Source organism: Acinetobacter sp. ASP199, assembly GCF_022700675.1.
GTDB lineage: Bacteria > Pseudomonadota > Gammaproteobacteria > Pseudomonadales > Moraxellaceae > Acinetobacter.
In genome coordinates this window covers 980,415-1,038,085 of sequence record NZ_CP062182.1, presented here as the reverse complement: position 1 = coordinate 1,038,085, position 57,671 = coordinate 980,415, and the positions used below count along the sequence as shown (strand labels likewise).

The 57,671-nt window shown below is 41.1% G+C and carries 44 protein-coding genes, 4 tRNA genes and 4 pseudogenes (2 of these 52 cut by a window edge); 31 read left to right on the top strand and 21 right to left on the bottom strand.

Going from position 1 to position 57,671, the window contains the following annotated elements; all coding sequences use genetic code 11:
- Window positions 1–41, bottom strand: partial view of an excinuclease ABC subunit UvrB gene (uvrB, locus tag IHE35_RS04840; protein ID WP_242789533.1) — the start only. 1,981 nt of this gene lie to the left of the window's left edge; 41 of the gene's 2,022 nt are visible here — the first part of the coding sequence; the start codon lies at window positions 39–41; its stop codon lies off the left edge, out of view.
- A gap of 385 nt (window positions 42–426) precedes the next feature.
- Between uvrB and IHE35_RS04835 the strand changes: the two genes are divergently transcribed.
- Together IHE35_RS04835 and IHE35_RS04830 are read left to right on the top strand one after the other, a co-directional pair.
- On the top strand, window positions 427–1,215 hold the full coding sequence (locus IHE35_RS04835) for a hypothetical protein (protein WP_242789532.1): 789 nt from the start codon (window positions 427–429) through the stop codon (window positions 1,213–1,215).
- 187 nt (window positions 1,216–1,402) lie between these two features.
- Window positions 1,403–2,863 (top strand): annotated as a pseudogene (locus IHE35_RS04830) (GGDEF domain-containing protein).
- 57 nt (window positions 2,864–2,920) lie between these two features.
- Here the strand turns inward: IHE35_RS04830 and IHE35_RS04825 are convergent.
- Complete coding sequence (locus IHE35_RS04825; RefSeq protein WP_242789531.1) at window positions 2,921–3,100, bottom strand: hypothetical protein; 180 nt, start codon at window positions 3,098–3,100, stop codon at window positions 2,921–2,923.
- 251 nt (window positions 3,101–3,351) lie between these two features.
- Here IHE35_RS04825 and IHE35_RS04820 point away from each other — a divergent pair, with 251 nt between their 5' ends.
- The 6 genes from IHE35_RS04820 (at window position 3,352) to IHE35_RS04800 (ending at window position 9,056) form a co-directional block, all read left to right on the top strand.
- Window positions 3,352–4,470, top strand: coding sequence for an OmpW family outer membrane protein (locus IHE35_RS04820; protein WP_242789530.1), 1,119 nt, complete (start codon window positions 3,352–3,354; stop codon window positions 4,468–4,470).
- A 232-nt stretch (window positions 4,471–4,702) separates the two neighbouring features.
- Window positions 4,703–5,776 (top strand): OmpW family outer membrane protein, encoded by a 1,074-nt coding sequence (locus tag IHE35_RS04815; RefSeq protein ID WP_242789529.1) that lies wholly within the window; start codon window positions 4,703–4,705, stop codon window positions 5,774–5,776.
- Between the two features lie 223 nt (window positions 5,777–5,999).
- Window positions 6,000–7,214 (top strand): MFS transporter, encoded by a 1,215-nt coding sequence (locus IHE35_RS04810; RefSeq protein WP_242789528.1) that lies wholly within the window; start codon window positions 6,000–6,002, stop codon window positions 7,212–7,214.
- Window positions 7,207–7,341, top strand: a complete 135-nt coding sequence (locus IHE35_RS14660; RefSeq protein WP_275975180.1) for a hypothetical protein — start codon at window positions 7,207–7,209, stop codon at window positions 7,339–7,341. Before IHE35_RS04810 ends, IHE35_RS14660 begins: the two co-directional genes overlap by 8 nt.
- A gap of 192 nt (window positions 7,342–7,533) precedes the next feature.
- Window positions 7,534–8,499 carry a TauD/TfdA family dioxygenase gene (locus tag IHE35_RS04805; RefSeq protein ID WP_242789527.1) on the top strand — a complete coding sequence of 322 codons (966 nt, stop codon included), beginning with the start codon at window positions 7,534–7,536 and terminating at the stop codon, window positions 8,497–8,499.
- Between the two features lie 227 nt (window positions 8,500–8,726).
- Window positions 8,727–9,056: a four-helix bundle copper-binding protein gene (locus IHE35_RS04800; protein ID WP_242789526.1), complete on the top strand. Its 330-nt coding sequence runs from the start codon at window positions 8,727–8,729 to the stop codon at window positions 9,054–9,056.
- Window positions 9,057–9,160: 104 nt separating this feature from the next.
- Here IHE35_RS04800 and sthA read toward each other — a convergent pair whose 3' ends face one another.
- Complete coding sequence (gene sthA / locus IHE35_RS04795; protein WP_242789525.1) at window positions 9,161–10,576, bottom strand: Si-specific NAD(P)(+) transhydrogenase; 1,416 nt, start codon at window positions 10,574–10,576, stop codon at window positions 9,161–9,163.
- 217 nt (window positions 10,577–10,793) lie between these two features.
- Between sthA and lipA the strand changes: the two genes are divergently transcribed.
- From lipA to IHE35_RS04780, 3 genes and pseudogenes are all read left to right on the top strand, one after another.
- Window positions 10,794–11,807 (top strand): lipoyl synthase, encoded by a 1,014-nt coding sequence (gene lipA, locus IHE35_RS04790; RefSeq protein ID WP_242789524.1) that lies wholly within the window; start codon window positions 10,794–10,796, stop codon window positions 11,805–11,807.
- A gap of 413 nt (window positions 11,808–12,220) precedes the next feature.
- Window positions 12,221–14,725: an acyl-CoA dehydrogenase gene (locus IHE35_RS04785; protein WP_242789523.1), complete on the top strand. Its 2,505-nt coding sequence runs from the start codon at window positions 12,221–12,223 to the stop codon at window positions 14,723–14,725.
- Between the two features lie 168 nt (window positions 14,726–14,893).
- Window positions 14,894–14,992, top strand: a pseudogene (locus IHE35_RS04780) (4-carboxymuconolactone decarboxylase); the annotation flags it as partial.
- On the opposite strand, the pseudogene IHE35_RS04775 reads toward IHE35_RS04780, so the two are convergent.
- Together IHE35_RS04775 and IHE35_RS04770 are read right to left on the bottom strand one after the other, a co-directional pair.
- Window positions 14,987–15,370, bottom strand: a pseudogene (locus IHE35_RS04775) (NAD(P)-binding domain-containing protein); the annotation flags it as partial. The pseudogenes IHE35_RS04780 and IHE35_RS04775 sit on opposite strands and share 6 nt — an antisense overlap.
- A 63-nt stretch (window positions 15,371–15,433) precedes the next feature.
- Entirely contained in the window at window positions 15,434–16,615 is a 1,182-nt protein-coding gene (locus tag IHE35_RS04770; RefSeq protein WP_242789522.1) for a trypsin-like peptidase domain-containing protein, read from the bottom strand.
- Between the two features lie 172 nt (window positions 16,616–16,787).
- On the opposite strand from IHE35_RS04770, the gene IHE35_RS04765 reads away from it, so the two are divergent.
- From IHE35_RS04765 to IHE35_RS04735, 7 genes are all read left to right on the top strand, one after another.
- On the top strand, window positions 16,788–17,546 hold the full coding sequence (locus tag IHE35_RS04765) for a Nif3-like dinuclear metal center hexameric protein (protein WP_242789521.1): 759 nt from the start codon (window positions 16,788–16,790) through the stop codon (window positions 17,544–17,546).
- Window positions 17,547–17,700: 154 nt separating this feature from the next.
- Window positions 17,701–18,327 carry a superoxide dismutase gene (locus IHE35_RS04760; RefSeq protein WP_242789520.1) on the top strand — a complete coding sequence of 209 codons (627 nt, stop codon included), beginning with the start codon at window positions 17,701–17,703 and terminating at the stop codon, window positions 18,325–18,327.
- A gap of 147 nt (window positions 18,328–18,474) precedes the next feature.
- Window positions 18,475–18,550: transfer RNA gene (locus IHE35_RS04755), tRNA-Asn, on the top strand.
- A gap of 6 nt (window positions 18,551–18,556) precedes the next feature.
- A tRNA-Asn gene (locus IHE35_RS04750) sits at window positions 18,557–18,632 on the top strand.
- Between the two features lie 302 nt (window positions 18,633–18,934).
- Window positions 18,935–19,010 (top strand) — tRNA-Asn (locus IHE35_RS04745).
- Between the two features lie 6 nt (window positions 19,011–19,016).
- Window positions 19,017–19,092: transfer RNA gene (locus IHE35_RS04740), tRNA-Asn, on the top strand.
- Between the two features lie 60 nt (window positions 19,093–19,152).
- Window positions 19,153–19,596, top strand: a complete 444-nt coding sequence (locus IHE35_RS04735; protein WP_242789519.1) for a DUF2726 domain-containing protein — start codon at window positions 19,153–19,155, stop codon at window positions 19,594–19,596.
- Window positions 19,597–19,614: 18 nt separating this feature from the next.
- Here IHE35_RS04735 and IHE35_RS04730 read toward each other — a convergent pair whose 3' ends face one another.
- The 6 genes from IHE35_RS04730 to glnA form a co-directional block, all read right to left on the bottom strand.
- Entirely contained in the window at window positions 19,615–19,881 is a 267-nt protein-coding gene (locus IHE35_RS04730; RefSeq protein WP_242789518.1) for a hypothetical protein, read from the bottom strand.
- 119 nt (window positions 19,882–20,000) lie between these two features.
- Window positions 20,001–21,230 carry an alpha/beta fold hydrolase gene (locus IHE35_RS04725; protein WP_242789517.1) on the bottom strand — a complete coding sequence of 410 codons (1,230 nt, stop codon included), beginning with the start codon at window positions 21,228–21,230 and terminating at the stop codon, window positions 20,001–20,003.
- Window positions 21,231–21,336: 106 nt separating this feature from the next.
- A complete protein-coding gene (gene ubiA, locus IHE35_RS04720) occupies window positions 21,337–22,215 on the bottom strand; it encodes a 4-hydroxybenzoate octaprenyltransferase (protein ID WP_242789516.1) in 879 nt (292 codons plus the stop codon).
- Window positions 22,216–22,221: 6 nt separating this feature from the next.
- Window positions 22,222–22,680 carry a chorismate lyase gene (locus tag IHE35_RS04715; protein WP_242789515.1) on the bottom strand — a complete coding sequence of 153 codons (459 nt, stop codon included), beginning with the start codon at window positions 22,678–22,680 and terminating at the stop codon, window positions 22,222–22,224.
- A 55-nt stretch (window positions 22,681–22,735) separates the two neighbouring features.
- Window positions 22,736–23,011, bottom strand: coding sequence for a hypothetical protein (locus tag IHE35_RS04710; protein ID WP_242789514.1), 276 nt, complete (start codon window positions 23,009–23,011; stop codon window positions 22,736–22,738).
- Between the two features lie 86 nt (window positions 23,012–23,097).
- On the bottom strand, window positions 23,098–24,507 hold the full coding sequence (gene glnA / locus IHE35_RS04705) for a type I glutamate--ammonia ligase (RefSeq protein WP_242789513.1): 1,410 nt from the start codon (window positions 24,505–24,507) through the stop codon (window positions 23,098–23,100).
- Window positions 24,508–25,311: 804 nt separating this feature from the next.
- Here glnA and IHE35_RS04700 point away from each other — a divergent pair.
- The 7 genes from IHE35_RS04700 to IHE35_RS04670 all read left to right on the top strand — a co-directional run bounded on the left by IHE35_RS04700 (window position 25,312) and on the right by IHE35_RS04670 (window position 30,894).
- On the top strand, window positions 25,312–25,896 hold the full coding sequence (locus tag IHE35_RS04700; RefSeq protein ID WP_242789512.1) for an aminodeoxychorismate/anthranilate synthase component II: 585 nt from the start codon (window positions 25,312–25,314) through the stop codon (window positions 25,894–25,896).
- Between the two features lie 6 nt (window positions 25,897–25,902).
- Complete coding sequence (gene trpD, locus IHE35_RS04695; protein ID WP_242789958.1) at window positions 25,903–26,949, top strand: anthranilate phosphoribosyltransferase; 1,047 nt, start codon at window positions 25,903–25,905, stop codon at window positions 26,947–26,949.
- A gap of 20 nt (window positions 26,950–26,969) precedes the next feature.
- Window positions 26,970–27,776: an indole-3-glycerol phosphate synthase TrpC gene (gene trpC, locus IHE35_RS04690; protein ID WP_242789511.1), complete on the top strand. Its 807-nt coding sequence runs from the start codon at window positions 26,970–26,972 to the stop codon at window positions 27,774–27,776.
- A gap of 526 nt (window positions 27,777–28,302) precedes the next feature.
- Complete coding sequence (locus IHE35_RS04685) at window positions 28,303–28,986, top strand: Smr/MutS family protein (RefSeq protein ID WP_242789510.1); 684 nt, start codon at window positions 28,303–28,305, stop codon at window positions 28,984–28,986.
- 93 nt (window positions 28,987–29,079) lie between these two features.
- Window positions 29,080–29,628: a GTP cyclohydrolase I FolE gene (gene folE, locus IHE35_RS04680; protein WP_242789957.1), complete on the top strand. Its 549-nt coding sequence runs from the start codon at window positions 29,080–29,082 to the stop codon at window positions 29,626–29,628.
- 95 nt (window positions 29,629–29,723) lie between these two features.
- The gene (locus tag IHE35_RS04675) at window positions 29,724–30,083 is read left to right on the top strand and encodes a cupin domain-containing protein (RefSeq protein ID WP_242789509.1); all 360 of its coding nucleotides are present in this window, start codon (window positions 29,724–29,726) and stop codon (window positions 30,081–30,083) included.
- A gap of 247 nt (window positions 30,084–30,330) precedes the next feature.
- Window positions 30,331–30,894, top strand: a complete 564-nt coding sequence (locus IHE35_RS04670) for a DUF4385 domain-containing protein (protein WP_242789508.1) — start codon at window positions 30,331–30,333, stop codon at window positions 30,892–30,894.
- Between the two features lies 1 nt (window position 30,895).
- On the opposite strand, the pseudogene IHE35_RS04665 reads toward IHE35_RS04670, so the two are convergent.
- The 5 genes and pseudogenes from IHE35_RS04665 to hemE form a co-directional block, all read right to left on the bottom strand.
- Window positions 30,896–31,293, bottom strand: a pseudogene (locus IHE35_RS04665) (GGDEF domain-containing protein); the annotation flags it as partial.
- A gap of 47 nt (window positions 31,294–31,340) precedes the next feature.
- Entirely contained in the window at window positions 31,341–33,227 is a 1,887-nt protein-coding gene (locus tag IHE35_RS04660; protein WP_242789507.1) for a DUF4105 domain-containing protein, read from the bottom strand.
- Between the two features lie 62 nt (window positions 33,228–33,289).
- The gene (locus IHE35_RS04655; RefSeq protein ID WP_242789506.1) at window positions 33,290–33,760 is read right to left on the bottom strand and encodes a DUF3015 family protein; all 471 of its coding nucleotides are present in this window, start codon (window positions 33,758–33,760) and stop codon (window positions 33,290–33,292) included.
- A 121-nt stretch (window positions 33,761–33,881) separates the two neighbouring features.
- Window positions 33,882–34,697, bottom strand: a complete 816-nt coding sequence (locus IHE35_RS04650; protein ID WP_242789505.1) for a DUF817 family protein — start codon at window positions 34,695–34,697, stop codon at window positions 33,882–33,884.
- Between the two features lie 10 nt (window positions 34,698–34,707).
- Entirely contained in the window at window positions 34,708–35,778 is a 1,071-nt protein-coding gene (gene hemE / locus IHE35_RS04645; protein WP_242789504.1) for a uroporphyrinogen decarboxylase, read from the bottom strand.
- 198 nt (window positions 35,779–35,976) lie between these two features.
- On the opposite strand from hemE, the gene IHE35_RS04640 reads away from it, so the two are divergent.
- The 3 genes from IHE35_RS04640 to IHE35_RS04630 all read left to right on the top strand — a co-directional run bounded on the left by IHE35_RS04640 (window position 35,977) and on the right by IHE35_RS04630 (window position 39,342).
- Window positions 35,977–37,200 carry a L,D-transpeptidase gene (locus tag IHE35_RS04640; RefSeq protein ID WP_242789503.1) on the top strand — a complete coding sequence of 408 codons (1,224 nt, stop codon included), beginning with the start codon at window positions 35,977–35,979 and terminating at the stop codon, window positions 37,198–37,200.
- 163 nt (window positions 37,201–37,363) lie between these two features.
- On the top strand, window positions 37,364–38,062 hold the full coding sequence (locus IHE35_RS04635) for a pirin-like bicupin family protein (RefSeq protein WP_242789502.1): 699 nt from the start codon (window positions 37,364–37,366) through the stop codon (window positions 38,060–38,062).
- Window positions 38,063–38,373: 311 nt separating this feature from the next.
- Window positions 38,374–39,342, top strand: coding sequence for a class I SAM-dependent methyltransferase (locus tag IHE35_RS04630; RefSeq protein WP_242789501.1), 969 nt, complete (start codon window positions 38,374–38,376; stop codon window positions 39,340–39,342).
- 184 nt (window positions 39,343–39,526) lie between these two features.
- Here IHE35_RS04630 and IHE35_RS04625 read toward each other — a convergent pair whose 3' ends face one another.
- On the bottom strand, window positions 39,527–50,848 hold the full coding sequence (locus IHE35_RS04625) for an ESPR-type extended signal peptide-containing protein (protein WP_242789500.1): 11,322 nt from the start codon (window positions 50,846–50,848) through the stop codon (window positions 39,527–39,529).
- A 600-nt stretch (window positions 50,849–51,448) separates the two neighbouring features.
- Here IHE35_RS04625 and IHE35_RS04620 point away from each other — a divergent pair.
- Both IHE35_RS04620 and IHE35_RS04615 read left to right on the top strand, forming a co-directional pair.
- A complete protein-coding gene (locus tag IHE35_RS04620) occupies window positions 51,449–52,123 on the top strand; it encodes a response regulator transcription factor (protein WP_242789499.1) in 675 nt (224 codons plus the stop codon).
- A 74-nt stretch (window positions 52,124–52,197) separates the two neighbouring features.
- Entirely contained in the window at window positions 52,198–53,952 is a 1,755-nt protein-coding gene (locus IHE35_RS04615; RefSeq protein ID WP_242789498.1) for an ATP-binding protein, read from the top strand.
- A gap of 202 nt (window positions 53,953–54,154) precedes the next feature.
- On the opposite strand, the gene IHE35_RS04610 is transcribed toward IHE35_RS04615, so the two are convergent.
- Genes IHE35_RS04610 through IHE35_RS04600 form a run of 3 tightly spaced genes read right to left on the bottom strand, consistent with a single transcriptional unit; the run spans window position 54,155 to window position 55,888 of the window.
- Complete coding sequence (locus IHE35_RS04610) at window positions 54,155–55,051, bottom strand: MBL fold metallo-hydrolase (RefSeq protein ID WP_242789497.1); 897 nt, start codon at window positions 55,049–55,051, stop codon at window positions 54,155–54,157.
- A gap of 2 nt (window positions 55,052–55,053) precedes the next feature.
- Window positions 55,054–55,470: a DUF6691 family protein gene (locus IHE35_RS04605; RefSeq protein WP_242789496.1), complete on the bottom strand. Its 417-nt coding sequence runs from the start codon at window positions 55,468–55,470 to the stop codon at window positions 55,054–55,056.
- 1 nt (window position 55,471) lies between these two features.
- Window positions 55,472–55,888 (bottom strand): YeeE/YedE thiosulfate transporter family protein, encoded by a 417-nt coding sequence (locus tag IHE35_RS04600; protein WP_242789495.1) that lies wholly within the window; start codon window positions 55,886–55,888, stop codon window positions 55,472–55,474.
- Between the two features lie 120 nt (window positions 55,889–56,008).
- Here IHE35_RS04600 and IHE35_RS04595 point away from each other — a divergent pair, with 120 nt between their 5' ends.
- The gene (locus IHE35_RS04595) at window positions 56,009–56,329 is read left to right on the top strand and encodes a metalloregulator ArsR/SmtB family transcription factor (protein WP_242789494.1); all 321 of its coding nucleotides are present in this window, start codon (window positions 56,009–56,011) and stop codon (window positions 56,327–56,329) included.
- 244 nt (window positions 56,330–56,573) lie between these two features.
- Here IHE35_RS04595 and IHE35_RS04590 read toward each other — a convergent pair whose 3' ends face one another.
- Window positions 56,574–57,671 carry the 3' portion of a hypothetical protein gene (locus tag IHE35_RS04590; protein WP_242789493.1) on the bottom strand. 249 nt of this gene lie beyond the right edge of the window, so only the last 1,098 of its 1,347 coding nucleotides appear in the window; its start codon lies beyond the right edge, outside the window; its stop codon occupies window positions 56,574–56,576.

Sequence of the window (57,671 nt, the reverse complement as noted above, 5' to 3'; positions counted from 1 at the left end):
TGATAGCTGGTAACTAAATCAAAAGGGGTTTTATCAGACATGATTCGCGATAATTCACTGGCAATATTTTATTGCTCTAATTATGGGGTTAAATCTGAATTACTCAATGCCTAAACAGGTGTCTATTTGCTAAAAAATGAAGTCTATAAGTAACTTAATAGAACAATTGAAAACAGCGTCATCTCATATTATTGGCTGTGAATATTTGATTAAATTTCAAGAATATCTATTTATAAATTAAGTAATATTTTTCAAAAATCTAAGTCAGCTACACTTCAAATCTCTTAATCAAGATAGATAAAAACTGATTTACATAAAGTTCTTATTTCTACTTAGACGGTTTACTTTCTTATAGACACAATTTGCCTTGACCCTCAGCAATTTCAAAGGCAACATGAAATCAATAAGGATATCGAATCAAAAGCTATGACTTACCAATACCATAATGAAAGCATCGTCAAATCCTTGCCAGAAAATACCGTTTTTGTATTTGGCAGCAATATGGCAGGACAACATGCAGGCGGTGCTGCAAGAACAGCATTTGAGCACTTCGGCGCTGTAGAAGGTGTTGGTCGTGGCTGGTCTGGTCAAAGCTACGCTATTCCTACAATGAATGAGCATTTACAGCAAATGCCATTGTCACAGATTCAGCACTATATTGATGACTTTAAAATTTATACCAAGAATCATCCAAAGAATAAGTACTTTCTGACCTCAGTCGGCTGTGGCATTGCAGGTTATAAAGTGGAAGAAATTGCCCCTATGTTTAAGGGGATTTCACATAATGTGATTTTCCCACAATCTTTCCGTCCCTTTGTAGAAAAACCGCTTCCAAAGCTGAATGAAAAATTCCTTAAAACCATTTTTCGTGACTCTATCATTTTTGCTGACCCCACCGATGAACTGATCGAAGTTCTTGCAGTGACCGATAGCGAAAAAAGTCTGGCTAAAATTTTACTGAATACCCAAATGTATCCAACGGATAGCAATGGCCGTGATCGTGTCTTTGAGATTCAGGACATTCTGCATAATTTGAATGGTAAGGTTTTCGATTTCCATAACAACTCTGAAGGCCCAATGATCTTTGGTGGTGTAATTTTGGCACTGCTTGAACTGTATAATATGAATGAACAGGATTTTTCAGATGTCTGGCATGGTAAGCGTGAAATTGCGCCACCAAAGCCTGAAAACAAAGCCCGTAGAAACCCGCGCTAATTTCTGAATTACTGTTAGTTAAAGCCAATTCCTGAATTGGCTTTTTTATTGTGAAATATAAAAGATGATTGAATAAAAAATAGTATTCAATTCCAAGATAAATATTTACTTGTCACATTATTCTAAAATCATTTTTTTGGTCTTATACTTGCCCCATTAAATTAAATAATAAAATTGAGCTGCTTAAATGAACATGTTGGATTCTCCAATTTTTGAACTCTCTCCTATTGCTATGTGGCTTGAAGATTTTAGTGAGGTAAAAAAACAATTTGATCTCTGGCGTGCTCAAGGGGTGCAGGATTTACGCACTTTTTTGCAAGAAGACGAATCCCGTATTTTAGAATGTGCGAAAAAAATTAAACTGCTTAAGGTCAATCCTAAAACACTTGAACTTTATCAGGCCGATGACTTTAACCATCTCAGTCAGAATTTGGATCTCGTGTTTAAAGAAGACATGAGCAAGTCTCATATCCATGAACTCGCCGCTTTATAGAATGGAGAGACCCAATTTTCCCATTCAGCAATCAACTATACCTTGACTGGTCAGCGTCTGGATATCCAGCTTAAAGGCATTGTTCTGCCACAACATGAGCATGATCTCTCCCTACTTTTGATTACCACTGAAGACATCACTGCTTATACACAAGCCCGTCGTTTAGAACAACAAAATCGCCATCTGGCTGAAGCCCGTTTTATTTATTCACCCGCTTCATTGTGGATCGAGGATTTTAGCCAGATTAAAAGTAAACTAGATCATTTACGTGATTTAGGAATTGAAAATTTTCAGACTTTTCTGGTTATACATCATGATTTTATTTATGAATGTATTAGAGAGATTAGAATCATTGATGTTAATCAGGCTACCCTCGATTTATTCGGTGCATCAAATAAAGATGCTCTATTAAAAAATGTGCACAAAGTCTTTGCTAAAGAAATGGTGCAGACCTTTAAAGAACAACTTATTGAGCTTTGGAATGGCAATCTGGATCATCAGCGTGAAGCTATCAACTATGCGCTAGATGGCAGTATCCGCCATGTCTTACTACAATTTACTGTGTTTCCTGATTATCTGGATGACTGGAGTATTGTTCAGGTGGCCCTGACTGACATTACAGCACGTAAAAAAGCTGAACATTATCTGGAATATCTAGGCAGACATGATGTCTTGACCCAGCTATGTAACCGTTCATTTTACATGCAGGCGCTGAACCGTCTGGAGCGTAATTTACTGCGTCCAGTATCCTGTATTTTTATGGATCTCAATGGACTTAAAGAATTAAATGACTGCCTTGGACATGATGCTGGAGACAACCAGTTACGTCGCGTGGGCAACATCCTGAATCAACTTATTCAACATACGCCCTATTCTGCCTCTCGAATTGGTGGAGATGAATTTGTAGTTCTTTTACCTGGTGCGGATCAAACTGCTTTGCAAAATTGCTTGAATAGTCTGCATGAACTTTTAGTCGTTGATAACCAGTTTTACTCACATCAGCCAATCAGCCTGTCGATCGGACATGCAACCAGCTATGCAGATGAACGTCTTGAAGACATGCTAAAACGTGCCGATCAAGATATGTATCATCAGAAAAGAAACCATTACCAGAACAATGACCGCAGAATACCAGTCTCTCAGTCAGTTGAATGATTTAAATATCAATGAATAAAAAGCCATGGTTTGACCATGGCTTTTTTATTAGAAAGCTTATCGTTTTCCCATTGAACGACGGGTACCACGTGGTGGCATCCAGGTTCTATCCGCATAACGTTGTGGCTTTGGACGAAGATCCTCTAAGAGCTCATCTGTTGCACCTTGTTCAGCTTGCTTCAAAGGAAACGGTAAATTAACTAAAGGCTTTTTCTTGGGAGTATTTGGGGAGCTCATCAGACTGACTCAATAATAACTCAGCCTATTGTACAAAAAAAAAGAGCCGGATGTAAAAACAAGTCTTTTTATTGTGTTATCAAACGATATTTCACTTAATGTTGCTATCATATTTTGATTAAAAAAACAACGTCCCAAATGTTCCATTTATCATAATTTAAGCAATTTCAGAGTAGAGCAAATACTCTATAATTATTTAAAACTGAGCTTGTAAGAATCAATCATTTAAATTTCATGGAGCGAACTTTAAGATGAAAAAATCAACTTTGTTATGTATGGCTACAGGACTTATCGGAATCACTTCCGTCACTCAAGCTGCCGACTATTCAAAATATTTCAGTATGGAAGCAAAGGGATTTAAACGTTTTTCCGTATCGGTTGGTGCTCTGCATGTGATGCCGCAAGGGAAGGCACAACCTTTTAAAGTAAATACTATTGTAGCTGAAGGGGAAACATCTAATGTAGGCAATGTTGCTACAGCTGATATCATCGAGAATAGAGAAAATGATAAAATAAACTTAGCAAATATTATTGTTAACTTCTTGAATAGTATTAAAAAAGACTCAACACTCCCTTCATCTTTGAGTGGTACTGCAGATATCTACGGACTCAGTTATTGGGATAATCCAGGTACAGGCCTTGAAGCAGATGATGTCACTACCTTAGGGATTATGAGCAACTATTTCTTTACGGATAATATTTCCTTTGAAATGAAGGCCGGTATCCCTCCTAAAGTTGATCTGCAAGGTACGGGTAAAATCTATGCTCCTTTTTCAGCCATCTCCAGCCCTACTGGCTCTACAATCTTAGGTAAAATTGATTTAAAAAATGATTTATTGATTACAGATCTAAGCGCACATGGTCCAGCTGCATCTGCTCGAGCTTGGACACCTGCATTTGAGTTCCAATATCATTTTGGCAAAACAGGCGTGAATAAATTTCGACCGTATGTTGGTGTAGGATTAATGTATGCCTATTTCAATGAATTGGAAATTAATTCACGTACCGAGCAAGACTTAATTAAAGCAGGTCATATGATTGCTAATATTAAAGATGGTGAAGCTGGTAAGGCACTCGGAATTAGTACATTGGCTCCAGATGCGGCTGTACCAAGTAATTTAGCCAGTAATGGCAGTACACCAAAAGTAAAAGTAGAAGCTAGTGATACTTTTGCACCTGTAGCTACTCTAGGATTTACATATGATCTTAATGATAAATGGTTTGCTGTAGGTTCAGTGAGTTATGCTCATCTAAAAAATGATACAACTATTACAGTATCTAATGATACCTACGGTACTTTAATTACCTCTAAAGCAGATATTGAAGTAAATCCAGTCATTGCTTATGCAGGTATTGGTATGAGATTCTAATTATATAAACTTCATATAGATACTAAAAAGCAGAGTCAATCTCTGCTTTTTTTTATTTTTACATCAACAAATTACATAATTACTAAATAAATCAACTTTTCGAAATATATTTCTTTATTTATTAACCTTTCACCTACTTAGTACTCTCGTTATTTATACAGATTAATTGGACCAAGTTTAGTTTATTAACAATAACAAAAACAAAGATGAATAAATTGAACAAGGAGTTCAAATGAAAAAGGTTTTAGGGACATTCATTGGATCAATGGCATTAATGCCTGTTCTGACCCATGCGGACTCTCCTTATTTCAGCCTTCAAGAAGGAAATGGCTTTAAGCGTTTTTCAGTATCGGTTGGCGCTCTGCATGTCATGCCTCAAGGCAAAGCTCAACCTGTTCGTGTCAATACTGCAATTAATGAAGGTTATCAATCCAAAGTTGGAAATATTCAGGCGCAAACCGTCATAGATAACCTTGATCCTGACCGTAAACCAAACCGTGTCGTTGAAGGGTTAGTCAGACTCATTGGGGCATTTGGGGGTAAAGTATCTGGTGGCCTTTCTGGAGATTCCTATGTATACGGTCTTTCAGAATGGGATAATCCAGGAACAGGTCTTGAAGCAGATGATGTCACTACCCTTGGCATCATGACGAACTATTTCTTCACTGATAACGTTTCCTTTGAAATGAAGGCTGGAATTCCACCCAAAGTGGATATCAAAGGTAAAGGTACAATTTATGCCCCATTTGCTGCTGTGGCAACGCCTTTAGGCGGGATTGCAGGTAATTTAAATCTTGCTAATGATATTAGAATTACAGACCTGGCGCAGTCTAGCAAAGCCGCCGAAGCGCGTGCATGGACGCCTGCTTTTGAATTCCAATATCATTTTGGTAAAACAGGAGTAAATAAATTCCGTCCCTATGTAGGGGTAGGATTAATGTATGCCTACTTCAATGAACTTGAAATGGATAAAGGCATTGAAGCTGATCTGGTTGCTGCAGGTCATATGATCCAGAATATTATTAATCAGAATGCTGGTGCTTCCCTGGAAATGAAGGACAGTAATGGCAGAATGAAAGTGGATCTCGAAGCCACCGATGCTTTCGCTCCTGTGGTGACTGCCGGCTTTACTTATGATTTCAATGAGAAATGGTTTGCAGTGGGTTCAGTGTCTTATGCCCATTTGCAAAATGAATCTAAAATTACTGTAATCAATGAAAATACCGGGCAAACTTTGATTAATTCTAAAGCTGATGTAGAAATTAACCCGATCTTGGCGTATGCAGGTATTGGTATGCGTTTCTAGGTCAGTTCAATTTTAAAAGCAGAGCTATGCTCTGCTTTTTTAGTTTCTTACTTCTGACATAATCAAAAGCTTTATTTAGCGTTTAAGCTTTACTCCTGACTTAACGATTTCCTTAGATATCAAATCTATAAAAAAAATTTATCTTTTAAGTAATTATTATTCTATCGCGACAACAAGTTGAATCGACTAACATAGCTTGCGACGATCACAGCACAGATTTCTTATGACCACCAGTCAGTTTTCCAAGCCACTTATTTATATGCTTATTGGTTCAGCAGTGATTCTGGCATTATCTCTAGGTGTCCGCCATGCCTTTGGCTTGTATCTGGTACCGATGAGTCATGAATTTGGCTGGGGACATAATGTGTTCAGCCTCGCCATTGCCATGCAAAACCTGATTTGGGGTGCTGTGCAACCTATTACAGGGGCATTTGCAGATAAATACGGTAGTAAAATTGTCGTAGCTGTCGGTGGTGCACTGTATGCCGTTGGTTTATTGCTAATGGCTGTCAGCTCTACGGGTTGGTTACTCAACATCAGTGCAGGTTTAATTTTGGGCCTAGCACTTTCAGCAACCTCCTTCCCTGTGCTCTTATCGGCAGTTGGTCGAGCTGCTCCTCCCGAGAAACGTAGTTTGGCCATGGGTATTGCCAGTGCTGCAGGCTCCTTTGGTCAATTTATTATGTTGCCATCGACCCTGTTATTGCTACAAAGCATTGGCTGGTCAGCAACCCTAGTCGTCAGTGCTATTCTGATCGCCTTGATTGTGCCGCTTGCCTGGATGCTTAAAGCACCCATGTATGTCGATCCAAATGCCGCACCGACTCCAGCAAAACCTTCACTGAGCTTTAAACAGATTCTGGTCATTGCTAAAAATCATAAGCCTTTCTGGTTCCTGGCACTGGGCTTCTTTGTTTGCGGGTTTCAGGTAGTCTTTATCGGGATTCACCTGCCCGGTTATTTAATTGATCATGGTTTTAATGCCACCACAGGCACCATTTTCCTCGCGCTCGTGGGCTTATTTAATGTCGTCGGTACCTATACCGCAGGCTGGCTAGGTGGGAAATACTCTAAACCGCACTTATTAATGGGCCTGTATGGCCTACGTGGCATTGCTATTATTGCATTTTTACTGCTGCCACTCAGCACATGGACAGTCTATGCCTTTGGTGTCATCATGGGTCTATTGTGGTTATCTACCGTACCACTGACCAATGGTATTGTCGCTAATATGTTTGGAGTTAAGTATCTGACCATGCTCAGCGGTCTTGTCTTCTTTACTCATCAGGTTGGCTCATTCTTTGGTGGATGGCTCGGTGGTGTTAACCATGATATAGCAGGCAATTATAACGCGGTATGGATGCTATCGATTGTATTAAGCATCTTTGGTGTATTGGTTCATTTCTGTGTTAATGAGGAGCAAATAGTGCATGACTGATTCAAACTTTGTACTCAGACTCATGATCGGGATGAGTCTGGTTTTGCTATTTGTATTGTCTATCTTGCTATGGTCACAAACGCCACAGTTATTTGAATTCTTTAATCAGGCCTTTTGTGCGCATTGATCTGTCCAATATTTGACATTTTTCAGCAAACTAAGCCATTTAGTTTGCTGATTTAATTAAAAGAAAATAAATCAAATAGTTATTTAAAAATTAAAGCTTTTCATAAGTTTAGCAATTCTTGTGATTTTATTTTGCCGATGGATTTTTTTAGATTGAATTTAACAGCAAAACAACCATGAGAATATCTTTAAAATGACAAGCCTGACTCAACTTTCACAAGCCATTCACGATGCACCACGTTGGCATCAAGCTGAACTTTACCAAGATGGTTCTGAGATTCGAATTGAAGTGCAGAAAGACCAAGCATTAGGAGCGGTAGTCTATGGACTCGATGCTCGTAAAGCACAATCAGGTGAAACCATTTATCGCCTAAAACAAGCTTTGGCAGAGCATTTAATCCTGATCTTTAAAAACCAAAGTTTGGATGATTTACAGTACTTGGCTTTTTCTAGTTATTTTGGATCGATCTTCCGCCCAGGCGCAGACACGCCTGTTTTAGGCTCTAAAGAAGATACTGGCGTTCCCCCTGATGTCGTGCCTGTCTCCAATGCTGTCGGTCAAGGTGATTACACCGGTCATGGTGAACTAACACCACACGCCGACCACCAATGGACGCCATTACCATCCTTTGGCTCTTTGCTTTATGCCATTGAATTACCGCAAGACGGCGGTCAAACCACGTGGATCAACACCATTAAAGCCTATGAAGCCCTTGATGCAGAGACCAAAGCGCACATCGATCAATTACAACTGATTACCTATAACCCATTTGTACGTCGTCAAAAAACGCAAAATCAATCTACAAATGATGGTTATGGTTCAAGCCCACTTTATCGCTTTAAAGACCAACCGATTTTAAGCCATGCCTACCCTCACCCTTTGGTACGCACCCATCCAGAGTCAGGTCGCAAAGCCTTATGGTTAAATACACATACAGAAGTCGAACTTGAAAATTATGATGATCAAGCTGGTAGTGAATTGATTGCCAAATTACGCAAACATATTCAAAAGCCTGAATTTCGTTATGAACATGATTGGAACATTGGCGATATTGTATTTTGGGATAACCAAGTCACCCTTCACTCGCGCCGTCCATTCCCAGCCGATCAATGTCGTTTGCTGAAACGTATTAGCTTGGCGGGCAGTCGTCCGTTTTAAAATAACTCACCTATAAATCCTGTACCATTGAGACTTTAACCGACTCAATGTTTTTTTATTTTCAAGCAAAAAAAATTAACTATCAATATTAGGTTTGATTCAAACGATCTTTAACAAAACAAAGCACCTGTTTACTTTTCCTCACCGAATCTGCCTAGTGTATTTTCCTTTTTCTGCTTAGCGTATTAAAAATCAGTAATAACGATATGGATAGAGGAAAAAACAAAATGAATCAGCTTCAATTTTCAGATTGTGTGCAAGCGTGTATGAGCTGTTCCCTGGCCTGTACCAACTGTGCTAGTGCCTGTCTTAAAGAAGAAGATCTGGAGATGATGCGGGAATGTATACAACGTTGTCTGGATTGTGCTGATCTCTGTCAGCTTTGTGCCCGTATGGAACAGAAGCAATCTCCTTTCATGAAAGAAATGTGTGCGCTTTGCGCCAAAGCATGTGATTACTGTGTAGAAGAATGTAGTCATCACGAAGATGAGCATTGCCAGCAATGTGCCGAAGCCTGCCGACGCTGTGCTGAAGAGTGCCGGAAAATGGCTGTTTAATACAAAATTTATAACTGGCTGGGTGTGTTTTTTCCACTCTGCAAATTTAAAAAAACCCGCAAGTCTGCACTTACGGGTTTTCCTGTCTAGGCTAAATATCTAACTTAGAATAAACGGTTCATACCATTCAGCGTTGCCACACGATAAGCTTCCGCCATCGTTGGATAGTTGAATGTCGTTTCCACAAAATACTTGATGGTATTGTTTGGGCTGTTCATCACCGCTTGACCAATGTGGATAATTTCCGATGCGTTGTTACCGAAACAATGAACACCTAAAACTTCCAGTGTTTCACGGTGGAACAGAATCTTCAATTCACCTACCGTATCACCGGTAATCTGTGCACGTGCCAGATGACGGAATGAAGCTTGACCAACTTCATACGGAATTTTTTCTTCAGTTAACTGCTGTTCAGTTTTACCAATTGAAGAAATTTCAGGAATGGTATAGATCCCGGTTGGAATATCAGTGACCGGAGCAACATCTTTCTCACCACTCATGTTTGCACCTGCACAACGCCCTTGGTCATAGGCAGCAGAAGCAAGAGATGGCCAGCCGATCACATCACCCGCAGCGTAGATATTTTCTATTTCGGTTTGATATTGATCATTCACAGTCAATTGGCCACGACTGTTCGGTTTCAGACCGACATTTTCCAGACCTAAACCATCAGTATTGCCTGAACGACCATTACACCAGAGAATGGCATCTGCCTTAATTTTCTTGCCACTTTGTGTATGTAAAACGACATAATCATCAGATGTTTCAAGATAATCAATCTGCTCATTGTGACGAATCAATACGCCTTGTTCACGTAAGTGATAAGACAATGCGTCAGAAATTTCATCATCCAAGTAGCTAAGCAATTTCGGCTGCGTATTGATCAGATCAACTTTATGGCCCAGACCAATAAAGATTGATGCATATTCACAACCAATTACACCTGCACCGTAAATAATGATTTTTTGGATTGAGTAATCCAGATCCAGAATTTTGTCTGAATCAAATACACGTGGGTGATTAAAGTCGAGAATTTCTGGACGGTAAGGACGAGAACCGGTCGCAATCACTAATTGTTTAAACTGAATCGTTTCCTTGATGCCATCTGGAGTAAATACAAAAATAGTATTTTCATCCTGAACGTAGGCACGGCCATGGAAGATATCAATTTTATTACGGTCATAAAAACGTGAGTGTGTTTCAACCTGCTGTTGAATCACTTTATGCGCATTACGAAGCACCTGCTTCATGGTGAACTGTTTCCATTCACCGACTTTCTGGAACATTGGATCACGTTGATAACGGATGATGCTTGATACCGTTTGACGCAATGCTTTACTTGGAATCGTACCAACGTGGGTACAGTTACCACCAAGTTGTTCACGCATATCAACGATTGCAACGCGCTTACCCGATTTGGCAAGTTTCATTGCCGCGCCTTCGCCCGCAGGGCCTGAACCTAGAACTACCGCATCGTACTTAACGAAAGTCCCACTAACGACCTCTTTTTTACGTGGCATTCAACGCTCCTTTATAAATTAAATTCATCTGCAATATCTATTTGCCATATTATGACGTAAATCATGTCATTTTGGTGTATTTAACTCACATATATTGTGTGATGAGAACATTTTTTAAATGAATAGTCCTTTTTGCCCCATTTGTAGCTAAGTCCGTTATAATAAAAGCGCTATCTTTGATTATCTCCTCCCTTCAAAAACAGTGGAAAAGTTAAATATGTCTGAAAACCGTAAACCTGAACAGGGTGTCAAACTTCGCGGCGCGGAAAAGGTCGCTCGTATTCCTGTAAAAGTTGTACCTACGGTTGAAACACCACGGAAGCCGGACTGGATTCGCGTCAAAATGGCAGCACCTGACGAAGTACAACGTATTAAAACTACACTCCGTCAGCAAAAATTACATACCGTATGTGAAGAAGCAGCATGCCCTAACCTGCCAGAATGTTTTGGCGGCGGTACAGCAACCTTTATGATTATGGGCGACATCTGTACCCGTCGCTGTCCATTTTGTGATGTGGCACATGGCCGCCCAAATGCACTTGATCCAGATGAACCGCGCCATATGGCCGAAACCATTGCCAACCTGGGTTTGAAATATGCAGTGATCACTTCAGTAGACCGTGATGACCTGTTAGATGGCGGTGCGCAGCATTTTGTGGATTGTATTAAAGAAGCACGTGCCCTAAGTCCGAATACCTTACTTGAAATTCTGGTACCCGACTTCCGTGGTCGTATGGATATTGCGCTGCGCATCATGACTGAATGCCCGCCTGATGTGTTTAACCACAATATCGAAACAGTGCCACGTCTGTATAAAGCCATGCGTCCAGGTTCTGATTATCAACACTCTTTAAACCTGCTGAAAATGTTTAAGGAATATTGCCCGGATGTACCTACCAAATGTGGTTTGATGGTCGGTATTGGTGAAACTGAAGAAGAAGTGCTTGCCCTGCTTGATGATCTGCATGCGCATGGCGTGGACTATGTCACGATCGGTCAGTATTTACAGCCTTCTAAAGAACATGCAGCGATTGACCGCTTTGTGACACCTGAAGAATTCGAGCGTTATACCGAACATGGTCAAAAACTGGGCTTCCGCAATATCTGGGCAGCACCAATGGTTCGTTCAAGCTACTTTGCTGATCGTCAATACTATGGCGAACCTGTACCAGCAGTGCGTCGTAAAGTTGACCCTGCCAAGAAAATCGCAGTACAAACCATTGAAGCTTAAAATTGCTTAAATCAAAGCCCTCTAGATAGAGGGCTTTTTTTATGCGTTAAAAGAAATTTCTTCTCAGATTTTTAATTACAAAAAATTCTTTTAGAATTCCAGATCAACCCTAATGGCAATAGTTCCTGACCTGGTACGCTCTTCTATTTATTAAAAAATATATTTTCCTCTTTTTAACTTGATCTAAGTTATTACTTATCTTCACATTTCTTTTCGTGTTCTCACTTGAATGCTGCTCACTTTTCAAACAATCTCAAAAATAGCGACACATTCAAGAATATCGTTATGAAGTAAAACGATAAGAGTCTCAAGAACATCCATGATTTAAGCCGTGTGCAGTGATTGCACAATGATATCGAAAGACAGACCAACAAATTAAGGTCATGGATGCATAACCCTGGAGAAATATAACGATGCTATTTATCTATGCTGTTTTGCTTTTATTACTCAGCTTATGGGCGGTTTTTTATTTTCAGCTCTCTCGAACTACAGGTGCATTTAGCCTCATTATTGTGTCGATCTTGGTCGCCTTTATCAGCCCTTGGTCGCTCTTACTAGGCATTCCCCTCATTCTGATTAGTCTGGTTGTACTGATTGATCCTTTGCGTATGGCGGTTATTACCCGACCTGCTTATAAGGCCTTGGCCAATGCCATGCCAAGCATCAGCCCAACAGAGCGTGAAGCCCTGGATTCAGGCACCAGCTGGTGGGAAAAAGAACTGTTTATGGGTGCTCCAGATTGGCAAATCTTCAACAACTATCCTTATCCCAAGTTGTCCAATGAAGAACAGTCTTTCATAGATAATGAAGTCGAAACCTTATGTAGCATGCTGGATGAGTGGGAAATCCATGAGCAGAAAGAACTTCCTGCACATATCTGGCAATTTATTAAGGACAATGGTTTTCTGGGGCTGATTATTCCAAAGGAATATGGCGGTCGTGCCTTTAGTTCTTTTGCCCAAAGCCGCGTCATGAGCAAGATTGCTTCCCGCTCTTTGACAGCTGCAGTGAGCTGTATGGTTCCAAACTCACTCGGGCCGGGTGAATTGTTGCTGCATTATGGAACAGAAGAACAGAAAAATCGCTATCTACCAGGTTTAGCCAAAGGACTAGAAATTCCCTGTTTCGGCTTGACCAGTCCAGAGGCCGGTTCAGACGCTGGGGCGATTCCTGATACCGGTATCGTCTGCTATGGCCAGTTTGAAGGTCAGGAAGTCCTCGGTTTAAGAATGAATTTCTCCAAACGCTGGATTACTTTGGCACCAATTGCCACTGTCGTTGGTTTAGCCTTCAAAATGTATGATCCAGACCGTTTGCTGGAAGGACCAGCAGAATATGGTATTACCTGTGCCCTGTTACCGGCCAATCATGAAGGCGTGAAGGTTGGTCCACGGCATCACCCTGGCCCGCCATTTATGAATGGTACGGTTGAAGGTAAAGATGTATTTATTCCACTAGACTGGATTATTGGTGGCGTGAAAAATGCCGGTAAAGGCTGGCGCATGCTGATGGAATGTCTAGCGGTGGGGCGTGGCATTTCACTGCCTGCATTATCAACTTCCAGTGCGGAAATGGCTTATCTGAATGTCGGCGCTTTTTCCCGTATTCGTCAGCAATTCAAAATATCAGTGGGTAAATTTGAAGGTGTGCAGGAAGCCAACAGTGAGATTGCCAGTGACACTTATATGCTTGAAGCTTTCCGTTATCTGGTTACTTGTGGTCTGAATCAAGGTGGTAAACCTGCAGTGATGACGGCAATTGCCAAATACTATGCCACTGAAACCATGCGTAAAATCGTCAACCACGGTATGGATGTAGTGGGTGGTCGTGCCATTCAGATGGGTCCACGTAATTTCCTGGCTTTAAACTATCAAGCCATTCCGGTTTCAATCACAGTTGAAGGTGCCAATATTCTGAGCCGCTCCTTAATGATTTTTGGCCAGGGTTCAATGCGTTGCCATCCATATCTATATGAAGAATTACAGCTATTACAAAAGCAAGACCGAGATGCGGCTCAAGAAACATTTAACGATCTTTTGTTTAAACATTTAGGCTACACCTTTAACCGAACTGCCCGCTCATTTGCCTATGCATTTACGGGTGGATCAACTGCAGCACCGCAAAGTGCGGTTGACTTCACCCGTCCTTACTACAAGATCATTAACCGGTTGAGTGCCAACTTTGCTTTAACTGCGGATATGTGTCTGGGATTATTGGCAGGTGATATCAAGCGTAAGGAAATGCTTTCGGGGCGGCTGGCCGATATTCATGCACATCTGTTTATTGCATCGGCAATTCTCAAGTTTTTTGAGCATAGTAAAAAGACTGAAGCTGAACGCCTGCATGCACAACTTGCAGTAGAAAAGTCACTCTATACGGCGCAAGAAGCTTTTTTTGATCTGTTTGCCAACTTCCCGACAGGTGCAGCAGCAGGTATAGTCAAACTGTTATGTTTCCCATTTGGCCGCCCAGTACAAAAACCGTCAGACCAACTGAAACAGCAGGTAGCGAACAGTATGATAGAAGACAATGCATTCCGTCAGGTACTAAAAAAACATGTTTACTATAATACCAATGAAGATGATATCACTGGCCGTATGGAATCTACATTCAATATGCTACTAGAGATTGAAAAGCTCTGGGATCGTTTTAAAAAAGCGGAAAACAAAGGTCAGTTTAAAGGACTCAGTTTTGCCGAGCATGTAGCCGATGCTCATCAACAAGGCTTTATTAATGATCAGGAAGCAGAAAAACTGCTGCACTATAATGCACGTCGTTATGACAGTATGCTGACCGATGTATTTGATCTGCATTTGAATGAGGTATTAGAGCTTGAAAATCCGTATCTCATCAAAGCAGATGCCAAAGGAACCGATACCTCAGTACAAACTGATCCTTCACACTCAGTATCACCTTAAATAAAACTTGAATTTAAGGTGTCATGAATTCCAGAGTGAAGTCATTTTATTACTTTACTCTGGAAGCTTTACAAGTGGCATTTCAGCCACTTTTTTACGGCTAGGGCACGATAGTATTTTAGGTTAATAGTATTAAGCTAAAGCAATAATAAAAATTGAGGATAAAGCATGTCACAACAAGATTATGAAAATGGCTTGAAAGTCCATACTGAAGTAATAAATGAAAGCTTTGTGCAGCGTACTCAGGAAAATACTGTGCCTTTTACCTCTGGAATCATTCATACAGTTCAACGCACTTCTTAAATCAACACCCTGCCCTTTCAGTATAGTTAAGCCTTCAGTCAGTGCCCCTAAATAGGTAGCCATCCAAATATTGTTAACGACTTTCACCGCAAGACAGAACCACTTTCTTCCACATATTCAATCAAGCCAGCAAAAGCAGTAATGACCAGTGTGGCTTGCTCAAAGGCGGATGCGTTTCCTCCCACTAGCACGGTTAAAGTACCTTTTTCTGTACTAATGGTCTGACCGGATACAGAAAGCATCCAGATAATAACTTCCCTGTAGATCCAGTAGTTTTGCCAGGTGTTGGGCCGATTCCGGCACACCGCTGCTACAGTCAACCCAGATTGCACCTTGCTTGGGTGAAAGATGATCATAAAAAAAATCCCTCACCAGGAGGGATTTTTTATTCAAGCGATTTAAATTTTATTCTGGTAAAGGAATATATTGTGATGATGCATTTTGCTGCTGTTTACGTTCACCAACCACTACATCCAGATCCAGTTTTTTACCTTCACGTTCTACTTCAATCTTAATCTTGCTACCTGGAGCTTGCAGAGCTACGTAGTTAATCAGATGGGAGGCTGAAGTAATCTGTTCATCATTTACATTGAGGATCTTATCACCACGCTGAATACCTGCCTTAGCGGAAGGACCATTTGGCAACACTTCAGCCACGGTCACCCCTTGTTCAGATGGCTTCATCACGTCATTACGTTGTGGTGGTAACAGGCTAATACCCAACCAGCCGCGAACGACACGACCATCTTTCAAAATGGAATTCATAATCTGCTGACAGACTTTGGCTGGAATTGCAAAACCAATACCTAGTGAACCACCAGACTGAGAGAAGATTGCGGTATTCACCCCAATCAGATTGCCTGAAACATCAATCAGTGCACCACCCGAGTTACCCGGGTTAATTGCAGCATCCGTCTGAATAAAGTCTTCATAGGTATTGATACCCAGATCAGAACGACCTGTTGCCGAAATAATTCCCTGGGTCACGGTTTGACCTACACCGAACGGATTACCAATCGCCAGAACGACATCACCGACTTCATTGCCACTCAGTTTAAATGGCAATACTGGTAGTTTATCCAGTTCAATTTTGATCACCGCCAAGTCTGTATCTGGATCAGTTCCCACCACTTTTGCATCAGCACGGCGGCCATCATTCAGCGCTACAATGATCTGATCAGCCTGTGCAATCACATGATTGTTCGTCAGAATATAACCATCTGCACGCACAATTACACCTGAACCCAAGCTGTTTTCATTCGGTCCCTGAGAGAACTGCTCCGGTAACTGATCACCGAAAAATTCGCGGAATACCGGATCATTCAGTAAAGGATTATCCTGCCTCTTCACTTTTTGCGTGGTAAAGATATTCACTACAGCTGGTGCAGCAACTTTAACCGCAGCGCTATAAGAAACCACCCCGCCAGCACGTGAAGTATCCAATAATGGTTCAACTTTTTCAGCAGGCATTTTGACGCCATCTGGCGCGACAGGTGCTTTAGGTTTTTGCAACTGTTGCCAACCCAGAAAGACGATGATCACTAAGATCAGCAACACCCAAGGTAACCATGTAAAGGTCCGACGCACTTTATTATCCTCTGACAATATTTTTAATTCGTTGATGACTAAGTAATTTGTGCTCTATTGTAAAGCTAAACACAAAACTAAACATAAAAAAAGCAAAAGAGATTTGTGCTGCTTTAGTTACAATTCAAAATATGTTTTGATGATGACAATTTAAAGGTTTAAAGAGAAATTTATGGCGACCTTACAGGACATTATTCAATGGTGCGATCAAACACTGATTGCACATGAATTCAAAGACTATGCCCCAAATGGCTTACAGATTGAAGGAAAATCTGAGGTCAATAAAATTCTGTGTGCTGTGACTGCTTCTCAAGGAGCCATTGAAGCTGCAATTACTCAGGGCGCGGATCTTCTACTGGTACATCATGGCTATTTCTGGAAAGGTGAACCCTACCCGATTACTGGTATGCGCGGTAAACGGATTAAGACGCTAATTCAACATGATATCTCACTGGTTGGCTATCACCTGCCTTTAGACAGTCATCCTACTTTGGGAAATAATGCTGCAATTGCCGACCTGCTGGAACTGGAAAATCTGGAACAGCTTGATCCGAATGAACGTCGTCCTATCGGCAATATTGGCTATTTAAAACAGGCCATGACACCAGAGCAGTTTAAAGCTTATGTTTCAGAAAAGTTAGGCTTTGATGCGATTCACCTGCCTGCAGACAAAACTGAAATACGTAAAGTCGGTTTCTGTACTGGCGGTGCACAGGATTATATTCAAAAAGCTGCTGCACATAACTGTGATGCCTATATTTCCGGTGAAGTCTCGGAACGCACCTTCTATGAAGCTCAGGAACTGGATGTGCATTATTATGCCTGCGGTCACCATGCGACCGAGAAATATGGTGTTCAACGCCTTGCGAAAGCTATTTCCCAGCAGTTCAATATTGAGTATAGTTATTTCGAATTAAACAATCCGATTTAATTTCACCTAGCGGTATTTGACAGCGGCTTTATACGTATAATTTCAGGCTTTATTCTGTATTCTTATTTATCTGCAATGCGCATTTCTGCCTGTTTTTCTATTACAATAAAGCCACTTATTGTCAAAACCCAGCAAAATGCAAGGAATTGAAAACATGACAACCATTACTTTACCGGCTCTACCATACGGTTACGAAGATCTTGCTCCACACATCAGCAAAGAAACTTTAGAATTCCACCACGACAAACACCACAATACTTACGTGGTTAACTTAAACAACTTAATCAAAGGTACTGACCTTGAAGGTAAAACTTTAGAAGAAATCATTAAAGCAACTGCTGGTGATGCTTCTAAAGCAGGTATCTTCAACAATGCTGCACAAGTTTGGAACCACACGTTCTACTGGAACTGTATGGCTAAAAATGGTGGTGGTGCTGCGACTGGTGCTTTAGCTGCGAAAATTGATGAAGCTTTCGGTTCTTACGAAAAATTCGCTGAAGAATTTGCAACTGCTGCTGCAACTCAATTCGGTTCAGGTTGGGCTTGGTTAGTTGCTGATGAAGTAAACGGCAACCTTTCAATCCTTAAAACGTCTAATGCTGACACGCCTATGGCACACGGTAAAATTGCTGTGTTGACAATTGACGTTTGGGAACACGCTTACTACATCGACTTCCGCAATGCTCGTCCTAAATACATCTCTACTTTCTTAGAAAGCCTGGTGAACTGGGACTACGCAAACGCGAAATATGCAGGTCAAGCTGCTGGTGTTGAGAAATAATTTTTTATTTCCAGCCTAAAAAATCACCCTTCATGGGTGATTTTTTTATTTTTAACCAACAAATGCATATTTATAAAGCAAACGTTTCATTTCTTTCAATTAATTGATTGACGACCTTTCGTTTCCTGCCTAAAATGCGCATCAGATTCTCCAATAGCTCAGTCGGTAGAGCGACGGACTGTTAATCCGCAGGTCCCTGGTTCGAGCCCAGGTTGGAGAGCCAATCTATTCTCCCATAGCTCAGTCGGTAGAGCGACGGACTGTTAATCCGCAGGTCCCTGGTTCGAGCCCAGGTGGGAGAGCCAAGATTCCAAAAAAGCCCACTCATTGCGAAGTGGGCTTTTTTTTATGTCTGTTTATTCCGTTTGATTAAAGCCCTGAGTTAACAAGTCCCCAAGGAATAAAACCAAACCTAGATATCTTATAAATACTTTTTCAAGCCTGGTTTTTTCCCTACAAAAAAGACTTAAAATTCAAACAAATTAAAACCAATTGAAGATCATCCTATAGCTTTAGCTTATTTTTAAAACACTCAAACATGATTTATAGATTTTTTCACAAAAGTTCCTTGACCCCTTTCAAAATCTCTCTATAATCGCTTTCAGATTCTCCAATAGCTCAGTCGGTAGAGCGACGGACTGTTAATCCGCAGGTCCCTGGTTCGAGCCCAGGTTGGAGAGCCAATCTATTCTCCCATAGCTCAGTCGGTAGAGCGACGGACTGTTAATCCGCAGGTCCCTGGTTCGAGCCCAGGTGGGAGAGCCAAGATTTTCGAAAAACCCACTCATTATGAAGTGGGTTTTTTTATTTGTTTCAAGTTCTGCTGTGTTTCATTTGAGTCAGATTATTTTTTTTGTGATTGGCTGTCTGGCAAGTTTTGCCTTATTTTGCCTGCTCTTCCCGCACCTGTTTACCCGTCAGCAAAAATTCTATCCCAAGCGTGTCATTACTGCCTTTGAAAGTAGGATGTTCACTCGCCTGAAAGATGCCTTTCCCCATCATCATATTTTGGCACAGGTTGCTTTTAGTGCCTTGATTACTCATGACCAGATGAATATGCGGAGCAAGTTCAATCGCAAGGTGACTGACTTTGTGGTGATGGACCGGGAATATAATGTCATTGCTATTGTAGAGCTCGATGATCCGAGTCATATTGGCAAAGAAAAGGAAGATGCAGAACGCGATGCCATGCTGATTGCAGCAGGCTATACCGTTGTCCGATACACGGAAATACCAAGCATCAGACAACTGCAAAGGGATTTAAGATAATAAAATTACATAAAACTATTATTGCTGAGTGGTGGCCTCTGATGCTGCCTGCACTTCTGTTTCAGCATTCGCTTGCTGTTCCGCTGCCTGTTTTTTCTCGGCTGCCTCACGTGCTTCAATTCGGGCGATCATTTCAGCCTGCTGCTGTTTATACTTTTCCTGATTTTTAGCATCACTATTTACAGCCAGAAATGCCATCGTGATTAAAAATACAGGAATACAAAGTGCAAGCGTACCGAAGATCAATAGCTTTTTGATGCTGCGTGGCTGGGGCTGCTCAGACATAACAAACCTATTTATTCATATCATTCATTTTTCGCCATCACTATAGCAAATTCAAGTGATTACTCAAAACTTCGATACAAAAGAAAAAAGGAGCCGAAGCTCCTTGAAATATTTTATTTTTATTGATTCATAAACTCCTCTACTTTGTCCACAATAGCAGAAATATTCTGTGTCATTATCGTTTGATGATTAGCATCTGGATCAAGAAATAAATCATCCTCATCTATTTCTTCTGCAACTTCTAAAAGTTTTGGAAACAATAATGTTGCAGTTATATGAGCTGGCACGGTCGTATCTAGTTCACCCTGGAATACATATACAGGTTTAGGAATTGGATTTTGTGCCGGCAAGTTCTCCTCTAAATAGGTACTCACATCATCATCCAGGATAAAGTTAGGTTGCAAAGCCTGATAAGTACCGTACGTTCCACCATTATCAATATAGGACTGAATATCAGTTCTAAATCCTTCAGCAACTTGTGGTGAACATTCAACTTCCGCAATTTGTGCAAGAGGAACTTTAGTTTCCAGGAAAGCCTGGCTATATTGGAAAGCTGGTTTTTCTGCCTTAATTCCTGAGCTTACAATTGCCGCATAACCATATAAGGTTCCAGCAATCTGTTTTGCTGCCTGGACAGCTTCCGGCGTACCAGGAGCTGAAACAGTGGCAGCAACACCCAATCCATAATTTAAAGTTTCTGCTAGATAAGATGCCGGAGCAATCGCCACTGCACCTTTATAATCAAAATTGTTTAGCGCACCACTAAACTCTGCAGCAGCAAGCGCTGCATGCCCACCTTGCGACCACCCTACTATACTCCACTCATCAGCTAGAACATTGCCATAATATTTTTTAGCCTCACTAATAGCAGAGAGAATAGAATTGGCTGCACTTTCAAGATGTAAGTAAGGATGTGGTTCATTATTATTACCCAGACCTTCATAGTCTGGTGCAATGACTGCATAACCACGCTCTACCAACTCCATAACCAGATCTTTTTCCTCTCCAGTTAATGGAAGACGTGAAGGAGCACATTTATCTGCTGCTCCGGTCGTGCCATGCGCCCAAACTACAATTGGCCAACCACCTGCAGGTGGTGTACCTTTAGGCGTAAAGACCAAAGTTGTAGCACGAATATTTTTATTTCGTACACTCTGCATGCTATAGCTAAAAATATCATGACGGTCGACCAACGCCTTCACTTCATCATCAACTGCATAGGTTTGTACTGGATTAAATCCTATAAAGTCGTCATCATCATCGTCATTACATGCTGTTATTAACAGTGTCATTGAACATACGACTGCCACGCAAGTTTTTTTGAAGCCATTTTTCATTGTACTGTTCATATTCTAATCCCTTATTGTTGTTTATATTTTCATGAAGCAGATTTGAATTAATCATAAAAAAAAGCACCCTTATAGGATGCTTTTGTTATGAATCGACAGCATGCAGTTACAGAAGTGCAGCAAAGATTCCCAGGAAAATCACCAGTCCAACCCAACGGTTATGCCGAAAAGCCCAGAAACAGCGCTGCGGATCTTTATCTCGCGTTTTTAACCATTGGTAAACAAAATCTATTGCGACTGCGAGCAGACCAATCAAGCCAAATGGAATAAGTAAGTCTTCAATCCATAAGGCTGTGCCAATCAGAACAAGACTAATGACCTGCAATGCACTGATGATCTGAATATCGTGTTGACCAAATAATATGGCTGTCGATTTCACCCCAATTTTTAAATCATATTCACGATCGGTAATCGCATATTGCGTATCATAAGCCACGGTCCAAGCCAGATTACCAAAATATAAAAGCCAACAGGTTAAATCAGGCGTCTGACCTACTGCCGTATAAGCCATAGGAATGGACCATGAGAAAGCTGCCCCCAAAAATACTTGCGGCAAATGGGTATAACGCTTCATAAAAGGATAAATGAAAGCGAGAAATAAAGCCCCAAATGACCAGTAGAATGTTTCAATTGGCAGGTAAAATAACAGGCAGGCACTAGCAGCCACCAGCACCAGAAATACCATGACTGCTTCTTTACCACTGATAATGCCAGTTGCTAATGGACGGGTTTTAGTGCGCTCTACATGTGCATCCACCTTACGGTCAGCAAAGTCATTAATGGCACAGCCTGCTGCACGCATAAAGATGACACCAAGAATCATCAGCATCAGAATACTCAGATCAGGTATTCCCTTCGCAGCCACCCAAAGTGCCCACATAGTGGGCCAAAAAACCAGTTCTGTGCCAATGGGCTTATCAAAACGACAAAGATAATAATAGGCGCTCAGACGTTCACGCCAGCTAATTGCTTGTGCAGTTGCCATATCAAGTTAAGCCTGTTGATTTTCTATATATTGCTGAAAAGCCGGTAAAAATGTTTCTTGTACGATAAATTTACAGCCGTGCCAAGTATAACAGCTCTGGCGGGTCCACCCATCTTTAAGATGAATCACACGACGCTCACAATGCGGATTGGTACGCTGAAATAACAGCCAGCCAATCGGCTTCGATCCAATATGCTGAAAAATTCGTGCCCGTTTTTGCAGACTTAAAATCGGGAAAATACTTTTAGCCTTTACCCAAGGCTGTTCATCACAACCATATAGATAGCTTTCCCGTACCCAGGAAGTATGCTGATGCGGCATTTTCATCCAGCTGGCATTTTCAAAGCTTAAACGCTGAAAATGTTCTTTTAACGGTTGTACCCGAAATTGCCCATTTGCCAAATCAGTTAATTGCTGGGTCAGTGATCCTGATGCATATAGCCATTCCCGAAGTACTGCTGGCATCTGCTGTCCATACTGATTCTTAAATTTTAAACTCACAACATTCCCAACTTCATGATCAAGCATTATCTGTCTTGGCGATAACTTCATATTTTCCACTTGGCAGTTTTTTCAGAATCAGGCCATCCGTGGTCATATAAAAACTTTGCGGATAGTCATAATCCAGAGCCAGCTCAGGATTGCGCAATACAACAAATTCAACCTGCTTATAGCCTTCAGGTGTATGTCCGACTTCAATATAAGTCACTTCAGAAAAATTCAGTTTAAAGCCTTTGCTGTGATCCTGTGGATCAATCCAGGGAAAAAAGCCGGTATGTTTTTTACGTGCTGCCATAATAATTTATCTTTGATCAATAACAGCATCATACAAAAAAACCCGCACTAAGGCGGGTCTTTTTTACAGTGAAATTCTATGCAGAATTACAGGCTGTAGTACATGTCGAATTCAACTGGGTGAGTAGTCGTGTTCAGACGACGAACTTCTTCAGTTTTAAGCTCGATGTAGGCATCAAGCATTTCTTTAGTGAACACACCACCTTTAAGAAGGTAATCATGATCCGCTTGAAGTGCTTCAAGCGCCATATCAAGGCTGTGTGCCACTGTTGGGATTTTAGCTTCTTCTTCCGGTGGAAGATCGTACAAGTTTTTGTCAGCAGCTTCACCTGGGTGGATCTTGTTCTGGATACCGTCAAGACCAGCCATCAACAATGCAGCGAAACCTAAGTACGGGTTCATCATTGGATCTGGGAAACGAGCTTCGATACGTTTGCCTTTCGGGCTAGATACGTATGGAATACGGATAGATGCAGAACGGTTACGTGCTGAGTAAGCAAGCATGATCGGCGCTTCGAAGTGTGGAACTAAACGCTTGTACGAGTTTGTAGAAGGGTTAGTCAACGCATTCAATGAACGAGCATGTTTGATGATACCACCGATGAAGTACAACGCCATTTCTGAAAGACCTGCGTATTCATCACCAGCAAACAGGTTCTTGCCATCTTTAGAGATCGACATGTGAACGTGCATACCAGAACCGTTATCCCCAACCATTGGTTTAGGCATAAACGTTGCAGTTTTTGCATATTGGTGCGCGACATTCCAAACAGCATATTTGAACTGTTGTACTTCGTCCGCTTTACGAACCATCGTGTTGAAGCTCACACCAATTTCTAATTGGCAAGATGCAACTTCGTGGTGATGTACTTCTACACGACCTGGGCCCATGATGTCTTCAATTTTTGCACACATATCTGCACGCATGTCATGTGAAGAATCAACTGGCGGTACTGGGAAGTAACCACCTTTCACACGTGGACGGTGACCTGAGTTACCAGATTCGTAGTCTTTGTTTGTAGACCAAGCAGCTTCTTCAGCGATCAACGTGTGGCGCGCGCCAGACATGTCGATTTCCCATTTTACTTCGTCAAATACGAAGAATTCTGGTTCTGGACCGAAGAATGCTGTATCACCAATACCTGTAGATTTCAGGTATTCTTCAGCACGGCGAGCAATCGAACGTGGGTCACGGTCGTAACCTTGACCAGTTGAAGGTTCAATCACGTCACAAGTTACAACAACTGTAGGTTCAGCGAAGAACGGGTCGATAAAACCAGTTTCAGCGTCTGGACGTAAAATCATGTCAGAAGCTTCAATGCCTTTCCAGCCAGAGATTGAAGAACCGTCGAACATTTTACCGTCTTCAAATGTATCTTCATCAATAGTGTCTGCTGGGTAAGTCACGTGTTGCTCTTTACCTTTAGTGTCTGTAAAACGGAAGTCTACCCATTTTGCGCCACTTTCTTGGATGAGTTGAAGGACCTTGTTCGCCATGCTCAATTTGCTCCGATGTTTTTTTGTTGCACTTACGAAGTGCGTGTTAGTAGTTGGTAGTTATTAAGCAATTACCGTACCAACTTTTAAAAGTATAGCTAAAATCTTGAAATCCTTATGAGAATACGTGGATTGAAAGAAATACTTTGGGTCTATTATACTGTCTGTATAATTAAATGCACTATATTCAAGCATTCTCTGTGTTTTTTGTTTCTTTCGATTTAACACTGCACCTTAACAGTGCGATAAAATTGCTATAGATGTTATTTCTAGTAAATAATGATGAGCTTATGTAGCTTTTATCAACTTTCGATGAAATATTAATCGCTTTTCAGGGTATTTTTGTATTTTACTGTCAATATTCAGTTTTTCTTAAAGACTCATATTAAGAAAAAATTCACCAAATTGAGTCAATTTAGACAAATAAACGATAAGAACGGCATTCACTTTTTCTCACCTGTTAATCAACTGTTGTTTTTTAAAGCAACACTTGAAAATTAAAACATCAAAATTATTTGTAAATATCTTTTAGTTATAAATTACTTTTAGTTATTCACTAATTTTTAGTTATATATTCATACTTATTGAGCCTTATCACCCCTATTCATTTGGCTAAGCAGAAAAATTGGGCAAATTGTTGCGCAGAAGTTTCAGATTATTTGCTATGATGATTGTCGCTTTATTTTCACACAATGAAATCAACAGTTTAGTCAGCCTTTTACATGGGACTAAGAAACTGCCAATAAAGCACGATCTGGATTACTCAAGCACAGTTAAGTGCATTAATTTCAATAGGTTAAGCTCATGCTTTTAATGATCGACAACTATGACTCCTTTACTTATAACATCGTCCAGTACTTTGGCGAGCTGAATCAAGAAGTAAAAGTAGTCCGTAATGATGCCGTGACTTTGGAAGATATTGAGCGATGGCAACCAAAATATCTGGTTATTGGTCCTGGTCCATGTTCCCCGAGTGAAGCCGGTATTTCCATTCCTGCAATTCAGCACTTTGCTGGCAAGATTCCGCTATTAGGCGTATGTCTTGGCCATCAAAGCATTGGTCAGGCATTTGGTGGCGACATCGTGCGCGCTAAACGTGTCATGCACGGCCGTTTATCTGACATGTATCACAGTGACACAGGGATTTTCAGCAACCTGCCTTCTCCATTTTCTGCAACGCGCTATCACTCACTGGTGATTGATCAGGCGACTTTGCCGGAATGTCTGGAAGTGACCTGCTGGACCAATGAAGCGGATGGCACTATGGAAGAAATCATGGGCGTGAAACATAAGACATTGCCTGTTGAAGGTGTGCAGTTCCATCCGGAGTCCATCCTGAGCCAGCATGGCCATCAAATCTTTAAAAACTTCTTAGAAATTTATGCGTAAATAATGATGAATATTCAACAAGCTTTAAGCCATATTACAAAAAACATTCACCTGACCCAGCCACAAATGGAAGATGTGATGCGTTGCATCATGTCGGGTGAAGCCACCGATGCACAGATTGGCGCCCTGATGATGGGTCTACGCTTAAAAGGCGAAAGCATCGATGAAATTACCGCTGCCGCACGTGTCATGCGTGAATTGGCACTGAAAATTGATGTTAGCGATTTGCCTTATTTAGTCGACATTGTCGGTACCGGCGGTGATGGTCAGAACTTATTTAACGTATCAACTGCAGCAAGTTTTGTGATTGCGGCTGCAGGCGGTACTGTTGCAAAACATGGCGGTCGTGGCGTATCAGGTAAATCAGGCTCATCGGATGTCCTAGAACAAGCGGGTATTCGCCTTGATCTGAGTCTTGAACAAAGTGAACGTTGCATTCGTGAAATTGGTGTCGGATTCTTGTTCGCACCGAATCATCACAAAGCCATGAAGTATGCCGCTGCGCCACGCAAAGAATTGGGGTTCCGTAGCATTTTCAACTTACTCGGCCCGCTTACGAATCCGGCTGGAGTAAAACGCTTTGTTATTGGTGTTTTCTCGCATGAGTTGTGCCGTCCAATGGCTGAAGTACTCAAGCAACTTGGTGCTGAACACGTCATGGTGGTGCATTCACAAGATGGTTTAGATGAAATCAGTTTAGCCTCTAAAACTTATGTGGCTGAACTCAAAAATGGGGAAATCACTGCATGGGAAATCATTCCTGAACAGGTCGATATTGCTTCGCAAACCTTAACAGGTCTAACCATTGACTGTGCTGCCGACAGCTTAAAACTGATTAAAGACGCATTAAGCAAAAAGAAATCTGAAATTGGGGAAAAAGCCGCAAATATGGTGGCACTTAATGCTGGTGCAGGTATTTATGTATCTGGTTTAACTACCAGCTACAAACAAGGTGTTGCCCTTGCCCATGACATTATTTATGGGGGGCAAGCCCTAGAAAAAATGGGAATTTTGGCAGAATTTGGCAATACGCTTAAAGAATACGACGTTTAAGACAGCAGGAAATTTTAATCATGGTAGATATCGCAAATACGATTCTAGGTAAGATCGTAGACCGAAAGAAAGAAGAATTTGCTGCACGTCTGAAGCAAAAAAGTTATAAGGATGTTGAAGAGCTTGCTCAAGGTGCAACACCTGTACGTGGCTTTGCTCAATCGTTACTGGCCAAGCGCCCAGGGGTAATTGCTGAAATCAAGAAAGCGTCTCCATCTAAAGGCATTATCCGTGAAAACTTCAATCCTGCAGAAATTGCCGCACAGTATCAGGATGCAGGTGCAGCCTGCCTGTCAGTATTGACTGATGTGGATTTCTTCCAGGGTGCTGATGAGAACATTCAAATTGCCCGTTCGCATTGTGATTTGCCTGCACTACGCAAGGATTTCCTGATTGATCCGTATGGGGTGATTGAAGCACGTGCTTTACATGCAGACTGTATCTTGCTGATTGTGGCTTGCCTGTCTGATCAGCAGCTGGAAGAAATGTCAAAAACTGCTTTTGAATACAATCTTGATGTGTTGGTTGAAGTGCATGATGAAAATGAACTTGAGCGTGCACTGAAACTTTCAGATCGCTGCCTGTTGGGTGTAAATAACCGTAACTTAAAGACCTTTGATGTTGATTTAAATACATCACTGCGTCTGAAACAGCTACTCGATCCATCTCGCCTATTGGTAACTGAAAGCGGTATTGCCACTCCGGCTGATGTTGCGATGATGCAGGAACATGATATTCATGCCTTCTTGGTGGGTGAAAGCTTTATGAAACAGCCACGCCCGGATCATGCATTCCGTGAACTGTTTGGTGAGCCTGAATCAGTATAAAAATCTTCAATTCAGGGCAAAATTCGTTTTGCCCTGATTTTTCTAACTTAATCAATCAGCTTTTAGACCTTCTAATTTATCTATTTTTCTCTTCTACCCCAGATTAAAATCGTACCCAAAACCAAGTCTACCTAAAGTAATTCATACGGGTAATTCAACCCTGTATGTCATATAAGACCGTTTATTACTTGATGATCTGATCGAGCATCTTAATATGGAAACATTACTGTAATCTGACTTGGAAGCGTGGTTGTGAATACCATGACAATAATGATGAGTTAAATTGATATTAACCTAATGCCCCCTATCAGCTTGGATAAGCTCAAATACATTTTGTTTGTAAGAACATTAAGACCTAAAAAATCAAATAATAAAGGCGAATATTTATTGAATATTCACATTCAACTTTCAATTAAATATTCACTTGAACAGAATACCTGAATAGTATGAGCGCAATACAGTTCTCATTTTCTTGAATCAGGACTATAATTTATCAATATTTTCGCATCTTGCATGTTTTTTGATTATGAGCAAACACGATTCTTCGCTTTCCAAAGATCAGTTTAATTTGCTAAAGCAATTTAAAAAGCAAATCAGTAATCCCAATCCACGTGTAGAAGCGCCTGCACCTGTGGTGAAAACACCTGAACAAGAGCAGGAAGAAGATTTAGAATTATTCCGTAAACAAATGCAAGGTGTTAAAAAAATCGACAATGGCAACAGCATTGCCATCGAGAAACCTCGCAAGAAAAAGCTTGATGCACAGACACTTGCCAAACGTGCTGCTGCTGAAGGTCCGATGCAGACTGACGAAACCGCCCTTTCTGATACCCAGGCCATGCTGAATCCGGTTGGAAGTCAGGCTACGCTAAGCTATCGCATTGCAACTCTACAGCACAAAGTCTTTGAAGATCTGAAAGCCGGCAACCTGCGCTGGTATGAAGCAGTTGATCTGCATGGGTGTACCGTGGAAGAAGCACGTGTTGCCGTATTGCAAATTATCCAGATGGCGAAAGATGAAAACCAGAACGTGATTAAGATCGTACATGGTAAAGGTCCGGAAGCCATTTTAAAGACCTATGTAAATGGCTGGTTACGCCAACACCGTGATGTTTTGGCCTTTGTCAGTGCACCTGAAAATCAGGGTGGTACTGGCGCTGTGCTGGTTCTGCTCAAGCGTGCGGAAAAGAATCCAAAGTTCAAACAGTAATCGGAATTAACTCCAAATTAAGGCAATGTAATAGTTTTCTGCTACAATGCCGTCCTTGTTCTATCTCAGTGTAAGTGAATACGTCATATGACTATGCAGCAATCCTACGCAAACATTCTTACTGCCGTTGGTGAAGATTTAAATCGCCCTGGTCTCAAAGATACGCCTGTGCGTGCTGCGAAAGCATTTTCGTATTTAACTTCCGGCTATAGCCAGACGCTGGAAGAAGTGACCAATAATGCGGTATTCCCGTCTGATAACCATGAGATGGTTTTGGTCAAAAATATCGAATTCTATTCGCTGTGTGAACACCATTTATTGCCATTTTATGGTCGTGTGCACATTGCTTATTTGCCAGAAGGCCGTGTTTTAGGTCTGTCTAAATTTGCCCGTATTACTGAAATGTTTGCACGTCGCTTACAGATTCAGGAAAATCTGACCCAGCAAATTGCAGAAGCAGTGGCTGAAGTGACTGGCGCACGTGGTGTGGCTGTGGTGATTGATTCAGCACATATGTGCATGATGATGCGCGGTGTTGGCAAGCAGGAGTCAACGACACGTACCGTTTCTTTTGTGGGTGATTTTAAAACTAATAAAGAAGAACGTCGTGAATTCCTGAGTGCAGTACCTGAAACGTATTAATCGTTTTTATTTCAAAAGCCTCGACACTTGTTGAGGCTTTTTTACATGTGCTTTAATTTGTTTAATTTTAGATAACTTCAGCTTGAGGATTCACCATGTCATCGATTTGGTTAGCAGGTCACGGTTTAACCCAGAGTGAAACCACGATTGATTATCCCCGCCCTGACCGCCTGGTCGCAGCTAATCCTAAACGTTCTACACAAAGTTTATATGAACATCCCAATATGAACTGTGGCATCTGGGAATGTGAAGTCGGTGCATGGAATATTGTATTTGCTGAGAATAAACAAGAATTCTTTACGGTTATTGAAGGCATGGTTCGTCTGCATGATGCCAACAAAGAAAGTTATATAGAAATCAAAGCGGGTGATGCAGGTATTATTCCGCCAAGCTTTGTCGGTACTTTTGAAGTAGTTGAAGCAGTAAAAAAATATTTTGTCGTAGTTGAAGCCTAAAACCTGCTTTTGCAGGTTTTTCTTTTTTAAAATTATAAATAAATTCTACTTCTACAATTCGTTACAGCATCACTACCCGCTTTAGCACTCTTCCATCCTACATTATTCCTGATCATCTGTTCTGTTATGCAGATTGATCTGCTTGCCTATATGCACTTAATAAAAATACATGCATCTTGCCAAAAATCATGGACTTCAAAATACAGACCGGCATTTATAGGGAAATATAGATACGTAGGGAGGAAATATGACCACTAAAAAGACTTCAAAAAATATTCCCCGTAAAACCTCGCGGGTGGCTTCGACCAGTTTTGATTACTCGCTGGATTTTGAAAAAATTGATTTTAGAAAACGACCTGAATTGTACCGGATTGGACGTGGTGAACAGGGTGTGCTTTCAGTTGAACCATATAAATCAGAAATACTGCCGCATTGGCGCTTTGCCGATGAAGAAAAAGCTCAAGCGAGCAGTACCAAGATTTATGCCCTGTTTCTGGATTATCTGGAAAAGGAAGATTTTATCGGTGCTGATATGGCGCGTAAATTCTTGCAAATGGGTTATACCCGTGCCCGCCGCTATGCCAATCATAAGGGGGGCAGAAAATATGATGGTCCGGTGCCAGATGACAAAAAAGGCTTAAGTGGTGCTCATGGCAGAGACGAATTACCACGCCAGCGAGAAGACCCGGTGAAGGCTGCAGCGGCACGTATCTTTAAACAAAAATGGGATGAGGCTAAGCTTCATCCCGAATATATTAAGCAGAAACAGAAATTTAAAGACTGGATTGAGTGGTTACAATCCCATCAATAATTTAGGTTAGTGATGGCGTATTCAATACTCGTGCATCCGGGTCATTTTTTGCCAGATATACCCGATTACGACCGGTATTTTTCGCTGCATATAAAGCTGTATCAGCAGTATCCAGAAATTTCTGGTAGTCTGGATGACCATCATAAATCACACAACCAATACTTACAGTAAACTTGAACTGCATCCCCTATACAGTCGTGATGATACCCGCTTCAATAAATTTACGGATATTTTCTGCGATATTCATGGCACGGCGTTGATCAATATCAACCAGCAACAATCAGAATTCTTCACCACCAACCCGGAAAGCATAGTCACTGCCCTGACTGTTTTTTGCAATCCATCTGCAATAAATTTCAGGGCCAGATCACCCGCTGCATGACCAAATTTGTCGTTTATTTTTTATTTAAATCAGTAACTTTTAGATATTTTACTCGAAACTTCACTTAAAAATAGTGAATATAATGAAGGTGCAATGCCTGCCAGTCCACACTACCCTGCTGCTGGTATTGCCATCCAATCCGAATGGCATTTTGCATATTCAGGCTATATTGCAGCTCTGTATTCAGGTTGAGCATCCATTGCTGACTGTCATGCCAATAAGGAAGCTCTATCTGTACCAGACTATTCATTCGGTCCGTCCAGATATTCTGACAGCCTGCTGTTGGCCCCAGACCTGCACGCCAGCCATCATCAAGTGCTTTTCCTGTCTGCAAATGCGTTTGTAATTGCACATAGCATAAATGTTCACGTTCGGCATTCGCCCAACTATAGCCCCCCTGCACCTGAAAATTGGCTACACCATGCTGCTGCTCAGTACTGAACCCGCCTTCCCGATCAAGAGCTTCCTGTTTCCAGCCCAGATTAAAGCCCCAACTGAGCGGTGTTTTAAATGCTGTAATCGGATTATAGGAATTAACATCTAAAAGGTCGAATGACTCTAATTTTATTTTGTCATGTCGATATTGAATTTGACCATCTAGTAACTTGAGTTGTGTCCCTATTCGATATCCGCCTTGGGGATCGATTAAATCGTGATAAGCCTGACGATGCCCTATTGTAACAACATCATCACCTTGCACTTTACCAACACCTACTGAGATTTTCCGTGCATGGTGACTATCTACAGGATCAACTTTAGGCGTTGCTAAAATAGCGCGCTGTTTATCAAGATCTATCTGGCTGCGGAGTATTAACAACTGTCTTAATTTAGGTTCAGCGACTTTGGGATCAATCTTGCGACCAATCAATTGCAAGTAAAGATCATCATATGCCATTTCTAAAGTTTTGGTTTGATCTTGTACTGAATAGGATTTTAGGAAAGATGTAAATTCACTACGGTCTTTTTGTGTTAATGCATGTGCAGCTTTTGCCAAAGAGTAACCATGTTGGTTTGCTTGAGCATTAAGCTGGGTTTCTAAAGCAGGTCGATATTCAACAGAATGAATCAGCTGTTCATCCTGAATCGCTTTAATGGTTTCAATCGGGATTGCACTGACTTTAAATCGTTGTTGTAAATTCGCTTGTGGACGAACTAAATCGATTAAGCCCAGTAAGCGATAGGCGCAGTTATCATTAATGAAATAATAAGGAAACTGAACATGCTTTAATTCCCATATATGTTTCACTAAAAACCGGGTTTCTTGCTCATTCAATGCAAGTTCATATTCCCATAAATCACGACTTTCAAAATCGCCATATTCTTTTACTTTGCGATAATAAGGCATTAGAGAATATTCACCGGGATATTGCCCGGTCAAGCCTTTCCATGCATAAGACCAACTTTGTTCCCCTGGGACAGTCGCTGCATAATTCACGGCATAGGAAACCAAATTCAATTCTTTTTGATTTTTAGGATCTAATCTTAATAAAGTATGTCCAAACATCGAACTTGGATTGCCCATAAAATCCGTTGCATAAATTAGAGTCGCTTTATAAGGCTTAATTTCTCCAATCCATGCTGTAAATTCTGAACACTCAACATTTGGCAATTCCGTAAGAGGAATCTGTAGTTTTTGAATCAGAAATTCACTTCTCGCGGGAAATTTACATCGGATGGATTGGTTATTTTCAGCTTTGACAAATAGTGCTGCTATATTCTGCTTTAATTCTTGTTCTAGATGAGTCTTTCCATTTTGTGCATAGAAAAAGCCTGCATAATCTACTTCACTATTTTTTTGTGGTGTAGCATAGAGTAATCGTTGCCATACAGGATCATTGACCAACAGTAATTGCGTTGCTTTATCTTGATAATGTTCACTGATCGTGGTTGATGCAGAAATAAAAGAAGAATGAAATAAAAGAAAAAAAAAGAATATGGATTTAGGCTTCATAGAATGACATTGTATTTTTTAGATGGAGAAAACCCTGCCAAAAGACAGGGTTTTGAGACATATTAAACGTATGCTTTTAAGACATCATCATTTGCCATAACTGCTTGTAAAGAAGCGAGCACTTCTAATGAAGTTTGGTTTTCTGCAGAATAAATTGTCCCGAAGTTTTGTTTAGAAACTGTGAAGAAACGTGCTTTGTCATCTGCTTTAATGTTTAACAATTCTGCTAAAACATTTAAGCTTTCGCCTTGGCCTACTGCCATATCACGCGCTAAAGATTCTGCATTTTCGTTGGTAAAAGTTACCACTTGTGCAGTTACTGTACCAGTACCGCTACAGCCTAATGTTCCAAAAGTAATACCAAATAATTGGTTCGCAAAAATACCATTTGTTGTTGCTGCCAAGATTTTTGCAACCTTACCAGATTGGCCTGCCCAAACTTGTGAACCGATACCACAACCTGCATCACGGTCAGCAAAAGCAGCAGTTGATCCTAAAGCAACAACAGCAGCAAGCGCGATTTTTTTAAACATATTCATTACTCCTGACAATTTATGGTTTGTCTTTCTAATTCTAAAGTGTCTTTTAATCGACCAATTCAGATTATCTTGCATTTCAACCAATTGCAAAATAATTTCTACCAAAATGAAAATTTTATTCTAAACCCATGTATTGTCTTAACGTCCAGCGACCGGTTGAATCGCGATGGCCAAGTATTTTTAAAACGAGAACAAGACTTAAAAGTAACAATAAATACCATGAGCCGAGTTTGCCCCAGCCCACCATATGCCATTTCTCTACCTGACTTGGATAGAGCCAGATCTGATAAAAAGTACTAATGTTTTCGGCAATCCAGATAATAAAGGCCAGCAATACCAAAATCGGCAACATCGGCAACTGAAAAGCATGCTGATTCAGCTGAAAGCGAATTTGTGTTTTCCAGAAGATCAGCGCACTCCAGATAAATAGAAGAATACGATAGTCTGGAATAAAGAACTTGCTCATGAAGTTAATATAGGACAACACGGCCAGTGCCATCATATTGGCAAAACCAGGCAAGCGATTAAAAGAAACCTGAAACAGACGCAATGAACGGGCGAAAAAACTTCCCACAGCCGAGTACATAAAGCCTGCAAACAAGGGTACGGTTAAGATCTTGAAAATGGCGGGTTGTGGATAATGCCAGGAAGCGATTGCTGGATGGGTTAGAAAAATTTCCATGCCCATCGCCAGGATATGAAATAACGCGATGACTTTGGCTTCTGCCCAGGATTCTAATTTGGCATACAGCAGAATGACCTGAATAATCAGGGCATAAAATAGAAGATAGTCATAACGGTAGAAACCATAAAACAGTTCACTCCCCATTGAAGCGCTAAAAGCAAAAGCCAGCAGGAGTAAAATCCCAAATAAGGCAGCCGAAGCTGCCTTATAAGAAAATTCAAACCCTGATTTAAATAGGTCGATCAAGGTTTACATCCTAAAGATATTTAGCGCTGTACTCATGCACGGTATCAATAAACGCTTTAGGATGGGCTGGATCTACCCATTGTGTAATGCCATGTCCAAGATTTGCCACATAACCGGTCTTTTCACCATTGGCATATGCATCATCCAGCATCAGCCGGGTAGCTTTAGCAATCGCCTCTGGAGAACCATATAAGGTTGCAGGATCAAGGTTGCCTTGTAGTGCTGCACGACCAGCAACAGTCTGACGGGCAACATTCAACGGCGTAGTCCAGTCCAGTCCAAAAGCATCTGCACCTGTGGCTACCATTGGCTCAAGCCACTGGCCACCACCTTTGGTGAACAGGATCACAGGGATCTTGCGGCCATCTTTTTCACGCTGCAAACCTGCGACAATTTTTTGCATATAATTAAGTGAAAATTCGATATATTCACGATGCGCTAGTGCACCACCCCAACTATCAAAAATCTGTACCGCCTGAGCACCTGCATCAATCTGGGCATTCAGGTAATCAGTTACCGCATCTGCCAGACGTGCAAGTAATGCATGCAGCACTTCAGGCTGTGAATACATCATTTGTTTGGTAAAGCGGAAATCCTTGCTGGAACCGCCTTCCACCATATACGTCGCCAGTGTCCATGGACTGCCAGAAAAACCAATTAAGGGAACTTGTCCACCCAATGCAGAACGGATCGTAGTCACCGCATTCATGACATAGTCCAAATCTGATTTGGCATTGAATGCTGGCAGATTCGCTACATCTTGCTCAGTACGTACAGTTTTATGAAACTTAGGACCTTCACCGGCTTCGAAATACAGGCCCAGACCTAATGCATCCGGCACAGTCAAAATGTCCGAAAATAAAATGGCAGCATCAAGTTCATAACGGCGTAGCGGCTGCAAGGTCACTTCACAGGCAAATTCGGTATTCTTGCAAAGAGACAGAAAATCCCCTGCCTTGGCGCGTGTTTCACGGTATTCTGGTAAATAACGGCCTGCCTGGCGCATCATCCATACGGGTGTAGTATCTACAGGTTCACGCAACAATGCACGCAGAAAACGATCGTTTTTTAAGGTCGTCATTCACATTACCATCAATCTTTGACATTCAGGACATCATAACAAAAAGCCTCCATTTTTAATAACTTCACATTACTTTAAAAATCGATCATCATAAGTAAAGAGTCAATGGTGTCACAAAACAACTACTGCATCTCCATAGTTTTTCTGTAATACTTATTACGTTATTTAAATAGTTTATGAATAATTAGGTTGAATTACATGTTCGTTCGCACAATGCTCGCCATGAGTTTAAGTTGCATTATTGCAGGTACTGCCTTCGCTGCTTCTGCTACTGAACAGCCATTAAATCCCAAAAAAGTAGCGACCGATGTTGCGGTTCAAGACCCGATCGATCCGCTTGCTACAGAAGCATCAGCAGCCCAATCTACAGATACCCCTATTTCAGCTCAGGAACAAAGTGATCTTACTCAGGCTTCTGAGACACTGGATGATCTGCAGGCATCTGAAGACCAAAATGCTGATATCGGTGCTGCCCCAACAGCAGCTGCTAAAAGCACTTCTGCTCATGCCAACAAAGCATCCTGGACGCTAGATGGTCTGAATAATGCTGAATGGTATGAAAACATCGGTAAAGGTCAGTTCCCTGTGTATGCACGTGCGCATGTCATGCTGAATAATGCTCATGCTTCGCCAGGTGCAATTGATGGAACCAGCGGTAAAAATACCTTAAAAGCACTTGCATCTTTCCAGCAAATGAATGGCATCAAGCCGACCGGTACATTAACCAAAGAAACCTGGGATAAGCTGGTGAAATTGCAAGCGTCTAAGCCTGCATTTGTCGAATACACCATTTCAGCAGAAGATCTGAAAGTACCTTTGGCAAAATCAATTCCATCAGATTATGCGCTACAAGCTAAAATGCCTGGTTTGTATTACACCAGCATGTCAGAAATGCTTGCTGAAAAATTCCACATGGATGAAGCGTTCCTAAAACAGCTCAATCCGGGCGCGAACTTCAGCAAAGTAGGCCAAAAACTTCTGGTTGCCAATGTCCGCAATAACCTGCCAGAAGATATTCATCTGATTGTGGCGCACAAAGGTGCCAAACAGCTGTATCTGTTTAATAGCAGAAATAAAATGATTGCCTCTTTCCCCGCGAGTATTGGTAATACCAGCACCCCTTCTCCGACGGGTACTTATAAAGTGACAGGTGTGGCGCGTAATCCGCATTATAGCTATTCACCTTCTAACTTTATTCAAGGCAACAACACCAAACCACTTTCATTGCCACCTGGTCCGAATGGTCCGGTTGGTAATATCTGGATTGGTCTGAGCAAGAAATCATTTGGTATTCATGGTACGCCAAATCCATCGATGATTTCCAAGTCTTATTCACACGGTTGTATCCGTTTGACCAACTGGGATGCCAATGACCTGGGCCGTAAAGTGAGGTCAGGTGTAACTGTCCGCTTCCTGGAATAATCAGTTCAATATAAAAAATGCCCGCTTTCGAGTGGGCATTTTTATGCTTCAATAAAATTCAGATCGTTGCAAAACTGCAATGATCTGTCGCATGGATAGGCTTTTTATAAAATAAGTACAACGCTAAGATAGGCTCATGTTAAAAAAATAGATGAGATGAAAAATGGATGCTTTCCTGCATAAAAGCGAAGACCGTGGTCACGTAAAAATGGGCTGGCTGGAATCTAAACACAGCTTTTCATTTGGTAACTGGTATAATCCTAAATATATGGGTATTAGCGCACTGCGTGTGATTAATGATGACTTGATCGATGCTCGCCAAGGCTTTGGTCAACACCCGCATGACAATATGGAAATCCTGACCTGTGTACTTAAAGGCACCATTACCCATCAGGACAGCATGGGCAATCACGGCGGGATTTTTGCTGGTGAATGGCAACTCATGAGTGCCGGTACAGGTGTTCGCCATAGTGAAATGAACCAAGGTGATGAACAGGTACATTTGCTACAAATCTGGATCATGCCAAACGAGCATGATGCACAACCGAACTATCAGCAAATTAAGCTAGATCCACATGAACAACCGAATCAGTGGCATCTCATTTGTGGTCCAAATGACAATGCACCGATGCATATTCGCCAGAATGCTGAAGTGAAAACTGCTGTGATCGAAAAAGATCAAGCTTTAACAATCAAAGCCACTCAGCATATTAACTATGTGCATGTGATTTCAGGTTCAGTACAGATTGCCGAATACACAGTCAATGCAGGTGATGCAATCGCTTTTCTGGATGAAGTGGACGTGAGAGCTTTGGATGAAGCTCATGTGATCTGGTTTGATTTGCCGGAAGTCAAGGACTAAGATTTTTATCACTTTTAGTTCTAAAGGGCTATTAATCTGCAAGGTGAATAGCCCTTATTTTTATATAGCTAACTTATTTCTATCTATTCAAACTGATTACAGACAAAAATAAATCATACCAATCCACAGCACTTCTTTACCTAAGTCCTTGCCATTTTCAGCGAATATCAAGCTTAGCCATTTTAAGCAAATGTCTATCACGCACGAAGCAGCTTAGCAGTTTACCATGACTACCCTTCAAGTCATTTCTCATTAAAAGCTCAACTAATTGATTACTTGATATTTTCTAAGAATCAGAAGAGAAAACCCTTATGAACCAGATCTTAGATATAAAAACCAGCCAACAGCAGGCTTTACTTTATTTATTAAACTTCTTAAAACAACAAGACTATCAATTTACTGCAATTACTCCACTTTCCCATCAGCGGATTCTGAATCGCAAACAAAATGATTTAAACACAGAAATTACGCTAAAGGATATATTTGGCTGGAATCTTGGATTTAAAAAAACAGATCTTGATCCTGCTCTTTTTTCCATACTTGAAGAATATCAGCTTCTACAAGTTCATGAAAATCAATATGTAAGTCAGGTACGGGTAGCTTCACTCGATAATGAATTATTTATTCACTCTGCTTTTCCAACCATAGAACAAGATGCAGTATTTTTTGGCCCAGATACTTATCGATTTGCCTATCACTTGAAGCAATATCTGACGAGCCGATCTAATCCATTGAAACGTGCGGTTGAATTATGTTGTGGTACTTCGGCAGCTGCCCTCAGTATCGCAAAATATTTCCCAGATTATGATGAATTGGTTGTCGCGGATCTTAATCCGAAAGCCCTGTTATATAGCCAAATTCATATCGACTTTGCTGGCTTTAAAAAAATCCATCCAGTCCATAGTAATTTATTTGCAAATCTGCAAGGTCAGTTTGACCTGATTTTTGCCAATCCCCCTTACTTAATCGACCCCCATCAACGTCAATATCGGCATGGCGGTGATGAGCTAGATGGCAATGCACTCTCTTTTCGCATCATAAAAGAAGGTGTTCAGCATCTTAATCCGCATGGATGTTTATTCTTATATACAGGCGTTACCGTTACTCAGGAGGGCAATCGTTTTTTAGAGCATTTAGAAAATTTAATGAAACAGTATAAAAATATCCGCTGGTCTTATGAAGAGATTGATCCGGACATCTTTGGAGAAGAATTAGAACAACCGGCTTATCAGCATGTGGACAGGATCGCTTTGGCTTTAGTGAAAATTGAGGTCAAATAATAATATTGTCATTAGGAATATAACTTACTGTCATTAAAGCTATTTATTTAATGGGTAAATACTCAGGAAATATATAAATTTTTATAAGAACTCTACAAAAGAACATAACTCTTAATTATTGATATTTTAAAGATTTATTTTTAATAAAAAACCGGCCTAAGCCGGTTTTTTATTAACTCATCTTTTACCAGTTCAGTTCCAAACCGATACTTCCGCCTTGATCACTCGAACTTGATGAAGCATACTTGCCATAGTACTGACCAAAAATGGACAGATTGGTAATAGACGTCATCTTGAAGCCCACATTCATATCAAAACTATTACGTTGCGGTTCTCCACCTTGTGTCCTGAAGATATAACCAGGAGCAGACACAAAACTTGCATCCATTTCTCGTGTGCTAGACAACTCATGACTCAATGCAAAACGCGCATATGGCTGAATCACACCTTCACTAAAGACAAAGTTTTTATCAAACTGTGCTCCGATGAACAACGGCGCGCTGTAGACACTCGACTTTTCATATTGTAAAGCCAATGGATCTGTACTTTCTCGCGCCGACTCGCGGAATGCTTTTGAATCAAGTTGGGTATACTGCGCTCCAATAAACGGAGTCACATTTATCCCATCCAATTCAAAGAGACGCCCCGTCTCTAAACGCAGGCTGTACGCATCTGCCTTAGCTTCACCAGTCAGATTATTTTCAACGCCTGCGACTTGAACAATTGGATCTAGAGCGGGATCAATGAATGCATAACGATTGACTTCGGTTGAAACTCGATCATATCCGATCAATGCTTTTACGTATGAATCCTGGATACGATGTGAAGCGAATATATTCACCCCTTCAAAGTCCATCAAACCTGTGGTTAAACGGTCCTGAACTTCGTATTGAGTTTTACCATTGCTATATGCCACACCAATCAGCGTATTCGGTGTCACAGCAACATCTAGCCCTACCATGGTACGATAGCTATCACTGTTCACATTAGCCATGCCTGAAGATGTTTTGCCACGTTGCTCCTGCTCACCATTGTGACCTGCGAGCCATAAGCTCCATTTATTGTCTTCCAGACAATTTTTCACATCTGTACGTGCAGAACCAGCTTCATTTTCAGCTGAACAGCTGACTGTAGCAAATCCACCATTTTGATCATGTACAGATTTTGAACGCCAAAAATCCATATGCGTTGAAAGATCTGACATTACCCCTGCATTTTGCGTGAAGTATAATTGTTGGCTTGCGACAACACCTTCACCACTCAATAAATTATAAGTGTCTTGTAATGCTGCCAGGTCAGGTCGATAGAATAATGGAGCTGCAACAGGTCTAAAGGTTGCTACTTCATTTAACTGAATCTGATTAATGGCTTCACCGAGACTTAACCCATTTTTACTTAAGCCTTTTTGCGCAAAATCAATTTCAGCAACAATCGCTCCACGACCATCAATGACACTACGGTTATATTTAGCGACAGCTGAAGCAACCGCATCCAGCTTTAAAGCACTGATATCAACTGACTTGGCATTGATAAAATCAAGCACAAAATCACCAGGTTTCACGTAACCAGAATCCATAATGTTGATAGAGAGTTCGCCATTGAATATCGCATCTCCTGAGACATTCAACACATCATAGTTAGGTGCGCTCGTCGCTAACACCCCTAATCTTGCATTTGGATTGCTGACTGCAGATTTAAAATTCCAATCCCAGAAGAATGTGCCATCTTGATTCTGAGTAAAGTCTCCAGTGAGGTCTGTCTGACCTACAAGATTAACGCCAGAAACAGCCCAATTTGCAGCATTTTGAGCAAGTCCATTAACAACGATGGAATTGCCTGAAAGTATCCAACCATTGTCCGTATTATTTAAGGCATTTTCTCCATGACCTAGGTTCAAATTACCCGTAATAAAACCAGTGTTATTAATCGTGTCTTCTGCATTGCCTGCTGTAATAGCATTGGCATTTAAGAATCCAATATCAATCAAATCATGTTGACCCAATAAGTATTGGCCAAAGTGATTATCTGATGCTGATCCTGTCAAAATACCCGCATTATTGATTTCATTATTTTGACCATCAATTATTCTAATAGCAGCACCATCAGCTGATCCACCACGAATGAGAGCATCTGCAGTGTTGTTAATGATAATTGTGCCTGCATTATAGCCAGTACTTTGAGCCAAGATCCCTTGCGAACCGACACCAGTCGCGACAATACTATCATGCTGATTAATGATGATTTGACCTGACGTACTGCCTGTTAAATCATTGCTACTCAGCGTAGCGTATCCAGTCACTTCACCATCTTCATCGATAATATTGGTATATCCACCACCATTTGCAATCGATTGAGCAATGATACCATGAGCATAATTACCCATCGTCGTAATGCCCGTTGGTGTTTGCTCGGTGTCTGCTGCCTCAAGTCGTGCTGCGTTTTGAGTACCAACCGTAATATTGACATTCGCACTATTACCTTGACCATTATTTGCTGACACATTGCCATTTACAACACCAGCAGCAAAACCACCACCGCCGCCAATAGATTGGGCAACAATCGCTGATGATCCATTGGTTGTCGTTTTAATGTAACCCGTATTTTTTACATCAACTTCTTTAGCATCGCTTCCAGTGTTATTCGAGCCACCAAGTACTAATTGATTACTCAGACCAGTCACACCACCGCCACCTGCAATAGATTGAGCAATAATGGCTTGTGATAATTTACCTATTGAAATCAGATTACCAGCGTTTAGGACGTCAACGTTACTCGCCAAACCTTGAGCATCTTCTGCACCAAGTTGGGTAAATTGTGCAATTTGATCAATACCACTAGTGAGACCACCACCACCACCAATGGATTGCGCAACAATACCATTAGAGTTATGACCTAATGTAAATACATCACCTAAATTAGTAACTTTTGCACTACCTGCTTGACCAAATGCACCACTAGACGCACCTGCCACAATTAACCCAGCACTACTGCCTGATGTGCCACCACCACCTGCAATGGATTGTGCAACAATTGCATCAGAAGCATCATTGCGTGTAATGACAACACTGTCAGCTCCTGTGTCGACTGAAACTAATTTACTATTACCACCGGCAATTTCACCATGCATAAGCATATCGTTGATTAATGGAGCAGCCCAACCAGACAATTTATTGGAAATAGTATCTAACAGATCGAATGGCTTGAATAAAATTTTGTTTACACCACTTCCCAATCCTATAGAGGCAATTTTTTCACGAAATTCATCTGTATCATAGCCTGCTGTACTTCCACCTTGACCACCACCACCGCCAATAGACTGTGCCAAAATACCTTTAGATGCTAAACCTGTTGTTTCAATAACTGACTGATTGAAAACATTGACTTCATCACCATCACCACCACTAGAGCCATTACCACCAATTGATACTATTGCACTTTTAGATTCACCATCTTCTTTACCAGCATCGCTACTACCACCGACACCACCACCACCACCAATGGATTGCGCAACTAACGCCGATGACGCTTCACCACTAGTAAGTAAATGTGAGAAATTATTGACTAAAACTTTACCGCCATGCCCTGCTGCAGCACCAGCTCCACCAATAGAAATCAATCCACTAGCAGAACCACCGATACCACCGCCGCCACCGATCGATTGGGCTAAAATCGCAGAAGATATTTTCCCTTTAGTAGCAATGACAGTTTCTTTATCTGATGATCCTGTCTTGACATTAACTAGACCGCCGTCTTGACCAATAGCATTTTCTAAATTCGCACCCAACCCATTGATAATACTGGTTAGAGAACCGCCACCTAAAGCTAAAACGGCTTGCTCGACACTGCCTCCAGTACCACCACCACCGCCGATAGATTGAGCTAAAATACCTTCAGATAAGTCACTTTGCGTAAATATTGAGCCAGTATTAACAACATTCACGGTATTTCCTTTACCCGCCATAGAGCCAGCGCCACCTATACCAACGAAGGCTTTACCATCCGAATCGCCACCGGCACCGCCGCCGCCGCCAATCGATTGAGCGTATATACCACGTGAGGCATGGCCAAATGTATATAAATCTAATGCATTACTTACATTGACTTCGCCCCCATCGCCACCATCACCGCCATCACCGCCAAGTGCTAAAAGTCCGCTTGATGCTTTTTTCAGGGTTATTTCATGTTTTTTTGGTACAGTTATTACATTTCCATTTTCATCCGTTTGTTGTTCTTCACCGTAAGTAACGCTGTAAGTTAGTGCTGGCGTGCCACCTGTAACAGTTCCGCCAATACCACCACCCCCACCGACAGACTGGGCAAAGATTGCATCTGAGAAAGCACCTTGAGTCTGAATGAAATTTTCTAAAGTAAATTCTGTCTCATCTGTAGTTTTAAATACAATTTTTTCAGCATCTTCTTTAATTGTGGTTTTAATATTAACCGTTCCACCATTACCCGCTGAACCCTTGATTGCATCAGATAACTCTATACCTAGGAAATCTAATTTATCCTCGATAGAAGCCACTAGATCACTTAATTCTTCTTGGAAAGCACCGCCACCAACACCAATTTTAGAGCCATTTACATCCCCACCATTACCGCCGCCGCCGCCAATGGATTGCGCAAAAATACCTTTGGATTTATCACCAAGAGTTATAATTGAATCAATATGATTAATATTGATATCTCCACCATTACCTCCTGATCCGTAATAACCACCGATACCTACCGATAAGGTTGCACCGTTCATATATGGTAATTGCTCTTGACGATCTGTGATTGATTTACCACCATCACCACCACCACCACCAATAGATTGAGCATAAATACCATGTGACGCCTGACCTTGGGTACGAATCACGCCATTATTATTAACGAATACACTATTAGCATGATTGCCTGAACCACCTAAACCACCCACACTAGCTGAGAACATTTTAGGTGGTGTAATAACGACACCTTTCGATTCGAGAGCCTCTTTACACTGATCATTACAATCAAATTGAACTGACATGGTTTCAGAGTTTCCTCCATTACCACCACCACCACCAATCGATTGAGCTTGAATTGCACTTGCATTATCACCTAATGTGGTGATCTGACCGATTTGCGTAACTGCAACCTCATCAGAAGTATTTCCATCACCACCAAAACCACCTAATGCAAATGTGAGCGCCAATGTCGATTTCGGCTTTTCACTGATTTGAACAGTTGGTAAAGATAATGTCCCTGCAAAAGCACTTCCACCATCACCACCACCTCCGCCAATGGATTGGGCAAGAATACCTTGTGATAAATGGCCTGTTGTAGATAAATCACCCACATTCGTCACGATGACTTGATTCCCTTGACCACCATCTCCGCCCCAACCACCAACAGCACTCGTGAGGACGTAATTATTTTCGACACTCAGTCCTTTAATATTAAAGGCAGCTGCTGCACCGCCATTACCACCACCACCACCAATCGATTGGGCTTTAATAGCCTGGGATTTAATGCCATATGTACTTATAGAGCCTTTATTCCTAACATCAACATTTCCAGCAGATGCACCTTCGCCCCCCATGCCACCTAAGCTGAATCCGACTTGAAAAGCATCTGCTTCGGCGACATTCGCACTGATTGCTATACCACCATCACCTCCGCCTCCGCCGATAGATTGTGCATAAATCCCAACAGATTCGTTTCCTTCAGTTGAAATATGACCTGTGCGTTTAACCATGACTGTATCGGCTGTATTTCCTTCTCCACCAAAGCCCCCAACTGTAATATTGGCTTGGAGTGATACTTCATTTGAAGAAAGTGAGCCTGATACAGCAAAACCGCCGTCACCACCACCACCACCGATTGACTTGGCGTATACGGCATGTGAATTGTCGCCCTTTGTAATGATGTGACCATTAGAGTCTACATTCACTTCACCTGCGGTATTCCCCTTACCGCCATCACCACCTAAGGTTAGCCCAAGATCAATGCCCATACCTTTTGTTGCATCAATATCGATCTCTAATGCATTTCCGCCACTGCCACCACCGCCACCAATCGATTCAGCTTTGATTGCAACCGCATTTTTACCTAAGGTAACGATGTTGTCATAGCTTTCAACGACTACATCACCAGCAGAGTTACCTTCACCACCATCACCACCTACAGTCACACTAGCGGATAAGGAATTTGTTGCTCCACTGCTATAATTGAGTGAAAGATTACCGGCAAATCCACCTTGTCCACCTCCGCCACCAATGGATTTGGCATTAATTCCGTGCGAAAGATCACCTTGCGTCAATATGGTGATTGGGTTAGTTTCAGAAATATCTAAATTTAATTTTTCAAGATCATGTAGGTTGTTTGATTTCACATACACATCATCAGCTTCATTACCTTTACCGCCACCGCCACCGACACTAGCAGTCAAAGAAACTGATTCTACAGTGGTGCTAGCACCTGCCAAGTTAAAAGATGTTCCACCTTTACCACCATTGCCCCCAATAGATTCAGCGCTAATTGCACTCGAGTTCTCACCCGAAGTATGGATATGGGTATTTGTATTTTCAACAACAACGGTGCCTGCCACACCACCATCACCGCCACCACCGCCACCACCGCCAACGGCAACGCCTAAGTTCGTCGTGCTTTGACCAAATGCTAAAGCACCATTAATGCTTAATCCACCTGTCCCACCATTACCACCAATCGACTGAGCGACAATTGCATCTGCATTACTGCCAGTTGTAACGATATTTTTAATTGAATCAGTAGTTGCAGTTTTTTTCCCCACGTTGACAATGACATTATTTAAATTTTTTTCTCGCTCTAACTTCTCAGTCAAAATTGATGCTAAATAGTTTTTCCAATCGCCCTCGTATTGATCTACAGTTGTTAAAACGCGTTTGGCTTCAAAATCATTAATTGGATTAATAGTTGTGAGATCAGTACTTCGCCATTGACTCTGATCAATGTGAATAACATTTTGATTTTCTACGAGTTCATTTCCCTTAGCATCGACCCTGTTCCCCACTTCATTCACATTGCCCTGAGCTGTCACAACGTAACCTTCTGATGTCACCTCAAAACCTTGATCGTTATACCGTTTTCCTGCAACTAGATAATTACCTTTCTCATCTCGCTCGCGCCCTTCAGCATCAACAATTTTACCGTCATTTAAAATGAAGTGCCCGTCGGCAGTGATTTGATATCCATTTTGGTCTATATAGCGACCTGAACCATCAAGTTCTTTTCCATCCTGATCAACTCGATGACCACTTAAATTTCTATATATTTCTTGACCGTTTTGTAGAAATACAAAATGTCCATTTGCATTCTTAATATCTGTTCCATCTTCTTTCTTGAATGTAGCGATACCGCCACCTTCTCCACCTACAGATACAGATGCATTAACACTTACCCCTCGAGAATGAGCCAATGTGCCATTAATCGCATTACCGCCATTACCACCATTACCATTGATGGATTGAGCTAAAATTGCATGAGAGAAATCGCCAGAAGTTGAAATATTACTATTACTATTTACTACAACACTTTGGGCAGTTGCACCATTGCCCCCATCGCCACCAATACTTGCACCTAGATTGACAGATGATCCACCGCTTGCTGCGACAGAAACACCTAAGGACATACCGCCTTGCCCCCCTGTACCACCAATAGATTGAGCTGAAATAGCAGTTGAGTTTTCACCTGAGGTGCTAATATCTCTCAACGAATTAACAATAACTTGACCTGCTGTACCACCGTCTCCACCAGTACCACCCACGCCCACATTTGCAGCAATAGCACCAGCTTGTGAAGCACTCAAACTAAATGCTCCAGAAAAACCTCCACTGCCACCACCACCACCAAGTGACTGTGCAAGTAAGGCATTTGAGTTATCACCTTGTGTTATAACGGTATTATGACTGCTTAGTTGGACGAGTTTTGCAACACCACCTGTTCCACCTTTTCCGCCAACTGCAGTGCTAAGTGCTACAGATGGTAGTCCACCTAAATTAACGATTCCTGCCAACGACCCTGTCGCGGCCACCCCTAATGCCATACCACCATTACCGCCATCACCACCCATAGACTGAGCAGTTAAAGCATTAGCGTTATCACCTTCAGTATATATTTTGTGATAGGAGATCAAATTTACTTCGTCGGCATTCCCCCCTTTACCTCCCTGACCACCAAGAGCAATACCAGCAGCCACACCACCATCCGCATTTACATTTACCCCGACACCAATTGCATAGCCCGCATTACCACCTGAACCACCAATTGACTGCGCTAAAACAGCGCCCGAGTTATTTCCAAGAGTCGCAATAATTCCATCAATACCTGTGGTATCGTTTCCGATTTGCACATCCACTTTACCGGCCGTTCCACCTTGGCCACCAGTTCCGCCAACACCGACACCCGCACCAGCCATAGCAGAACCTGATACACCTATGGCATTACCACCATTACCCCCATCACCCCCAATTGATTGCGCAATAATGGCTGTGGCATTATCTCCTTCAGTGATTATTTTTTTTGCACGACTGATAACGCTAGCGTTTTGAGCTGCTCCACCTATTGAAGATTCCCCCCCAATAGATAATCCTCCACTAAAACCACCTAAAGCACCTGTGATTGCTGTACCTGCATGACCACCACTTCCCCCAATAGACTGGCTGATAATAGCTGATGAGCTCGCACCTGATGTAAATATGTCTGCACTATTGAGAACACTAGTATTATTACTTGCTCCACCCTGACCAGCCTCACCACCCAGCCCTATAGCTGCTGCATATAAACCACCACTAAAGCTATAGGCAGCGCCACCCATACCTCCATCACCACCAATCGATTGTGCAACGATAGCTGATGAGTCTGCGCCTTTCGTTTGAATGACACTATTATTATTCACTGTCACTGAGCCTGATGTACCACCTTGCCCCCCTTTACCACCTAAGCTTAATCCAAGGCTAAAACCAACTGAACCTGCTCCTGATCCAGCCAAACCAGCCTCACCGCCAGCGCCACCAATGGACTGTGCAACTACTGCGGCTGAACGATCACCCTCTGTATAAATATCTCCACTCAAGTTCTCGACAGTGACATCTCCAGAGGTACCAGCACTTCCACCTTCTCCTCCCATAGAAAAACTAATACTGAAACCGTCTCCGCCAGTTGCAGAAACAGCATATCCAGCATTACCACCACCACCACCAATAGATTGTGCCTTAATTGCATTAGAATTATTGGCATATGTCGAAATAACTGAAGGTACGTTTTCAGTATTGCCATTTTTAACTAATACATCACCTGCATTACCACCAGCACCACCTTTACCACCAAAGGCAGCACTTACAAATGCTCCAGCACTTATGGCTTTACCACCATTACCACCACCTCCACCAATGGATTGTGCCAAAATGCCAATAGAGCCCGCATGCAAAGTGGCTTGCTTCCTTTTTAATTCATTTTCGTAAACAGATTGCTCTTGACCATCCAAGCTCTCTAATCTGGTTTTTTCTTCAACTGTTAGTAATGATTTATCAAGCTTAAAATTCGTATAGATCTGCCCTTCATTGGAAACGACAACATCACTACCTTGTCCGCCTTTACCACCATTGGCACCAAAACTTACTAGACCTGCCGCTAAACCAGCATTACCGCCACCGCCACCAATAGATTGCGCAACGATTGCATGCGCAGCATCACCTAAAGTTTCAATACGACCAGCGGATTTATTGACTATAGTGACTTTATTAGCATCACCACCACCACCACTGGTTTTATCGTTATTTTTGCCTTTTCCGCCTAAACTTACAATTCCAGCAGTTAAACCTGTATTACCGCCGCCACCGCCAATAGATTGCGCTAAAATACCATGTGATGAATCACCTTCTACGTTTAGAAACCCTGCATTGGACACAGACACTTCATCACCATCACCACCAGTTCCGCTTGATGATCCAAGTCCAACTAATCCTATTGATTTACCACCATTACCACCACCGCCGCCAATGGATTGAACAATAATTGCATTGGACTGCTCGCCTTTTATCGTGATTTGTGCCTTAGAATCGACTGATGCTTTTTGTGCGTTTCCTCCTGTTCCGCCCTGACCACCAATACTTACAATTCCGACACTATTTCCACTCGCACCCCCAGCACCACCAACTGATTGAGCTAAAATTCCGTTTGAAAATGCACCATTAATATGGATCAGAGTATCTTCATCTGCAGCCACATGAACATTACCAGCTAAACCTGCTGTAGAACCTTTACCACCTTGACTTACAACACCAGAAGCATTCCCGCCTTTACCGCCATTACCCGCAACACTTATTGCTGCGATACCTGTCGAATAATGATCGTTAATGACTATATGTGTATTTTTTACATCAGCTGAGGCATTTCCACCATTACCACCTTGTCCACCAGCTCCACCTTTTGTATCAATATCTATTTGGGCTGATCCACCATTTCCCCCTTTACCACCTTGGGAAAGTGCATATATCCCGATACTTCCTTCATTTGTCAGGCGACTGTAATTTTCTCGAATATCTCGTAATTCAGCATCTTCTTTTATAGAAATATAGAGGTTTTCAGAAATGATCTGTGTAGCCGCTGCATCCCCACCGTCACCACCTTTTCTCCCACTTCTTGCAGCTTGTCCATCACCACCTTTTCCACCATCACCACCTTTAACAATAGAAAAAACTGCCGCTGGGTGTTGGGATGAGGAGGATAATGTGCTGTTTGCCAATGTAATTTTTTGTCGAGTTCCATCTTCAGCAAAACCTTTTACTGTTGTCTTATTTGGTATAATTACATTAGCTGCACTCACCCCCTCTGACGCATCACCTTCTACAAAATTCCAATCATATTCAGGTACGTTATACACATTATTATCATCAGCATCTTTAGTTATGACTAATGCAGTCGTACCAATACACTTAGGTGGATTATTATCCGAACTCTTTTTTGCATAAACCTTTATCTTCTTTTCACCCACTGTTTCATTGGATAAATCAGAAACAAATGAATATTCATAAATCTCATTACCTTTTGAACTATCCTGATAGTTTATAATGACTGTCCGTGTGTTATTTTTCAGATCATAAATCGGTTCTGAAGGTTCACCAATAATGGTAAGCCCTTTGCTTGAAACATCCCCTCCAGAATCTCCACGTTTCGGGGCTCTTAAAAAACCATTTCTACCATTAGAACCTTTTTCAGCAGCTATGATTGAGCCAACAGGATTTACGGTTGGTGCATTGATATTGATGGTTACATCTAGATCATTAATGTCATTCGTATTTGCTGGGTTTCCCCCTTGATTAACTACAGGTGTTATTGCTATTGCATTGGTTGGAATAACAAGTGACATTGCCACACTAGATAAAATAATAGTAGATGCCAATTTGGATGTTGATCTTTTCCCTTTTCTTTTTACATTTTCAGCTACTGCAACCCACGCCCCTAAAGTTTCATTCCAAATAATACGGTAGATGTGATTCATGACTTCTATCTCATGCAACGACTTCCATCTCAATGTCAATTAAAAAATTAATAAAAACAGAATCTTATATTAATAAAATTGACGAGATTAAAATGCAGTCCTAGTTAACTCAATCCAAACACCTGTTACAAAAGTGCATGGTTTTCCTATCATGAATTACATCAATCAAAAGAAACTTTACATATCCCTGAAAATTGGTATTTTTCAAAATTATTCATCTGATTTAGGTCATGTTTAGAACACTAAATGCCCTCTAAATCTCCCGTCAAAATCGGAAAAATTTTCGGTCAGTTAAAAGAAATGACATTTATTCATTTTGATGTTTCCCAGTATTTATTCCTCTTATAACCAAGCGAAAATGTTAGTAGTGTATTGCGCGTATAGAATGGAATAAAGAAATTTGAGATTTGTTATAGGAAATAATGCATAAATTGTAGGTTAAAAATATCCACTCTGAAGTATTAAAAATATTTGTCATATATATAAAATTTAGGCTACATTAATAAAGCACCACAACGACTGAATTATAAATAGCATCCCTTTTTGCAGGCGTATGCTCTTTCATAAAATGCACTTTGATTTAAGGGAAATATCAATCTGATGCTGACGTACGACATGGAATTACCTGCCCCCATATTGGTTTTAGAAGATGATATCTTCATGCAACAACGGACTGAAAAACTGTTGCGAGAACTGGGCTATGCTTCCGACGTCATTTATTATGCACAGTCAGTTAAACAGGCGCTTACCTTCATTGATCAATATTCTTTTGCACTTGCCTTGATCGATCTCGGCTTACCGGATGGCTCCGGACTAGAAGTCATTCAAACTTTACACCACCTGAATGCAGAACTCCCGATTCTCGTCATTTCGACCTGCTGCACACAGGACATTATTCTTCAGGCTATCCATACAGGTGCAACAGGCTATTTTTTAAAAGAACGTGATGACTTTGAAATTTTGCTCTCCATACGTAATGTCATTCGGGGAGGTGCACCCATCGACCCCTTTATTGCACAGCAAATTCTGAAAAATATTTCTTTTGAATCTATAGAAAAGCATTCAAACCAAGAGCAAAATGATTTACTCTCTAAACGTGAGTATGAAATCTTAAATCTGGTCGCTCAGGGGATGAGTAATAGAGAGATTGCTGAAGCATTGTTTCTATCAAAATATACAATCGAATGTCATATCAAAAATATTTATCGCAAGCTTGGCGTGAGCAACAGGTCAAGAGCCATTCATACTGCACGCACTATGCGATTAATCTCTTAATTGTATGCCTGCTGTTTTTCTTCGCCTGCCAGTTGCATGCCCAACCCCTTGAGTTTCCTTCAGCATCATGTAAGGTGGACATTACAGAAAGCTTTATCGCCAAAGCAATTCCTAATAACCCTGTTGACCGACCAACAACAGGCTGGACAAAAGTTGAGCATTTTCCTGATTTCATTAATTCACACTGGAAAGATTACAGTGGTAATGCCTGGTATAAAATTCATTGGACCTATGACTGTAAAAATAAACCCGACTTCCCTCTAAGTCTTGTTATCAGTCATATCAATATGGCTGGGAAAGTCTATTTAAACGATGATTTAATTTGGAAAGATCAATCTTTAACTGAACCACTATCACGAAGCTGGAACATTCCACGTACTTGGCAAATTCCTATATCTGCTATTAAGGCAAAAGAAAATACGGTCTGGATATATGTAGCAAGTGCATCGATTCAGGAAGGTAATTTAGGTCATGTACATATTGGACCTTATGACCAGATGCAGCCACTTTATCAGGAGTATCAATTTAAACAAAAGACATTGATTGCAATAGGTTTTTTAATCGAGGTAATTATTGGCATTTTTTACTTTATGGTATGGATTATATACCGCAAGGAATCAGCATATCTCTGGATCAGTCTGGCTGTCTTGTTCTGGCTCGGCTATACCTCGTTCTTTCTGCTGTATTCAACTCCGCTCAGCAGTATTCAGGTCGACAGGCTGCTCGCCTGGCTATTTTCAACCTATACTCTGATCTCCTGTGTTTCAATCTGGCGCTTTGCTAATCTGAAATTTCCTAGAATTGAAAAACTGCTTTTGTATATTTTTCTTCTTGTCACTACTGTACTCGCTGTTATTCCAGATGAATATTTAAAACAAACCATTCAGTTCTTATTCATCCTTAATATGATTATTTTCTTATTAGAAAATGCCACCTATCCATTTTTAACTTATAAATCTAAACAGATTGAAGTGTATTTAATGGCAGGATTACATGCATTTTTTGTTCCAGTTGCGATTCATGATGCTTATCAAATCCTGACTTATCAAAATGAATTCTGGTCACCTTTTATTTCACCATTTAGTGCTTTATTCTTAGGGCTTTTACTAGGTCTGCGTTTATATCGCAACAACAAAGTGATTTCACAATTTAATAAAACTTTAAAAGATGAAATTGATAATGTGACTCAAAAACTCAGTTCTTCTTTAAATTCTCAATACCAATTAGCTCTAGAAAACACGCGTCTTCAAGAACGCGTTAATTTATCTCGTGATTTACACGATGGTATTGGTGGTTCTATTGTTCGTTCAATTGAACTGGTTAGCCGTAATGATCATTTAGAGAAAGAAAAATTTTTATCGATTTTAAAATTATTAAGTAATGATTTACGCCAGATTATTGATCATGGTTCAAGTCTGGATGCAAAAATACCTGATAGTCCAATATTATGGGTAGCGCCAACCCGTCATCGCTTTATGGAGATTTTTGATGAGTTGCACATTGCTGCACATTGGCAAATACCAGATAAATGGAATACATCACCCACACCTCTGCAATGTTTAACCCTGACACGTATCCTTGAAGAAGCACTGACCAATATTATTAAACATAGTCAGGCAAACGAGATTAGGATCGGGCTTGAACAGGCAGAGCAGACATTAATCCTGAACATTCAGGATAATGGTGTCGGTTTTGATCCTGAATGTATTATAGAAGCCAAGCATATAGGGCTACAAAGTATGAAAATACGTGCTCAACGTGCGAATGGTACACTGAATATCCGATCCTCAGAGCAGGGCACGCATATTCAAGTCGTGTTAAGTTCTTAAAATTATTTATTATCGTTAAATACTTATTTTAATATATCAAGACTAAGCTGCTCTTCCCTCCCAGATGCTCAAATGCAGTGTTGCACAGAATGAAGTGAAGCATAGAAAGGGAATAAATGAGCTGGCATTTCACTTATATAATCATGTCTTATAAACAGCAAAGCCCTGTAGTTACAGGGCTCACGGAAGAAACAGCTCAAAATTATTTAAAATAATTCAATGGCAATTTCAAATAAGACACACCATTGGCTTCAGGTTCAGGAAATTGCCCTGCTTTCATATTGATCTGGATTGCCGGCAGAATCAGTTTAGGCATATTTAAAGTAGCATCACGCTGATGACGCATTTCAACAAACTCTGCTTTACTGGTGCCTTCGTGGATATGAATATTCTGGGTTTTCTGGGTTTGTACATCTGTTTCACAGACATAGTCATGACGTGTTGCAGGCAGGTAGTCATGACACAAGAACATCCGAGTTTCAGGCGGAAGCTGATACAGTGACTGTACCGAATCGAATAAGGTCGATGCACTACCACGCGGGAAATCACAACGTGCTGTACCATAGTCCGGCATAAACAGGGTATCCCCCACAAATACTGCATCCCCGATTACATAGCTGAGACAGGCCGGTGTATGCCCTGGCGTAGGAATGTTATAGGCATCCAGTTCACCAATCTTGAAATGCTCATGGTCTTCAAACAGGTAGTCAAATGGCTGCAGGGCATTAAACTGTTTCATGTCCAGATGATAAATTGCACCAAAGGTTTCCTGTACCACAGAAATCTTCTGGCTCATGGCAATTTTACCGCCCAGTTCTGCCTTGAGATATTGCGCTGCTGTCAGATGATCGGCATGGACATGAGTTTCCAGAATCCACTCAACAGTTAAATTTTGTACCTTAACATAGGCAATTATATGATCTGCATGTGTAGTCGATGTGCTGGCCGAGGCCGCATCATAATCCAGGACGCTGTCAATAATGGCACAATATCCGGTCGCAGGATCACTCACCACATAACTGAAGGTATTGGTGTTTTCTTCAAAGAAATCTTGCACAACCGGTTGTTGTACCTGTTTTTCCATTGAAATGTCTTGCATAGTTAAGCTCCTGACCATTTACGGTGAATCCATACACCCACCAGCATTGCTACAATAAAATATAACACTTGATAGTGGCCCAAACCGATCAAGGTGAAACTTGGTGCCGGACAGATGCCCGCAACACCCCAACCTGCACCAAATAAAACCGCACCGGTAATCAGTTTCTTATCTATCTGATTATTTTTAGGCAAATCAATAGGCTCATTAAATACTGTTTTCGGTTGAGCCGAACGTACCGCTTTCTGGAAAGGAATAAAGGCCACCGCAATCGCGCCCATCATCACAAAGGCCAGACTTGCATCCCAATCACCAAATAGATCCAGAAAGTCGAGTACTTTTTCAGGATTGGACATGCCCGACACCATCAGACCCACAGAGAACAGTGCACCAAATAAAAAGGCAAACACATTTTTCATTTTAGAATACTCCTGTGATATGACGGATAATATAAACGGTGACAAAACCTGCAAACATAAAAGTCATGGTCGCCATAATAGAACGTTTAGACAGGCGACTGATGCCACAAATTCCGTGACCACTGGTACAGCCCGAACCTAAACGTGTCCCAAAGCCCACCAGCAAACCTGCCATAATCATCATCAGTGGGCTGGCATTCAATTCAATTTCAGGTTGTACAAACAGACCATAAATAAACGGTGTGATGATCAAGCCTGATAAAAACCAGATCGCAGGCGTTTTAAATACGGTTTTTGGGTTTAATACCTGCCCAACCAAACCACTGATTCCTGCGATACGGCCATTGACGTAAAGATAGCCGACCACCGAAAGTCCGAGCATTAAGCCGCCAATAAATGCGATGAGGAAGTCATGCATGATGAATTAACCCCTATACAATATACTTTTTTATATTATATAATAAAAAATAATAATCAAACAGTTTTATGGTAAATTGTGTAAACTGCACGGGCTACATCAAAGGTTTCGAGGACATTTATGGATATGATTGCTGCAAATGCCAAAATTGATTTTTCACAGGTCGATTTCGTCAGCCAATCCCTAAAAGTTTTGGCCAATCCTGACCGTCTGAAAATTTTATGTGTCCTGGTCGACAGGGAAATGAATGTTCAGGAAATTGAAGAATCCACTGATATTCATCAACCTACACTTTCACAACAGTTGACTGTACTGCGCAAGGCCAACATGGTCGGCACCCGACGTGAGGGTAAACAGATTTTCTATCGTCTGAGTGATCCCAAGGTCTTGAGCCTGATGCAAAAGCTGTACGAGCTGTATTGCGCCTACCCCTCCTCTTAGTGCAGCCAAAAAGAAATGATCAGATGCAGTCCGCTAACTGCGGTCATACCGATAATAGCTAAGGTATTAAAAGACTTTCAAAAGCGTTTAGCTAAAGTCGAAACCCATAGAAAGAATAAAGCGACTATCTCTCAATCAGTAGCCGCTTTTCCACTTATGTTGTCTTATAATGAACTGGAAGGGAAACGATTGCTGTACCACATCAACAAAAACTAATTGATGATACTAGGCAATAACTGTATTACTAAGATTTACTAATTTTAAAAAGCATTCCCACAGGGGACTGATGTATTTCCTTGTTTTGTTGAATCAAATTTTGAAATCTGTGAGGTATTTCTTTTAGCTTAGGTGCATCAAGAAATTGATTTGCCACTAATGCAGCCACTCCCCATGCAGGTGTACCAGTCAAAGCAGCACTAATTTCAATCCCGCCCATTACAATCCAAGAACCAATATCATGTCCAGCAAATTTCCAATTTTTAGCTTTTAACTCATCCAGTTTTTTTCTATGATTTTCAAAACTGTTTTCAATATTTTCTAAAATTTGATCCCTTGTTCTAAAAGAATTCGTGGGGTTAGTATGAACTAACTCTTGAATATTGTTACCCAAAATATTTCTAATTTCTTCAAGTGCTCCTTGTTTTCTAAGTTCCAATAAAGATTCCGAAGGAATATTACCGAGCCAAGGCAAATCTGTTTGAGATAAATCTGTTAAGCCTTTAAGAATATGAAGATCTCCCGAATGATAGTATTCTTGAGCTTGACCAGCATCATACTCCAACTTCCAATTTAAGAACCTCCAAGATGTTTCCACATCCATGATAGGGGTTCCTGATAATTGTCTTGCTTTAAGCAAAAGCTCATTACTTACACTCATTCTTCCAAGAGCTTGATTGAAAATTAATAACCCTGGCTCTCCTCTACCAATTGCTTTCATTTCATCAGAACCTAATGCCCTGTTAAATTGTGTATGCAATGGTTCTTTCCATTCACTATCAAATAGCACTCTATTTGGATCTTTGATTTCCTTAATTGTATTTTCAACAGTATCCAAACTTATGCAGAACTCTGTAAACTCATCAATACTCTCAAACTTTCTACCGAATATTTTTTCTGCATGTATTAGTGCATCAAGATTAGCTATATGATTAAGAAAGTCTCTACCATTATCTTCCAAATTAGGCATGTCAGGTAAGATAGGCTTACCATTCTCAACACATGCTAAATCCCTGTATTTTAGAATATTCATAGCATGTTTGATTAAGTAATAAACTTTTCTATCATCAGGATAATGTTCAAAAACAATTTTTGATCGTACAAAAGGATCAGGTAGCACAATAGT

Bases quoted from the DNA above. Each gene is read 5' to 3' on its own strand.
- IHE35_RS04835 (WP_242789532.1), top strand. From the start codon at position 427: ATGACTTACCAATACCATAATGAAAGCATCGTCAAATCCTTGCCAGAA.
- IHE35_RS04825 (WP_242789531.1), bottom strand. From the start codon at position 3,100: ATGAGCTCCCCAAATACTCCCAAGAAAAAGCCTTTAGTTAATTTACCG.
- IHE35_RS04820 (WP_242789530.1), top strand. From the start codon at position 3,352: ATGAAAAAATCAACTTTGTTATGTATGGCTACAGGACTTATCGGAATC.
- IHE35_RS04815 (WP_242789529.1), top strand. From the start codon at position 4,703: ATGAAAAAGGTTTTAGGGACATTCATTGGATCAATGGCATTAATGCCT.
- IHE35_RS04810 (WP_242789528.1), top strand. From the start codon at position 6,000: ATGACCACCAGTCAGTTTTCCAAGCCACTTATTTATATGCTTATTGGT.
- IHE35_RS14660 (WP_275975180.1), top strand. From the start codon at position 7,207: ATGACTGATTCAAACTTTGTACTCAGACTCATGATCGGGATGAGTCTG.
- IHE35_RS04805 (WP_242789527.1), top strand. From the start codon at position 7,534: ATGACAAGCCTGACTCAACTTTCACAAGCCATTCACGATGCACCACGT.
- IHE35_RS04800 (WP_242789526.1), top strand. From the start codon at position 8,727: ATGAATCAGCTTCAATTTTCAGATTGTGTGCAAGCGTGTATGAGCTGT.
- sthA (WP_242789525.1), bottom strand. From the start codon at position 10,576: ATGCCACGTAAAAAAGAGGTCGTTAGTGGGACTTTCGTTAAGTACGAT.
- lipA (WP_242789524.1), top strand. From the start codon at position 10,794: ATGTCTGAAAACCGTAAACCTGAACAGGGTGTCAAACTTCGCGGCGCG.
- IHE35_RS04785 (WP_242789523.1), top strand. From the start codon at position 12,221: ATGCTATTTATCTATGCTGTTTTGCTTTTATTACTCAGCTTATGGGCG.
- IHE35_RS04765 (WP_242789521.1), top strand. From the start codon at position 16,788: ATGGCGACCTTACAGGACATTATTCAATGGTGCGATCAAACACTGATT.
- IHE35_RS04760 (WP_242789520.1), top strand. From the start codon at position 17,701: ATGACAACCATTACTTTACCGGCTCTACCATACGGTTACGAAGATCTT.
- IHE35_RS04730 (WP_242789518.1), bottom strand. From the start codon at position 19,881: ATGTCTGAGCAGCCCCAGCCACGCAGCATCAAAAAGCTATTGATCTTC.
- IHE35_RS04725 (WP_242789517.1), bottom strand. From the start codon at position 21,230: ATGAACAGTACAATGAAAAATGGCTTCAAAAAAACTTGCGTGGCAGTC.
- ubiA (WP_242789516.1), bottom strand. From the start codon at position 22,215: ATGGCAACTGCACAAGCAATTAGCTGGCGTGAACGTCTGAGCGCCTAT.
- IHE35_RS04715 (WP_242789515.1), bottom strand. From the start codon at position 22,680: ATGCCAGCAGTACTTCGGGAATGGCTATATGCATCAGGATCACTGACC.
- IHE35_RS04710 (WP_242789514.1), bottom strand. From the start codon at position 23,011: ATGGCAGCACGTAAAAAACATACCGGCTTTTTTCCCTGGATTGATCCA.
- glnA (WP_242789513.1), bottom strand. From the start codon at position 24,507: ATGGCGAACAAGGTCCTTCAACTCATCCAAGAAAGTGGCGCAAAATGG.
- IHE35_RS04700 (WP_242789512.1), top strand. From the start codon at position 25,312: ATGCTTTTAATGATCGACAACTATGACTCCTTTACTTATAACATCGTC.
- trpD (WP_242789958.1), top strand. From the start codon at position 25,903: ATGAATATTCAACAAGCTTTAAGCCATATTACAAAAAACATTCACCTG.
- trpC (WP_242789511.1), top strand. From the start codon at position 26,970: ATGGTAGATATCGCAAATACGATTCTAGGTAAGATCGTAGACCGAAAG.
- IHE35_RS04685 (WP_242789510.1), top strand. From the start codon at position 28,303: ATGAGCAAACACGATTCTTCGCTTTCCAAAGATCAGTTTAATTTGCTA.
- folE (WP_242789957.1), top strand. From the start codon at position 29,080: ATGCAGCAATCCTACGCAAACATTCTTACTGCCGTTGGTGAAGATTTA.
- IHE35_RS04675 (WP_242789509.1), top strand. From the start codon at position 29,724: ATGTCATCGATTTGGTTAGCAGGTCACGGTTTAACCCAGAGTGAAACC.
- IHE35_RS04670 (WP_242789508.1), top strand. From the start codon at position 30,331: ATGACCACTAAAAAGACTTCAAAAAATATTCCCCGTAAAACCTCGCGG.
- IHE35_RS04660 (WP_242789507.1), bottom strand. From the start codon at position 33,227: ATGAAGCCTAAATCCATATTCTTTTTTTTTCTTTTATTTCATTCTTCT.
- IHE35_RS04655 (WP_242789506.1), bottom strand. From the start codon at position 33,760: ATGTTTAAAAAAATCGCGCTTGCTGCTGTTGTTGCTTTAGGATCAACT.
- hemE (WP_242789504.1), bottom strand. From the start codon at position 35,778: ATGACGACCTTAAAAAACGATCGTTTTCTGCGTGCATTGTTGCGTGAA.
- IHE35_RS04640 (WP_242789503.1), top strand. From the start codon at position 35,977: ATGTTCGTTCGCACAATGCTCGCCATGAGTTTAAGTTGCATTATTGCA.
- IHE35_RS04635 (WP_242789502.1), top strand. From the start codon at position 37,364: ATGGATGCTTTCCTGCATAAAAGCGAAGACCGTGGTCACGTAAAAATG.
- IHE35_RS04630 (WP_242789501.1), top strand. From the start codon at position 38,374: ATGAACCAGATCTTAGATATAAAAACCAGCCAACAGCAGGCTTTACTT.
- IHE35_RS04625 (WP_242789500.1), bottom strand. From the start codon at position 50,848: ATGAATCACATCTACCGTATTATTTGGAATGAAACTTTAGGGGCGTGG.
- IHE35_RS04620 (WP_242789499.1), top strand. From the start codon at position 51,449: ATGCTGACGTACGACATGGAATTACCTGCCCCCATATTGGTTTTAGAA.
- IHE35_RS04610 (WP_242789497.1), bottom strand. From the start codon at position 55,051: ATGCAAGACATTTCAATGGAAAAACAGGTACAACAACCGGTTGTGCAA.
- IHE35_RS04605 (WP_242789496.1), bottom strand. From the start codon at position 55,470: ATGAAAAATGTGTTTGCCTTTTTATTTGGTGCACTGTTCTCTGTGGGT.
- IHE35_RS04600 (WP_242789495.1), bottom strand. From the start codon at position 55,888: ATGCATGACTTCCTCATCGCATTTATTGGCGGCTTAATGCTCGGACTT.
- IHE35_RS04595 (WP_242789494.1), top strand. From the start codon at position 56,009: ATGGATATGATTGCTGCAAATGCCAAAATTGATTTTTCACAGGTCGAT.